The 57671-nt window shown below is 65.1% G+C and carries 46 protein-coding genes and 1 pseudogene (1 of these 47 cut by a window edge); 27 read left to right on the top strand and 20 right to left on the bottom strand.

All coding sequences use genetic code 11. The features are described from left to right. Positions 1-462, bottom strand: the 5' end (the start) of a protein-coding gene (locus AC1RQK_RS15475; RefSeq protein ID WP_492809686.1) for a LysR substrate-binding domain-containing protein. It extends 489 nt beyond the left edge of the window; the window shows 462 of its 951 coding nt (coding positions 1-462); the start codon lies at positions 460-462; the stop codon falls past the left edge of the window. A 172-nt stretch (positions 463-634) separates the two neighbouring features. Here AC1RQK_RS15475 and AC1RQK_RS15470 point away from each other — a divergent pair, with 172 nt between their 5' ends. From AC1RQK_RS15470 to AC1RQK_RS15420, 11 genes are all read left to right on the top strand, one after another. After that, a complete protein-coding gene (locus tag AC1RQK_RS15470) occupies positions 635-2197 on the top strand; it encodes a sugar ABC transporter ATP-binding protein (RefSeq protein ID WP_492809684.1) in 1563 nt (520 codons plus the stop codon). Then, the gene (locus AC1RQK_RS15465; protein WP_492371398.1) at positions 2184-3149 is read left to right on the top strand and encodes an ABC transporter permease; all 966 of its coding nucleotides are present in this window, start codon (positions 2184-2186) and stop codon (positions 3147-3149) included. Before AC1RQK_RS15470 ends, AC1RQK_RS15465 begins: the two co-directional genes overlap by 14 nt. Before the next feature lie 10 nt (positions 3150-3159). Then, positions 3160-4170: an ABC transporter permease gene (locus AC1RQK_RS15460; RefSeq protein ID WP_492371397.1), complete on the top strand. Its 1011-nt coding sequence runs from the start codon at positions 3160-3162 to the stop codon at positions 4168-4170. A gap of 68 nt (positions 4171-4238) precedes the next feature. Beyond that, a complete protein-coding gene (locus AC1RQK_RS15455) occupies positions 4239-5207 on the top strand; it encodes a TMAO reductase system protein TorT (protein ID WP_492371396.1) in 969 nt (322 codons plus the stop codon). A 63-nt stretch (positions 5208-5270) separates the two neighbouring features. Continuing rightward, on the top strand, positions 5271-6152 hold the full coding sequence (locus AC1RQK_RS15450) for a polysaccharide deacetylase family protein (RefSeq protein ID WP_492809681.1): 882 nt from the start codon (positions 5271-5273) through the stop codon (positions 6150-6152). Between the two features lie 41 nt (positions 6153-6193). Further along, complete coding sequence (locus tag AC1RQK_RS15445) at positions 6194-7009, top strand: aspartate dehydrogenase (RefSeq protein WP_492809679.1); 816 nt, start codon at positions 6194-6196, stop codon at positions 7007-7009. Between the two features lie 21 nt (positions 7010-7030). Next, entirely contained in the window at positions 7031-7816 is a 786-nt protein-coding gene (locus AC1RQK_RS15440; protein ID WP_492371393.1) for an SDR family oxidoreductase, read from the top strand. A 26-nt stretch (positions 7817-7842) separates the two neighbouring features. Beyond that, positions 7843-8538 carry an RraA family protein gene (locus tag AC1RQK_RS15435; protein ID WP_492371392.1) on the top strand — a complete coding sequence of 232 codons (696 nt, stop codon included), beginning with the start codon at positions 7843-7845 and terminating at the stop codon, positions 8536-8538. Beyond that, positions 8531-8767, top strand: a complete 237-nt coding sequence (locus AC1RQK_RS15430) for a hypothetical protein (RefSeq protein WP_492809676.1) — start codon at positions 8531-8533, stop codon at positions 8765-8767. Before AC1RQK_RS15435 ends, AC1RQK_RS15430 begins: the two co-directional genes overlap by 8 nt. Positions 8768-8774: 7 nt before the next feature. After that, positions 8775-10232, top strand: a complete 1458-nt coding sequence (locus tag AC1RQK_RS15425) for an amidase (protein ID WP_492371390.1) — start codon at positions 8775-8777, stop codon at positions 10230-10232. A 25-nt stretch (positions 10233-10257) separates the two neighbouring features. After that, entirely contained in the window at positions 10258-11571 is a 1314-nt protein-coding gene (locus tag AC1RQK_RS15420; protein WP_492809674.1) for a TetR/AcrR family transcriptional regulator, read from the top strand. A 79-nt stretch (positions 11572-11650) separates the two neighbouring features. Here AC1RQK_RS15420 and AC1RQK_RS15415 read toward each other — a convergent pair whose 3' ends face one another. The 7 genes from AC1RQK_RS15415 to AC1RQK_RS15385 all read right to left on the bottom strand — a co-directional run bounded on the left by AC1RQK_RS15415 (position 11651) and on the right by AC1RQK_RS15385 (position 20121). Beyond that, positions 11651-12691 (bottom strand): ABC transporter ATP-binding protein, encoded by a 1041-nt coding sequence (locus tag AC1RQK_RS15415; RefSeq protein WP_492809785.1) that lies wholly within the window; start codon positions 12689-12691, stop codon positions 11651-11653. Beyond that, on the bottom strand, positions 12678-13661 hold the full coding sequence (locus AC1RQK_RS15410; RefSeq protein WP_492371388.1) for an ABC transporter ATP-binding protein: 984 nt from the start codon (positions 13659-13661) through the stop codon (positions 12678-12680). Before AC1RQK_RS15410 ends, AC1RQK_RS15415 begins: the two co-directional genes overlap by 14 nt. A 50-nt stretch (positions 13662-13711) precedes the next feature. Next, entirely contained in the window at positions 13712-15421 is a 1710-nt protein-coding gene (locus AC1RQK_RS15405; protein WP_492371387.1) for an ABC transporter substrate-binding protein, read from the bottom strand. A 13-nt stretch (positions 15422-15434) separates the two neighbouring features. Continuing rightward, a complete protein-coding gene (locus AC1RQK_RS15400) occupies positions 15435-16370 on the bottom strand; it encodes an ABC transporter permease (protein WP_492809671.1) in 936 nt (311 codons plus the stop codon). Further along, a complete protein-coding gene (locus AC1RQK_RS15395) occupies positions 16370-17326 on the bottom strand; it encodes an ABC transporter permease (protein ID WP_492371385.1) in 957 nt (318 codons plus the stop codon). The genes AC1RQK_RS15400 and AC1RQK_RS15395 overlap by 1 nt, the downstream gene beginning before the upstream one ends. 432 nt (positions 17327-17758) lie before the next feature. Then, positions 17759-18886, bottom strand: coding sequence for an acyl-CoA dehydrogenase family protein (locus AC1RQK_RS15390; protein ID WP_492809669.1), 1128 nt, complete (start codon positions 18884-18886; stop codon positions 17759-17761). Positions 18887-18936: 50 nt separating this feature from the next. Then, entirely contained in the window at positions 18937-20121 is a 1185-nt protein-coding gene (locus AC1RQK_RS15385) for an acyl-CoA dehydrogenase family protein (protein WP_492809667.1), read from the bottom strand. Between the two features lie 242 nt (positions 20122-20363). Here AC1RQK_RS15385 and AC1RQK_RS15380 point away from each other — a divergent pair, with 242 nt between their 5' ends. The 6 genes from AC1RQK_RS15380 to AC1RQK_RS15355 all read left to right on the top strand — a co-directional run bounded on the left by AC1RQK_RS15380 (position 20364) and on the right by AC1RQK_RS15355 (position 28506). Then, positions 20364-21299, top strand: a complete 936-nt coding sequence (locus AC1RQK_RS15380; protein ID WP_492809665.1) for an alpha/beta fold hydrolase — start codon at positions 20364-20366, stop codon at positions 21297-21299. Then, positions 21296-21970, top strand: a complete 675-nt coding sequence (locus AC1RQK_RS15375) for an alpha/beta fold hydrolase (protein WP_492809663.1) — start codon at positions 21296-21298, stop codon at positions 21968-21970. The genes AC1RQK_RS15380 and AC1RQK_RS15375 overlap by 4 nt, the downstream gene beginning before the upstream one ends. Continuing rightward, on the top strand, positions 21967-23304 hold the full coding sequence (locus AC1RQK_RS15370) for an MFS transporter (protein ID WP_492809661.1): 1338 nt from the start codon (positions 21967-21969) through the stop codon (positions 23302-23304). Before AC1RQK_RS15375 ends, AC1RQK_RS15370 begins: the two co-directional genes overlap by 4 nt. A gap of 54 nt (positions 23305-23358) precedes the next feature. Then, positions 23359-25116 carry a long-chain-fatty-acid--CoA ligase gene (locus AC1RQK_RS15365; protein ID WP_492809659.1) on the top strand — a complete coding sequence of 586 codons (1758 nt, stop codon included), beginning with the start codon at positions 23359-23361 and terminating at the stop codon, positions 25114-25116. 32 nt (positions 25117-25148) lie between these two features. Then, the gene (locus tag AC1RQK_RS15360) at positions 25149-26351 is read left to right on the top strand and encodes an acetyl-CoA C-acyltransferase (RefSeq protein ID WP_492809657.1); all 1203 of its coding nucleotides are present in this window, start codon (positions 25149-25151) and stop codon (positions 26349-26351) included. Positions 26352-26424: 73 nt separating this feature from the next. Then, the gene (locus tag AC1RQK_RS15355; RefSeq protein ID WP_492809655.1) at positions 26425-28506 is read left to right on the top strand and encodes a 3-hydroxyacyl-CoA dehydrogenase NAD-binding domain-containing protein; all 2082 of its coding nucleotides are present in this window, start codon (positions 26425-26427) and stop codon (positions 28504-28506) included. Here AC1RQK_RS15355 and AC1RQK_RS15350 read toward each other — a convergent pair. The 7 genes from AC1RQK_RS15350 to AC1RQK_RS15320 form a co-directional block, all read right to left on the bottom strand. Continuing rightward, positions 28490-29536, bottom strand: coding sequence for a lysylphosphatidylglycerol synthase domain-containing protein (locus tag AC1RQK_RS15350; protein ID WP_416051584.1), 1047 nt, complete (start codon positions 29534-29536; stop codon positions 28490-28492). The genes AC1RQK_RS15355 and AC1RQK_RS15350 overlap by 17 nt on opposite strands. Next, positions 29533-30384, bottom strand: coding sequence for a hopanoid biosynthesis-associated protein HpnK (hpnK, locus tag AC1RQK_RS15345; protein ID WP_492371377.1), 852 nt, complete (start codon positions 30382-30384; stop codon positions 29533-29535). Before hpnK ends, AC1RQK_RS15350 begins: the two co-directional genes overlap by 4 nt. Before the next feature lie 17 nt (positions 30385-30401). Beyond that, a complete protein-coding gene (gene hpnJ / locus AC1RQK_RS15340) occupies positions 30402-31823 on the bottom strand; it encodes a hopanoid biosynthesis associated radical SAM protein HpnJ (RefSeq protein WP_492371376.1) in 1422 nt (473 codons plus the stop codon). Further along, the gene (gene hpnI / locus AC1RQK_RS15335) at positions 31820-33097 is read right to left on the bottom strand and encodes a bacteriohopanetetrol glucosamine biosynthesis glycosyltransferase HpnI (protein ID WP_492371375.1); all 1278 of its coding nucleotides are present in this window, start codon (positions 33095-33097) and stop codon (positions 31820-31822) included. Before hpnI ends, hpnJ begins: the two co-directional genes overlap by 4 nt. Before the next feature lie 243 nt (positions 33098-33340). Then, positions 33341-34057: an RraA family protein gene (locus AC1RQK_RS15330; RefSeq protein WP_492371374.1), complete on the bottom strand. Its 717-nt coding sequence runs from the start codon at positions 34055-34057 to the stop codon at positions 33341-33343. Between the two features lie 11 nt (positions 34058-34068). Then, on the bottom strand, positions 34069-35043 hold the full coding sequence (locus AC1RQK_RS15325; protein ID WP_492371373.1) for a Bug family tripartite tricarboxylate transporter substrate binding protein: 975 nt from the start codon (positions 35041-35043) through the stop codon (positions 34069-34071). Between the two features lie 50 nt (positions 35044-35093). Beyond that, positions 35094-36299 carry a pyridoxal phosphate-dependent aminotransferase gene (locus tag AC1RQK_RS15320; RefSeq protein ID WP_492371372.1) on the bottom strand — a complete coding sequence of 402 codons (1206 nt, stop codon included), beginning with the start codon at positions 36297-36299 and terminating at the stop codon, positions 35094-35096. Positions 36300-36452: 153 nt separating this feature from the next. On the opposite strand from AC1RQK_RS15320, the gene AC1RQK_RS15315 reads away from it, so the two are divergent. The 5 genes and pseudogenes from AC1RQK_RS15315 to AC1RQK_RS15295 all read left to right on the top strand — a co-directional run. Further along, positions 36453-37370, top strand: a complete 918-nt coding sequence (locus tag AC1RQK_RS15315; protein ID WP_492371371.1) for a LysR family transcriptional regulator — start codon at positions 36453-36455, stop codon at positions 37368-37370. A 331-nt stretch (positions 37371-37701) separates the two neighbouring features. After that, complete coding sequence (locus tag AC1RQK_RS15310; protein WP_492371370.1) at positions 37702-38376, top strand: M24 family metallopeptidase; 675 nt, start codon at positions 37702-37704, stop codon at positions 38374-38376. A gap of 153 nt (positions 38377-38529) precedes the next feature. Beyond that, complete coding sequence (locus tag AC1RQK_RS15305; protein ID WP_492371369.1) at positions 38530-38712, top strand: hypothetical protein; 183 nt, start codon at positions 38530-38532, stop codon at positions 38710-38712. A 716-nt stretch (positions 38713-39428) separates the two neighbouring features. Then, a complete protein-coding gene (locus AC1RQK_RS15300; RefSeq protein ID WP_492371368.1) occupies positions 39429-39986 on the top strand; it encodes a phasin family protein in 558 nt (185 codons plus the stop codon). Between the two features lie 183 nt (positions 39987-40169). Beyond that, a pseudogene (locus tag AC1RQK_RS15295) lies at positions 40170-40307 on the top strand (SDR family oxidoreductase); the annotation flags it as partial. A gap of 113 nt (positions 40308-40420) precedes the next feature. Here AC1RQK_RS15295 and AC1RQK_RS15290 read toward each other — a convergent pair. Beyond that, positions 40421-40996, bottom strand: a complete 576-nt coding sequence (locus AC1RQK_RS15290) for a hypothetical protein (protein ID WP_492371367.1) — start codon at positions 40994-40996, stop codon at positions 40421-40423. Positions 40997-41879: 883 nt separating this feature from the next. On the opposite strand from AC1RQK_RS15290, the gene pgaA reads away from it, so the two are divergent. From pgaA to AC1RQK_RS15265, 5 genes are all read left to right on the top strand, one after another. Further along, on the top strand, positions 41880-43925 hold the full coding sequence (pgaA, locus tag AC1RQK_RS15285) for a poly-beta-1,6 N-acetyl-D-glucosamine export porin PgaA (protein WP_492371366.1): 2046 nt from the start codon (positions 41880-41882) through the stop codon (positions 43923-43925). Positions 43926-43931: 6 nt separating this feature from the next. Then, positions 43932-45977, top strand: a complete 2046-nt coding sequence (gene pgaB / locus AC1RQK_RS15280; protein WP_492809649.1) for a poly-beta-1,6-N-acetyl-D-glucosamine N-deacetylase PgaB — start codon at positions 43932-43934, stop codon at positions 45975-45977. A 65-nt stretch (positions 45978-46042) separates the two neighbouring features. Further along, a complete protein-coding gene (gene pgaC / locus AC1RQK_RS15275; RefSeq protein WP_492809647.1) occupies positions 46043-47365 on the top strand; it encodes a poly-beta-1,6-N-acetyl-D-glucosamine synthase in 1323 nt (440 codons plus the stop codon). 13 nt (positions 47366-47378) lie between these two features. Then, positions 47379-47822, top strand: a complete 444-nt coding sequence (locus AC1RQK_RS15270) for a hypothetical protein (protein ID WP_492371363.1) — start codon at positions 47379-47381, stop codon at positions 47820-47822. A 114-nt stretch (positions 47823-47936) separates the two neighbouring features. Beyond that, positions 47937-49175 carry a hypothetical protein gene (locus AC1RQK_RS15265; RefSeq protein WP_492809644.1) on the top strand — a complete coding sequence of 413 codons (1239 nt, stop codon included), beginning with the start codon at positions 47937-47939 and terminating at the stop codon, positions 49173-49175. A gap of 67 nt (positions 49176-49242) precedes the next feature. On the opposite strand, the gene AC1RQK_RS15260 is transcribed toward AC1RQK_RS15265, so the two are convergent. From AC1RQK_RS15260 to AC1RQK_RS15245, 4 genes are all read right to left on the bottom strand, one after another. Then, positions 49243-50643, bottom strand: a complete 1401-nt coding sequence (locus tag AC1RQK_RS15260) for a hypothetical protein (RefSeq protein WP_492809642.1) — start codon at positions 50641-50643, stop codon at positions 49243-49245. 93 nt (positions 50644-50736) lie between these two features. Continuing rightward, a complete protein-coding gene (locus tag AC1RQK_RS15255) occupies positions 50737-51315 on the bottom strand; it encodes a glycine-rich domain-containing protein (protein ID WP_492809640.1) in 579 nt (192 codons plus the stop codon). Positions 51316-51365: 50 nt separating this feature from the next. Further along, entirely contained in the window at positions 51366-54530 is a 3165-nt protein-coding gene (locus tag AC1RQK_RS15250) for a bifunctional diguanylate cyclase/phosphodiesterase (protein WP_492809638.1), read from the bottom strand. A gap of 1163 nt (positions 54531-55693) precedes the next feature. Further along, the gene (locus AC1RQK_RS15245; protein WP_492809636.1) at positions 55694-57499 is read right to left on the bottom strand and encodes a methyl-accepting chemotaxis protein; all 1806 of its coding nucleotides are present in this window, start codon (positions 57497-57499) and stop codon (positions 55694-55696) included. Positions 57500-57671 lie beyond the last annotated feature (172 nt).

The raw sequence follows: 57671 nt of genomic DNA, 5'->3' as shown, positions 1-57671 counted from the left end.
CCGCTTGCCAGGCGGCTTGCCCACACGGATGGCCACGTCCACTTTGTCGCGATCGAACGAAACCGGATCGATCGACGTGATCAGCCGGATCTCGATGGCCTGGTGCGCCTGCGTGAAGTTGACCAGCCTCGGCATCAGCCAGGTGGAGGCCAGCGTGGGCAGGATGCTGACCAGCAGGCTGCGCGAGTTCCTGGCCCCGGTGAGCTCGCGGGCAACCGTCTCGATCTGGTCGAGCGAGCGCGTCACCACGTCGAACAAGCGCGCGCCCTGGGGGGTGAGTTCGATGGCGCGCGTGAGGCGGTTGAACAGTTTGAGCCCGTAGTGCGTTTCCAGGTTCTTGATATGCCGGCTGATCGCGCTCTGGGTCACGCACAGCTCGTCCGCGGCCAGCGTGAAACTCATGTGTCGCGCGGCGGCCTCGAAAGCGCGCAGCGAAACCAGCGGAGGAAGCGAACGTTTCATGCGGCACCTGGGGGCGAGGGCGATGGACGCATAAGTATAAGTCATGCGTATGTGCAATCAAGTCGTTTGCTGAAAAGATCCGCGACGCCGAGTATTCCTCTCAGGCAAGAAAAAAAGCATCTGCAAAAAACAAAGACCCAGACAAAAGACAAAGCCAAAAAAAGGAGCCCATATGACAACCACGCCCGGCGAGGAGCGCCCCCTGCTCTCGGTATCCGGTCTTTCCAAGCGATTTGGAGCGACCTGCGCATTGCGCGGCGCCGATCTCACCGTGCGCCCCGGCGAGGTGCATGCGTTGATGGGCGAAAATGGTGCAGGCAAAAGCACGCTGGTGAAGATGCTCGTCGGCGCGCTGCGCCCGGATACGGGCACCATCGTGCTGCGCGGCCAGCCGGCTGCCTTTGGCTCGGTGCGCGACGCCATCGCGGCCGGCGTGATTCCCGTGTACCAGCATGCCACCGTGTTCCCGGACCTGACGGTGGAACAAAACCTGCATGCCTTCGACGTGGCCCGGGCCGGCGCGCTGCACGCTGGCGCCCGCCTGCCCCTGCAATGCTATCTGGACACGGCGCGGCGCATCGGGCTGGCGCTCAACCCGCGCCAGCTGGTGTCCGGCCTGTCGATGGCCGAGCGGCAGTTGCTGGAGATCGCGCGCGGCGTGGCGCGCAAGTGCGAGGTGCTGATCCTCGACGAGCCGACCGCCGCGCTTAACGCGCATGAAGCCGACCGTCTGTTCGCCGCTGTCGCGCGCCTCAAGGAAGAAGGCAAGGGCATCGTCTTCATCAGCCACAAGCTGGGCGAGATCAAGCAGGTCTGCGACACCATCACCGTGCTGCGCGATGGCTTTACCGTGGTGGATGCGGCGCCGGTGGCCGCCATGACGCCGCACCAGATCGTCGAGGCCATGGTGGGGCCGGTGGCCGAGCGCCCCGCGCGCGAGCTCCCCGTCGTAGGCAACACGCGGCTGCGGGTTGAAGGCATCGCCTGCGGCGATCTGCTGCGCGACGTCACGCTGTCGGTGGGGCGAGGCGAGATCGTCGGGCTGGCTGGCCTGATCGGCTCGGGTGCGATCGAGCTGGGCGAAGTGCTGAGCGGCAGCCGCCCCCCCAGCACCGGCACCATCCGGGTCGACGAGCTGGACCTGACGGCGATGTCGCGCCGGCGCTTCAAGCAAGGCGGCGTCGGGCTGATCCCGGCCGACCGCAGCAGCGACGGCATCTTCCCGGGGCTCAATTGCGCCGCCAACGCGGTGGCCTCCACCTACGCATCCATCTCGGATCATCTCTTCGTCTCCGATGCCATGGAGGTGGGCGCCAGCGAGCGCCTGTTCGCGTCGCTGCGGGTGCGCCCGGGCGATCCGGCGCTGGACGTCAGCGCGCTGAGCGGCGGCAACCAGCAAAAGCTGCTGGTGATCCGCAACCTGCTGCTGCCCGGGCTGAAGGTGCTGGTGGTGATCGAGCCCACGCGCGGGGTTGACGTGAACGCCCGCGAGGCCATCCACGATGCGCTGGTGGACGCGGCGCGCCGTGGCGTGTGCGTGATCGTGGCGTCCAGCGACATCGACGAGGTGGTGGCCTTGTCGCATCGCATCGTGGTGATGCGCCACGGCCGCATGGCCAGGGTGTTTGCGCGCGGGGTGGCGTTGCACCAGGTGATTGCGTGCACCACCGGCGCCAGCGATGGCGATGACAGCAAGCAACCCACGCGTGAGGAGGCACATCATGGCCTGGCTTAGGAAGTGGCCGGCATCGGCCTGGGTCTGCCTGGCGCTGTTCGTGGTCTGCGTGATCGCGGTGCCGCGCTTTGGCACCAGCGGCAACATCTTCAACCTGGCGCGCGTGCTGGCGGTGCTGCTGCTGGTGGCGATCGGCCAGGGCCTGGTGATCGTGGTGCGCGGGCTGGATTTTTCCGTGGGCTCCGGGGTGGCGCTGTTCAGCGTGGTGGCTGTGCTGAGCATGCCGGCCATCGGCGTGGGGGGCGCGTTTGCCGCCGGCGCGCTGTCGGTGCTGGCCCTGGGCGTGCTCAATGGCACGCTGGTTGGCATCTTGCGCATTCCCGCCTTTCTTGCCACGCTCGGCACCATGATTGCGGTGCACGGCTTGTGCGGCGTGCTGGTGGGCGGCGTGCCGCTGGATGCCCCGTCCAGCGTGGACTTTTCCGCGCTGGGCCGGGGACAGTGGCTGGGCCTGCCGTTGCCGCTGTGGCTGGCCGGCGCCGCGCTGCTGGTCGTGGGCGCGCTCACGCGCTACACGGCGCCAGGCCGCGAATGGTATCTGGTGGGCAGCAACCCGGAGGCCGCGCACCTGGCGGGCATCGCGGTGAAGCCACGCGTGCTGCAGGCCTATCTGGCCAATGCCGTGCTGGTGGCGATAGCCGGCGCGGTGCTGACCTCGCGGCTCGGCTCGGGCCAGCCCAACCTCTATCCCAACCTGCCCTTCGAGGCGATCGCCGCGTGCGCCATCGGCGGCATTCCGCTCACCGGCGGCAAGGGCGGCCCGCTGCACGCGCTGTTTGGCTGCCTGATCCTGGCCATGGTGGGCAATGCGCTCGTGCTGGTCAATTTCCCCAGCTATATCCAGAGCGTCCTGCTTGGCGTGCTGATCCTCGCGGCCGTGCTGCTCCAGCAACTGCGCGGCCGCTCACTGCGCGCGCGCCCGCTGCCCAGCCTTCCTGCCAACGCATCTTGAGCGCATGAACATGAACACGCAACGACTGATGTCCCTGCACGCTCGCACCGGCGCCGCCCTCTCAGCGTTCTCGCCGCGCTCCGTGCCCGCGCTGCGCAAATCCACCGGCCTGTTCGCCTGCGCGGGCTTGTGGCTGGTGATGGGCGTGATCTCGCCCGGCTTCGCCACCTCGGACAACCTGGCCAACATCGTTTCGCAAAGTGCCGTGCTGCTGTTGCTCGCGCTCGGGCAGATGCTGGTGGTGGTCACGCGCGGCTTCGATATCTCGGTGGGCGCCGTGGCGGTGCTGTCGTCCATCGTGATCGCGCAGACGGCCGCGCAGTTGGGCGAAGCGCCCGCCATCCTGCTGGGCACGGGCGCCGGGCTGGCGGTGGGGCTTTGCAATGGCTACCTGATCGCCTGCCGCCGCATGGAGCCGATCGTCGTCACGCTGGGCGCCACGCTGATCGTGCGCGGCATATCGACCATCGTCTCCGGTGGCGTCGATGCGGTGCCGCTGCCGCCCGCGACGGTGATCCAGTCGCTGGCCTACGGGGCATGGCTAGGTGTGCCGGCGATGGTGTGGCTGGCCGCGCCGGTGGCGGCGCTGGCCTGGCTGCTGTGCGCGCGCCTGCCACTCGGCCGCTGGTTCTACATGATCGGCAGCCATCCCGATGCGGCCTTGCTGGTAGGCGTGCCCGTGCGCACCGCCGGCGTGCTGGCCTATGGACTGTGCGGCGCGCTGGCCGGGCTGGCGGCGGTGTTCCTGCTGGCGCGCAGCGGCGCAGCGGTGGCGGTCGACGGCGCGGGCATGGAGTTGCAAGCCATTGCCGCGTGCGTGATCGGCGGCGTGGCGCTGAGCGGCGGCAAGGGCGCCGTGTGGCAGGTGATGGTGGGCACCCTGTTCATCCAGGCATTGCTCAACGGGCTGAACCTGCTAGGCACCTCGCCCTTTGCCTCCGAGATCGTACTGGGCGCGGTCATCGTATCCGCAGGCCTGCTCGAATACCTGATGCGCAGGGTGGGATCGCGCCAGGGCTGAACCCTTACCTTACCTTACCTTACCTTACCTTACCTTCACTGCAACGACATCGAACAGGAGCTTGAATCATGAAGCGAATCAGCATTCCCCGGCTGCGGGCCGCCGTCGCCCTGGCAGGCGCCCTGCTGGCATGCGGGCCGGCCATGGCGCAGAAAGCGCTGACGATCGGCTACGCCACGCCGGACTTGTCATCGTCGTTCTGGATCTCCATGACCTACGGGGTGGAGGATGAAGCGAAGAAGCTCGGCGTTGCGCTGGTCAAGCTCAACGCTGGCGGCGATGCCAACGTCAACATCCAGATCTCGCAATTGCAGGACCTCGTACAGCGCAAGGTCGACGCCGTCGTCGTCGGCGCCACCAACGGCGATGCCATCCGCGGCGCGGTGGAGCATGCCATTGGCAAGGGCATCCCGGTGGTGGGCCTCTCCAGCGTGCCCAGCAGCGACAAGCTGGCCTCCAGGATCAGCGCGGACCACTACGACATGGGCCGCCTGCAGGCGCAGTGCCTTGGCAAGTCGCTCAACGGCAAGGGCGCGGTGGGCATGATCTCCCAGCAACAAGGGCAAACCTGGGCCGACCTGCGGCGCCAGGGCTTCCTGGAAACCATCAAGGCGGAATACCCCGGCATCAAGGTGGTCGCGGAGTCGCGCAGCGCGGTCACGCGAAACGGCGCCATCAACCTGGTGGACGACTGGCTGCAACGCTTTCCCGAGCTCAACGGCATCTATTCCGCGGTGGATGACTCGGCGGCGGGCGCGGCGCTGGCGGTCAAGTCCGCCCACCGCGAAGGCGTGAAGATCAGTGCCTCCAACCTCAGCCCCACCGCGCAGCAGATGCTGCAGAACGGCGAGCTGGCCTGCTCGTCCGTGCAGCAGATCGTCACGCAGGGCCGCGAGGCGCTCAGGCAGGCGGTGGCCGCCGCCCGCAAGGAGAGCACGACAGCAGTCGTGCGCACGCCGTCCATCCTGGCCACGCGCGACAATCTCGCCACGCTCGACCTTTCCCTGGTGACCGCGCCGAAGGACTATCGTCCGTGACGCAGCGCCACCATTCGATTCCGCCTTACTCAAACTCACGCATCCAGCCAGGTCAATAACGCCATGCTTGCTTCTCACGACAGATTTCCCTATTCGCCCATCGTCGATCGCCCGCAATTCGACTGGCCCGGCGGCAAGCGCCTCGCGGTGCATCTGTGCCTGAACCTGGAGCACTTCGCCTACAACACCGGCGGCGGCATCTCCTATTCCCCCGGCATCCCGCACCCCAATACCTACAACTGGGGCTGGCGCGAGTACGGCAACCGGGTTGGCGTGTGGCGCATCATCGCGCTGTGCGACAAGCTCGGCATCCCGCTGTCGGTGCTGCTCAACGCCGAATGCTATGCGCATTGCCCGCAGGTGATCGACGCGCTGCGCAAGCGCGGCGACGAGATCCTGGGCCATGGCCGCACCAACTCGGAGCAGCAGAACAACTTCTCCGAAGCCGAGGAGCGCGAGCTGATCCGCGAGGTGACCGAAGCCATCGCCCACCACGAGGGCAAGCCGCCCGCGGGCTGGCTCAGCCCCGGCGTCAATCCCAGCAACGTCACGCCCGACCTGCTGCAGGAGGCCGGCTACCGCTACATCCTCGACTGGCCAATGGATGACCAGCCGGTGTGGATCAACACGCGCGGCGGCCGCCTGCTGAGCATCCCCTACCCGCACGAGGTCAACGATATCCCCGCCATCGCACTGCACGACGCCACCGCGAGCGAGTTCGCCGACATCATCATCGACAACTTCGACGAGATGCTGGAGCAAAGCGTGGAGCAGCCGCTCGTCTATGGCATCTCCATCCACGCCTTCCTGGTCGGCCAGCCCTACCGGCTGCGGCAGTTCCGCCGGGCGATGGAGCACATCCTGCGCCATCGCAACCAGATCTGGCTGACCACCACCGGCGCCATTGCGCAGCACTACATCGGCCTGCCTGCGCAAGACGCCTGAGCCGAACCAAACAACAAGTTCATCAAACAGGAGATCACACAATGTCATTCGACAAAGAACTGCGGGTCGGCATCGCCGGGTTCGGCGCGGTCGGCAAGAAGCTCGTCAAGCAACTCGATGCCGGCGTCTTCGGCCTGCGGCTGACGGCGGTGGCAGTGCGCGACAAGGAAAAGGCGGCGCAAGCGCTGCAGGGCCTGCGCAACGAGGTGGCCATCGTCGGGCTCGGCGAGCTGGCCGGCCTGGCGGACGTGGTGATCGAATGCGCGCCGGCGGAACTCGTCGGCGAGATCGCCGAGCCGGTGCTGCGCGCGGGCAAGACCATGATCGTGCTCAGCTGCGGGGCGCTGCTTGACCGCATGGACCTGGTGGACCTGGCACGCGAGCACGGCGGCCAGATCATCGTGCCGACCGGCGCGCTGCTGGGCCTGGATGCGGTGACGGCGGCATCGGAGGGCGTCATCCACTCCGTGCGCATGATCACGCGCAAGCCGGTGCGTGGCCTGGTTGGGGCGCCGTTCCTGGTGGAGAACAACATCAACATCGACGACGTGACGGCGCCGATCCAGATCTTCTCCGGCACCGCCCGCGAGGCCGCCAAGGGCTTCCCCGCCAACCTCAACGTGGTGGTTGCGCTGGCGCTGGCCGGCGTCGGCCCGGACAAGACCCACCTGGAAATCTGGGCGGACCCGGCGCTGACCCGCAACACCCACGAGATCGTGGTGGACTCCGATGCCGCGTCGTTCTCCATGAGCATCCAGAACATTCCCACGGAAAACCCCAAGACCGGCCGCATCACGGCGCAGAGCGTGCTGGCCGTACTGCGCAAGCTGCGCAGCCCGCTGCGCGTGGGCACCTGAAAACCATCAAGGAGCAACAACATGGATCTAGGCATCAAGGGGCGCGTCGCGCTGGTCATGTCGGCGGGCGGCGGGCTCGGCTCGGCCATTGCGCTGGCGCTCGCGGCGCAAGGCGCCGTGGTTGCCGTATCGGACCAGAACCAGGAGGCACTGGACGATACGGTGGCCCGCATCCGCGCGGCCGGCGGGCAGGCTTTCGGCGTGCGCGCCGATCTTGCCGACCTGGCGAGCGTGACGGCCATGGTGGAGCAGGTCAGGAGCACGCTGGGCGACCCGGACATCCTGGTCAACAACTCGGGCGGGCCGCCCCCTTCCACGGCCGCGCAAGTCGCACCGGAGCAGTGGCGCAAGCAGTTCGAATCGATGGTGCTGTCGCTGATGCATCTCACGGACCTGCTGCTGCCGGCCATGAAGCGCAAGGGCTGGGGCCGCATCATCACCAGCACCTCGTCCGGCGTGGTCGCGCCCATTCCCAACCTGGGCATGTCCAACACATTGCGCATGGCGTTGCTGGGCTGGTCGAAGACGCTGGCCAACGAGGTAGCCGCCGACGGCATCTGCGTCAACGTGGTGCTGCCCGGGCGCATCGCCACGGACCGCATCCGCGCGCTGGACGAAGCCCGCGCCAGGCGCGAGGGCAAGACCTATGAAGACATCGTGGCGGCCAGCACCGGGACGATTCCAGCCCGGCGCTACGGCCGGCCCGAGGAGTACGGCGACGTGGTGGCTTTCCTGGCCAGCGAGCGCGCCGCCTTTGTCACCGGCTCCGTCGTGCGCGTCGACGGCGGCATGATCCCGAGCATCTGATCACTTATCTCCCGAGGAAGCACAGCATGGAAACCACCCACGTAGCCCGCAGCGCCACCGAGCGCGAGACGATCCGCCAGCGATTCCTGCTGGTCGATACCTCCAACGTTGCCGACGTGCTCGACACGCTCGGCCTGTTCGACCAGGGCCTCTCGTCCGCCTTTACGCCGTTCCCCGCCAATGGTGGCAAGCTGGCCGGCTGGGCCTACACCATCCGCGGCCAGATGTCGCCGTACGCGCTCGGCGGCGACCCGGACAAGATGAAGGCCTGCGCGGGCGTGTCCGCCGGCGACGTCACGGTCTGGAGCGGCGACGGCGAAGGCGTCTGCTACTTCGGCGAGCTGATCGCCATTGGCATGAAAGAGCGCGGCTGCGTCGGCTCGCTGATCGATGGCGGCATTCGCGATATCCGCTGGATCGCCGAGCAAGCTTTCCCGGTGTTCGCGCGCTACCGCACGCCGGTGCAGTCGATTGCCCGCTGGAAGGTCAACGGATGGCAGGTGCCGGTGAGCATCCGTGGCGCCACCTCGCAATGGGTGCAGGTGCGCCCGGGCGACTTCGTGCTGGGCGACGAAGACGGCGTGCTGGTGATCCCGCACGAAGTGGTCGACACCGTGCTGCTCGAGGCGGAGCGCCTGACCGAGCAGGAGCGCAGCATCCGCGTGGAACTGCAGCAGGGGCTCAGCCTGGCCGATGCGCTGGCCAAGTACGGGCATGTCTGAGCTGGAGACATTGGCAGCACCGGCAGCATTGGCAGACCTGGCGGCGCAGGTGATGCAGCGCGCGGCGGATCTCGGGCTGCGGCTGGATGGTGGCCGCTGCGACGAGATCGCGGCTGCGGCCGCGCCGCTGCTGCAAGCCGTCCGTGCCTTGCCGGCGGGCGACGCGGAACTTGCAGCGCAGCCATGGCCGTACACGCATTGGCTGCGGCAGTGCGCCACCGCGCGCTAGGAGGACAATGAGCGACCCCACCCTCCTGAGCGTTGCCGAGTTGCGCATGGCGCTGGCCCACCGGCGCCTGTCACCCTCCGCGCTGGTGCAAGCCTGCCTGCGGCGGGCCGCGGCGGCGCACGCCGCCACGCATTGCTTTGCCGCGCTGGACGACGCAGGCGCGCTCGCCCGCGCCATCCAGCTGGAGACGCACAGCGCGGCCGGCGCTGCCCAGGCACCCCTCTGGGGTATCCCGTTCGCGCATAAGGACGTGCTGTCCGACCCCGTCCGGCCGCCGCGCGCGGGTTCCTTGTTCGACGACCTGATCGACGACCTGATCGACGATCCGGCAGCGGCCCGAAGGCCGGCAGCCGTGCTCGAAGCCCTGCACCTGTCCGGCGCGATCGGCCTGGGCGCCACCGCGCTCGACGAGCTCAGCTACGGCGCCACCGGCCTGAACGATCACTATGGCCACTGCCGCAACCCGTGGGATCCGCGCTACATCACCGGCGGCTCGTCGGGTGGCGCGGCGGCGGCGGTCGCGGCGCGCGCGGTGCCGTTCGCCATCGCAGCGGACACCGGTGGCTCGATCCGCATCCCAGCGTCGATGTGCGGGGTGGTCGGCCTGAAACCCACCTGGGGCCGCCTCTGCACGCGCGGCGCGGTCCCGCTGTCGCCGTCGCAGGACACGCTCGGCATCATCGCCCGGACCGCCAGGGATTGCGCGGCGGTGCTCGACGCGCTGGAGCCAACGGCGGCACAGGCCACCACGTTCGATCGCATCAGCGACCTCCGCAGTCCGCTGGCCGGCCTGCGCATCGGCATTGCCCGGCACCCGTTCTTCGAGGTAACGCATGACGACGGCGCCTCGGTGATTGCCCGCGCCTTGCTAGCGTTCGAGTCGCTGGGCGCCAGCTTGCATGAGCAGACCGCGCCCGGCGTGGAGGCCTGCGATACCGCGGCCACCGTGGTGACGTGGCGCGAAGCGATAGCGCTCCACGGCGAGCGCCTGCGTAGCCACGCGGATCGCCTGGCCCGTGCCACGCGGCTGCGGCTGGAGACGGCGCTGGCGGCCGGCCCCGACGATTACGCGCGTGCCCTGGCCTACCGGCCGCTGGCGCTGCGGCGCTTTGTCGATCACGTCTTCTCGGCGTGCGATGTGCTGGTGGCACCCAGCGTTGCCGTGCCAACGCCGCGGATCGCCTCCGTGGCGCAAGACGCCGCGCAAGCGGTGCGCGTGACAACCTCGCTACTGCGCGCCAACCGCTGCATCAGCTATCTCGGCCTGCCTGCCGTGTCGCTGCCAGTGGGATTCACGCCCGACGGCCTTCCCGTGGGCTTGCAACTGATCGGCAGGCCTTGGGCCGAAGGTACCCTGCTTGACGCCTGCGCCGCATTCCAGCAAGCCACCAGCTGGCACCGTATCGAACCCGTGCTCAATGGCACGAAGGTGGCCGGCATCGCGGCGGAGCCGGACAACGGGTGAGCATCTAAAATGGCAGGCCGGCGCGATGGTAGACTCGGCACAGCCTCAACCCGCGCGGGCCACCTCTATAATCCGCGCTCCCGGCCAACCATCGCAGATATCTCGCCTCATGCTCAAGGAAACAGCGCAAGCCCGCCCGACACGCCGGTACGTGGAAAAACGCGAGGCGATCCTCGATGCCGCTGCCCGGCTGTTCAACCGCAAGGGCTTGCGCGGCGCCACGCTCTCGGACGTGGCGCAAGAAGTCGGCCTGAGCACCAACAGCATCACCTACTACTACCGCAAGAAGGAAGACCTTGTGGTGGCGTGCCTGATGCGCACCATCGATGAAATCGCGGGCATCGCCGACGCCACGGCCGGCGAGCCGCTGCCGCAGGCCAGGGTGCGCCGCTTCATCGCGCTTTTTTTCCAGCGGCTGGCCAGGACGGCAACCGGCGAGCGCCCCGAGCTGATGAGCTTTCGCGAGATCCGCTCGCTGCCCGACACCCACGCGGACGTCGCCTTCGCGGCCTACACGGACATGTTCCGGCGCATCCGCAAGCTGCTGCGCAGCGACACACCCAAGGACCCGGCGCAACGCAGTGCCCTGAGCGCGGCGGCGCACTTGCTGCTGTCGCTGACCAGCGGCGCGATGACATGGGTGGAGCGCTATGAGCCGGAGGACTATCCGAAGGTGGCGGATACCGTCGTGGATATCCTGCTCAACGGTTTTGCGTCACCGTCATCGCAATGGGACAGCGCCCCCGCCGGGACGCCCCCAATCCCGGTGGCCGAAACCACGCAGGAAGCCTTCCTGCGCGCCGCAACGGAACTGCTCAACGAACTGGGCTATCGGGGCGCTTCCGCCGATCGCATCTCCGCGCGGCTGAATCTCACCAAGGGGGCCTTCTATCACCACAACGAAAACAAGGACGACCTGATCTCCGCCTGCTTCGACCGCATGTTCGCGGTGATCCGCGATGCGCAGTCGAAAGTGGAAGACGGCCCGGGCACCGGCTGGGACAAGCTGTGCGCGATCGCGCGCGCGCTGGTCAGCTATCAGTTCTCCAACCAGGGGCCGTTGCTGCGGCTGACTATCTACGGCGCGCTGCCCGAGGAGATGCGCAAGGAGAAGATGCTGACGATGAACCGGCTGTCGGCGCGGTTTGCGCGGTTCCTCGTACAAGGGATGCAGGACGGGTCGATCCGGGCGCTGGATCAGTCGATTGCTTCGTTGCAGGTGAATGGGATGATCAATGCCGCGGTGGAGTTGCGGCGGTGGGTGCCGGATGCATCCGGGGAGAACGCGGCGGATTTGTTTATCCGGCCTTTGTTCCTGGGGATATTTTCAGGGCAGTGAGCGCGAGTATTCGCCTTGATGCTCTTTGATGCGCCTGATGCGCTTCGATGCACCAAGGCCTGGCTCCCCGCTTCCCGCGTCATCCCTCAAGGCCCTCCAGATGGCAAGCCACCATCTGCCCACCTCCCCGCTCCCTCAGCACCGGATCCTCCACCCTGCAGCGCTGCGTTGCCTGCGCGCAGCGCGGGTGAAAGCGGCAGCCGGATGGCGGGTTCAGCGGACTTGGCACTTCGCCCTTGAGCACGATGCGCTGGCGCCTTTCCTCGGCTTCGACGCTCGCTACCGGCACGGCGGACAGCAACGCCTTGGTGTAGGGATGCCGGGGATTCGCATATAGCTCGTCGCGCCCGGCGATCTCCACGATGCGGCCGAGGTACATCACGGCGATGCGGTCGCTGATGTGGCGCACCACGGCCAGGTCGTGCGCAATGAAGATATAGGTCAGCCCGAGCCGCCGCTGCAGCTCCATGAACACATTGACCACCTGCGCCTGGATCGATACGTCCAGCGCGGAGACGGGTTCATCGCAAACGATCAGGCTGGGTTCGACCGCCAGCGCGCGGGCAATGCCGATGCGCTGGCGCTGGCCGCCGGAGAACTCGTGCGGGTAGCGGTCCGCCATATAGGGCAGCAGGCCGACCATCTGCAGCAGCTCGGCGATGCGGGCGCGATAGTGCTCGCGGTCGTTGGCCATGCCGTGCACTTCGAGCGGCTCGCCGATGATGTCGCAGACCTTCATGCGCGGGTTCAGCGAGCCGAACGGATCCTGGTAGACCATCTGCACGCTGCGGCGGAAGTTCTTCTCCTGCGCCTTGCTGAAGGTAGCGAAGTCGTCGCCATCGAAGGCGATCCGTCCGCCGCTGGCGGCCAGCATCTTGATGATGGCGAGGCCGGTCGTGGACTTGCCGCAGCCGCTTTCGCCGACCAGGCCCAGTGTCTCGCCGCGCCTGAGGGTGAACGATACGCCGTCCACCGCCTTGACCGAGCCCACCTGCCGCTTGATGAAGACGCCCTGGGTCACGGGAAAATGCACCTTGAGGTCCTCGACGCGCAGGATCTCGTCGCCGATCTTGCCGTGCTGGCGCGCGGCGGGCTCTGCCCGTGCTTCAGTGGTGGTCATGGTCATGGAGGAAACATGCCTTGAAGTGATTCGGACGCACGGCACGCAGCGCGGGGCGCGACAGGCCGCATTGATCGGTAGCGAGCTTGCACCGCGGCATGAAGGCGCACCCTGGCGGCAGCGCGGTGAGGTCGGGCGGCTGGCCGTCGATGGGCACCAGCGGCTGGCGGGTATCGCCGTCGATGCGCGGCACCGATGCCATCAGCCCGCGCGTGTACGGGTGCGCGGGATGGCCGTAGAGCTCACGAGCCGTGGCGGTCTCGACCATGCGGCCGCCGTACATCACGGCCACGCGATCGGCATAGCGGGCCACCACGCCCAGGTCGTGCGTGATGAGCACCAGTGCCGTACCGGACTGGCTGGCCAGGTCCTTGAGCAGGTCGAGGATTTGCGCTTGCACTGTGACGTCGAGCGCGGTGGTGGGTTCGTCCGCGATGATCAGCTGCGGCTTGCAGGCCAGCGCCATGGCGATCATGGCGCGCTGGCGCATGCCACCCGAGAACTGGTGCGGATAGGCGCCCAGCCGGCTCTGCGGCTCGGGGATCTGCACCTTGCCAAGCAGCTCGCCGGCGATGCCCAGGGCGGTCTTCCACGGCATGCCTTGGTGCAGGTTGATCGGCTCGGCGATCTGCTTGCCCACGGTGAGCGCCGGGTTCATCGACGACATCGGCTCCTGGAAGATCATCGCGATCCGGTTGCCGCGGATCGCACGCATTCTTGCCGGGCTGAGCTGGAGCAGGTCCTGCCCGTCAAAGCGGATCTCGCCCGATTCGATGCGGCCCGCCGGGCTGGGAATCAGGCCCAGGATGGATAGCGCGGTGACGCTTTTTCCCGAGCCGGACTCGCCGACGATGGCCAGTGTCTCGCCGGGGGCGACATCGAACGAGACCTGGTCCACCGCCGTGACCACGCCCCGGTCGGTGCGAAAGCGCGTGGTCAGCTGGTTCACCTGCAGGATGGGCTGCGTCATGCGGGCCTCCTTGAAAGGGACAAGCGTGGAGCAAGGTGGTAGCAAGGAAATCAGAACCCCATCTTCTTCTTCATGTCCTGGTCGACCCACATCCGCGCGTAGATCGGGCCGGGACGGACCGCGCCCGCGCGCAGCTCGGCGTTGTAGTTCTTCACCCAGGGCCACCATGCGGTGTACACGTAAGGGGTCGGCAACCAGATATACGGCGCATCCGCGAGCACATCGCGCGTCAGCGAGCGCAAGGCCTCTTGCCGGCGGCCGAGGTCGCGCATCTGGAAGGCTTCGTTCACGCGCTGCTCGTACTTGGCGTCGCCCCACTGCGCGGCGTTCCAGACCTGGCCCTTCACGAAGCTCTTGCGGATCGTGGTGGTGGGGTTGGTATGTCCATTGCTCATCAGGTAGCCGGGCGCATTGGTCTTGGTGGTCATGGCCGACAGGAACGCGCCGTACTCCATCGGCTGGATCTCTATGCGCACGCCAACCTGCTCCAGGTAGGCGCCGATCAGCGGCAGCAGCTCCAGGTGCTCCGGCTGGCAGGCGCATACCTGCACCTTGAAGGTGAAGCCCTTCGCGTAGCCCGCCTCGGCCAGCAGCTTGCGCGCCTTGTCCGGGTTGTAGGCAAACAGCTCCTTCACCGAATCCGGCATGGCGCTCAGCGGCTCGAAGTAGCCGGCGTAATCCGGATGCTGCGGGTAGGCGAACAGTTCGGCATTGCCGCCATAGAACTGCTTGACGATCTCCTGCTTGTTGACCGCCATGTTCAGCGCGCGCCGCACGCGCAGGTCGTTGAACGGCTTGGTATCGACGCGCAGCGCCACGTACTGGCCGTTGGTCGACAGCCAGCGCGACCACTTGAGCGCCGGCGCATTCTTCTTGAGCTCATCGACCGCGGTCCAGCGGACAGACTCGAGCACATCCAGCTTGCCGGTGCGCAGCATGGTGTTGCGGGTGGACTCGTCCTTGACGGTGCGCAGCACGACCTTGTCGACGAAGGGCAGCTTGTAGTCCTTGCCAGCGATCTTGTCGCTATCCCAGTATTGCTCGTTCTTCGTGTAAGTGCTGGCGGTGCCCTGGACGAAGTTACTCAGCAGGAACGGCCCGCTGCCGTTCACATTCTTCCAGTTGCCGGCCCCGGCCGCCGCCACTTCCTTGGGCATGATGCCGGAGTAGTAGCCCCAGCCGAAGCGGTAATCCCATTCGGCGTTGAACTCCTTGAAGCGGAAGACCACGGTGTACTTGTCCGTTGCCTCCACCTTGTTGAGGTGGTCGTAATACGTGGGGATTTTCTTGGCGCTGGTGTTCTGGCGGTTGTAGCTGAAGACCACGTCGTCGGCCACCAGCTCGCGCTCTTCCATCACGCCCGCCTTGGCGGGGAACTTCACGCCCTTGCGCAGCTTGACTTCGAGCGTCAGCGGGTCGACCCACTTCCAGCTCTCGGCCAGCTCGCCGCGAATCGCGTCCTCCGGCAGCCACGCATCGGCCTGGAACGGATACTTGCCGCCATTGCGCCTGGCCTTGGAAAGGTCGGCGACAAAGAGCTGTTCGTAGACCTGGCCGGTGTCGTAGTTCTGCTTCCAGTTCCAGTCGGCCAGGTCCCACGACAAGGCGGAGATGGTGGGATACATGGAGCCGATCTCGAGATTGCCGCCGTACTTCGGCGCTTCGGCCTGCGCGCAGGCCGCGCCGGCGGCAAGCGCCAGCGCCACGCCCGCCACCACTGAAGATATTGTCCGGTTCAAGCCGCGTCCCTCCATCGTCATCCCTCGTTGTTGGTTATCGCGACCCGCGCATGCGCGGGTCGAGCAGGTCACGTAGCGCGTCGCCGTAGACGTTGATGGCATAGACGACAACGGTGAGGCAGATGCCGGGGGCCAAGGCCAGCCAGGGCCCCTGGAACATGAAGGTGCGGCCGTTGCCCGAGAGCATGCCGCCCCAGGTCGGCGCGGGCGGCGGCACGCCCAGCCCGAGGAAGGACAGGCCGGACTCGGCCAGGATCGCGGTGCCCACGCGCGTGGTGAACAGCACGATGATGGGCGGCAGCACATTGGGCAGGATATGGCGCCAGAGAATGCGGCCGGTGGAGGCACCCATGGACTGCGCGGCATGCACATACATGTTCTCGCGCACCGAGACCACCGCGCTGCGGATGATGCGCGAGCCGCCCACGCCCAGCAGCAAGCCCAGCGTGCCGATGATCTGCCAGCTGCCCGGGCCGAGCACGGACACCACCACGATCAGGATCACCAGGTCAGGAAAGCTCATCCACGCATCCACCATGCGCTGCACGATCAGGTCGAACTTGCCGCCCAGGTAGCCGGTCAGGATGCCGATCAGCACCGAGATGGCGGTAGCCAGCGTGGCGGCCGACAGCCCGATGATGACCGAGAGCTGCGCGCCGTACAGGCAGCGCGAGAGCATGTCGCGCCCGAGGTTGTCGGTGCCGAAGGGGTGCGCCCATGACGGCGGCTGCAGCCGCTTCATCATGCTGATCTCGTTGACGCCATAAGGCGCCAGCCAGTCGGCAAAGACGCCGCAGAACAGGAAGATCATGCAGATCACCGCGCCGGCGGCGCCCAGCGGCTTCTCGCGCAACAGGCGACCCACCAGTGCGAAGGCTGACCCGAGCCGGCCCGGGCCAGACATCGGCGGCGCGGCAGGGACGGCTTGCGCCGTCTTGAGCGCCGGGGCGTTTGCGATCGGACGTGCCATCAGCGATGCCTCACTTTCGGGTCGAACAGCCCGTAGCTCAGGTCCACGAGCAGGTTGATGAGCATGACGGCCACCCCGACCACCAGGAACACGCCGGTGATCACGGGATAGTCCCGCTGGTTCACGGCGTCCAGCAGGAGCAGCCCCATGCCCGGCAGCGCGAAGATCTGCTCGATCACCACGGCCCCGCCGATCAGCAGCGGCGCTTGCAGGCCGATCAGCGTCACCACCGGAATCAGCGCGTTGCGCAGCGCATGGCGCAGGATCACCAGGCGCTCGTTCAAGCCCTTGGCCCAGGCCGTACGGATGTAGTCCTGGCGCAGCACCTCCAGCATCATGGTGCGCGTCATGCGCATGGTGATGGCCGACAGTGCCATGCCAAGGATGATGGCGGGCACCAGCATGTTGCTGATGTGCTGGAGCGGGTCCTCCAGGAAGGGAACGTAGCGCACCTCGGGCGACCAGCCCCACCACACGGAAGGAAACACCATGATCATCGTGCCCATCCAGAAGCTGGGCACTGCCAGCATCAGGATGGAAAACGAGCGCGCCACGTAGTCGGCCGCGGTGTCCTGCCGGATCGCCGAGAGCACGCCCACGGGCAACGCAACCGACAGCGCCACGAACAGGGCAAGCGCGCCCAGCGAGAAGGTGGCGGGCATGCGCGCCAGCACCATCTTCAGCACCGGCTCACCCTGCCACAGCGACTGGCCGAGATCCCCGTGCAACACGATGTTGCCGACCCAGTGGACGTACTGGAACCACATCGGCTGGTCCAGGCCCAGCGCGCGGATCAGGTCCTCGCGGCTCTTGGTGTCGGCGCTGATGTCGTTCTGGCTCAGCATCAGGTCGACCACATCGCCCGGCACCATGCGCACGATCACAAAGACGATCAGGCTGGCGAACAGCAGCGTGGGCAGCAGCGCCAGCAGGCGGCGCAGGATGTAGGCACTCATGGCGCGCCCGCTTCCGTGACGCCAATCCGGGCCACGCCGTATGCCCTTAAAAAAGATACCGTGGATACGATAAAGAATGCCGCCCCGACCATGCCGTCTCCTGTTCGGTGCTTCGCGTGGTCGCCAAACACACCAGACAAGCATCGCTGAACACGTAAATCAAGCGATATCTGGTGCGATCAAGGAAGTATCCCTGGGAGGCTTCCACCGAGCTGCTGTTTGTGCAGATAGCCCATTCAGCATACCCATAGTTCTAATTCATGACAACCGAACTGACCCTTGAATGTCTAGTGGATTTACCTAGGTCGGCGCCGCCGTGGCGGGCCGCTTGTGCGGCGCAAACGCGCGGCGGGAAACGCGAGGGCGAGCGCAGGCGCCGCGCCTGCGCGTGGACGGCCTGCAAACACGGTTGAAGATGGTGCGTTGCGGCGCTCAGTAGCCGCGCAAGATCGCCCAGCGCTGGGCGTGGAAATTGGTGTCGCCGAGCAGGATCTGCGCGGCGCAGGCGCGCTTCATGTAGAAGCCGATCTCGAACTCGTCGGTCATGCCAATGCCGCCGTGCATCTGCACGGCCTCCTGCACCGCGAGCATCGCCGTGGACCCGGCGCGGGCTTTGGCCGCGGATACCAGCGCGATTGGCTGTGCCGGGCCGTCGTCTAGCAGTTGCTGGCTGCGCAGCACCGCCGCGCGCGTGATCTCGATCTCGCTGAACAGGTGGGCGGCGCGATGCTGCAGCGCCTGGAACTCGCCGATGATCTTGCCGAACTGCTTGCGCTCTTTCAGGTATTGCAGCGTGCGCTCGAAGGCTTCGTCGGCAATGCCGACCAGCTCGGACGCCAGCGCCGCGCGGGCGATATCGAGCGCGTGCTCAAGCACGGCCGCGCCGCTACCGGCCTCACCCAGCACCGCGTCCGCCGCCACGCGCACATCCCGGAACTGCACGCGCGCGGCATTGCGGGCATCCGCCATCACGGTGCGCTCCACGGTAATGCCATCGGCGCCGCGCGGCACCAGGAAGAGCGTGACGCCGTCACGGTCGTCGGCGTTGCCGCTGGTGCGGCCCACCACGATCAGCGTATCGGCAATATGTCCGTCGATGACGAAGACCTTGGCGCCATTGAGCACGAACCCGCCGTCCTGCTGCACGGCGGCGAGCGCCTGGCGCTCCGGACGGTGCGCCGCGCCCTCGTCGATCGCCAGCGCGGTCAGGTGCTTGCCAGCCGCGATGGCGGGCAGGAAATGCGCCTTCTGCGCTGCGCTGCCTTCGCGGGAAATCAACGAAGCGCCCAGCAAGGCGGTGGAGAAAAACGGCGTGGGGGCCAGCGTGCGGCCAAGCGCCTCCATCAGGACGCCCGCCTCCACCACGCCGAGCTCGCTGCCACCATACTGCTCGGGGATCAGCACGCCGGCAAAGCCCAGTTCGGCAAACTCCCGCCAGAGGGCGGGCGAGAAGCCGGTGTTGTCCCGGGTGTCCCGCAGCTTGCGCAGCATCGGGATGGGTGCGCTTTCGCGCAGGAATGCCAGGGCGCTGTCCCGCAGCATCTCCTGGGTCTGATTCAATACGATTGCCATAGTCGGTCCCTGAGCATTCAAGCGTGGAGTTGGGGCGGTCAGACGCCGGGCAGGCCGAGCAGGCGCTTGGCAACAATGTTGAGCTGCACTTCGCTCGTGCCGCCCTCGATCGAGTTGGCCTTGCTGCGCAGCCAGCCGCGCGCGGTGGCACCGTCGTTGCTGCGCTCGCTCTCCCACTCCAGGGCCTCGCTGCCCCCAATCGACATCAGCAACTCATAGCGCCGCTTGTTCAGCTCCGACCCGTAGTACTTGAGCACCGACGAGAACGCGGCGATGCCCTCGCCCTGCCGGGCCAGGTCCAGCGCGCGCTCCCCCGCCAGGGCGAATGCCGCTTCATCGATCTCGAAGGTGGCGATCTGCGCGCGCAGCATGGGCGCGTCGACTTCACCGCGCTCGTTCTGGCCGAGCGTGTCGCGCGCCAGCTTGCCCATCGGCGGGCGCTGGCCGCGCCCGCCGATGCCGCTGATCATCTCGCGCTCATGGGTCAGCAGGTACTTGGCGATGGCCCAGCCGCCGTTTTGCTCGCCCACCAGGTTGGCGCGCGGCACCACTACATCGTCAAAGAAGGTCTCGCAGAACGGCGACTTGCCGGAAATCAGCACGATGGGCCGCGCCGTCACGCCCGGCGTTTCCATGTCGAACAGCAAGAAGCTGATGCCGGTGTGCTTCTGTGCCGAAAAGTCGGTACGCACCAGGCAGAAGATCCAGTCCGCCTTGTCGGCGTACGAGGTCCACACCTTCTGGCCGTTGACGACAAAGTGATCGTCGCGCTCGTCCGCGCGCGTTTGCAGCGAGGCCAGGTCCGACCCGGCATTGGGCTCCGAATATCCCTGGCACCAGCGGATCTCGCCGCGGGCGATCCTGGGCAGATGCTCGCGCTTCTGCGCCTCCGAGCCAAACCGGAGCAAGGCCGGGCCAAGCATCCAGATGCCGAAGCTTTGCAACGGCACGCGGCAGCCAAGCGCTTGCATTTCCTGGCGCAGCACCTTGGCCTGCTCGCGGGAGAGGCCGCCGCCGCCATACTCGCGCGGCCACTCCGGCACCGTCCAGCCCTTCCCCCCCATGCGCGCGAGCCAGAGGCGCTGCGCCTCGGACAGGAAGCGGAACTTGCGCCCGCCCCAGCAGATGTCGTCCTCGTTGCGCACGGGCTGCCGCATTTCGGGCGGGCATTGCGCCTCCAGCCAGGCACGCACCTCCTGCCGGAAGGTTTCCAGGTCATCCACGCTTGTCTCCTGTTTTTTTTGGCTTGTCTTGTTTTGGTTTGGATTCGTTATATAAGCCCGACCCCGCAACGTCAATACTCCATTTCCTAAAATGAAAACGTGGTACGGCCAAACACCCGACCATTGCTGCCAATCATGCATTTTCTGCCGATGTGATAGCATTCCCGGGAACATACCGTAACCACTAAACCGGCAAGCACACCAAGCCGGTCGGCGCCCGTGGGGCGCAACCAGGAGACAATGTGGAGGCCAAGGCCAGCAGCGCGCCGCGCTGTGCCATCCCTGCCTTTCCGGGTGCCCGGGCGCCGGATCGCTCACGCACCGTCAGCGCCGACGGCATCCGCATCGCCGTCCATGAGTGGGGCGCGATCGACGCCACGCCGGTCCTGCTGGTGCATGGCGCCATGGATTTCGCGCGGACCTTCGATGTCTTCGCGCCGCTGCTGGCCGATGCCGGCTACCGCGTGGTGTCTTATGACCAGCGTGGCCACGGCGACTCCGAGCATGCCGACCTGTACAGCTGGGTCGCGGACGAGCGGGACCTGCTGGCGGTGGCCGACTCGGTCACGCGCGAGCCGCTGATCGCCATCGGCCACAGCAAGGGCGGCTCGTTGCTGGTGCATGCGATCCAGGCGCTGCCGCACCGGTTCACCCGCTTTGTCGCCATCGATGGCCTGCCCTTTCGCAATCCGCACGCGGACAGCGCCGTGCGCGACAAGAAATCGATGACCGCGCCCATCATCACGCGCTGGCTCGATACGCGCCGGCAAAGCCCGGGCCTCGCACGCAAGCCCGGCACCCTTGAGGAACTCGCCCGGCGGCGCGCCCGCATGAACCCGCGGCTGGCCCATGCGTGGCTGTGCTACCTGGCCGCGCTCGGCGCGCGGCAGGATGCGCACGGCTGGCGCTGGAAGCTCGACCCGGTGATCGGCACCTCCGGCTTTGGCCCCATGCGCGCGCGCTGGATGACCGACCGCCTGCCGGGCTTTCCCATTCCCATGCTGGCCATCTTCGGCACGGAGCGCGAACCGATGGGGTGGGATGCCACCGCGGCCGACCTCGCGCCGTACTTCCCGCCCTCGACCCAGGTACAGGTGATGGCCGACACCGGGCACTTCATCCATATCGAGCGGCCGCGAGAGACCGCGGAACGCATCCTGCCCTTCCTCCGTTCATGACCCTCTACCTGCGCCACAATCGCCTGCGCCTTGCCCTGCATCCGCTCAAGACCGGCAGCGGGCCCGCGCTGCTGTTGCTGCACGGGCTGGGCGAGCGATCGCCGGACACATTGCCGGCGGAGTACGCCGGCTGGCCCGGCACGGTGCACGCGCTGGATTTCACCGGGCACGGGCTCTCGGACATTCCGCGCGGCGGTGGCTACAGCTGCGAGTTCCTGATGGCGGACGCGGATATCGCACTGGCGCACCTGGGCCCGTCGACCGTGGCGGGGCGCGGGCTGGGCGGCTATATCGCCTTGCTGCTGGCCGGCGCGCGCCCGGAGCAGGTGCGCGGCGCCATCCTGCGCGACGGCCCCGGCCTGGCCGGTGGCGGCACCGCGGCACGCAATCCGTATATCCCGGTGGTGGATACCACGCGCACCGGCCCGCCCGACCCGTACGCCATCGCCGACCTGGCAACCGACGTGCGCCCGCCAAGCTACGCGGCCAACTACGCGATGCTGGCCGCGCAGCACTCCGACACGCCGCAGCCGATCTCCGTGTGCACGCGCGAGCGCCCGGACTGGCTGAAAGCGGTGACAGAGCTGCTCTCGCTGGAGAAGGTCGAGCTGGACCAGGCGCTGCAACACTACGCGGCGCAAGCGGCGATGCGTGGAGACGCTCAGGCATGAAAGCGGAACTCGCCGCGCAAGCCGCCCGTGGCACAAATGCCGGACATGGCGATGCGCACGCACTGGCGGAGGACAGCTTCCGCGCCCACGTACAGCAGCACCTGCCACGCAACGCACGCGCCTACCTGGTCCACGGCATGCTGGGCATGACCGGCTTCCGGCTGGTGACCGCCCCCACCTTCGTGCCGGCCTACATCTACCTGCTGTCCGGCTCCAAGCTGGTGGTGGGGTGCGTGCTTGGCGCGCAGTACGCCGGCATGGCGATGTCCTCCATCTGGGGCGCAACGCAGATCGAGCATCGCCAGCGCGTGATGCCGCTGATCTACCTGGTGGGCTGGCTGGTGCGCCTGCAGATCCTCGGCCTGGGCTTGTCCGCCTTCCTGCTCTCGGGCGACGGCGCGCTGGCTGCCGCCGCCGGGTTCCTGCTGCTGTTCGGCCTGTTCAACGGCGTGCAGAACGTCACCTTCAACTACCTCACGTCCAAGATCATTCCGCTGGAGCGGCGGGGCGCGTTGAGCGCGTTCCGCAATTTCCTCGGCGGGCTGATCGCGGCGGCGGTGGCCTATCTGGGCGGCCGTTTCCTGGTTGGCGGCAATGTGTTCGGCAATGGCTACGCCACCACCTTCCTCGCCGCCTTTGTCCTTACCAGCCTAGGCATCTCCGCGCTGACCCGCATGCGCGAGCCGATGCTGCACGATGTACGCGTGCAATCGGGCTTTCGCCAGCGCCTGCGCGAAGTGCCGGCGCTGCTGCGCGCGGACAAGCACTACGTGCGCTTCTTCGTGGCCCGCGCGCTGGTGGCGTTCAGCATGATGGCCGTGCCGTTCTATGCCATCTATGTCGGTAGCCATCTGCCGCTCTCGGGTGCCACGCTGGGCTACCTGAGCATTGCCTACCTGCTGGCGCAGACTACCAGCAACCTGATCTGGGGTCGCCTGGCCGACCGCCACGGCTATCGGCTGGTGTTCCTGTGCAGCATCGGGCTGTGGGTGCTGTCCACCGCCGCGCTGCTGCTCTGCGATAGCCTGGGCGCGTTCCTGCTGGTGTTCTGCGGGCTGGGCGCCAGCTTTGGCGGCTACTTCCTGTCCGCGGACAACTTTGCGCTGGAGTTCGGCAACCGGCGCGATCGCCCGATGCTGCTGGCGGTGTCCGACACAGCCACCTACACGATGATGGCGTGCGGGCCGATCCTCGGCGGCATGCTGGCGCAGGGGGTGCGCTTCTCGCTGGTGTTCGTCGCGGCCATGGTGGTCATGAGCATCGCCTTTGTGCTAGCCCTGCGGGTGGAGGAGCCGCGCCGCCGCCCGCGGCCGCAGCGCGAGGGCAACGCGTAGCGCCAACATCGGGATCATCGGGATCAACAGGATCAGGGATCAACAGGAGACAGGATGACATTCAGGACCTATCCGGAATTCAGCACGCACTACCCACTTGTGCTCACCACGATCATGAAGCGCCCGGTGCGGATGTATCCCGACGAGATCGGCGTCGTCTACCGCAACCCCGCCACCGGCGAGTATTTCCGCTTTACCTGGATGCAGTGGTACCGGCGCGTCGCCCAGCTGGCCAACGGCCTGCGCGGCGAGCTCAAGGTGCAAGCCGGCATGCCTGGCGAACCTGGCGAGCGCATCGCCACGATGGCGCTCAACACCCACCGCCACCTGGAGCTGTACTACGGCGTGACAGGCATTGGCGCCACGTTGCACCCGATCAATGTCCGCCTGTCCCCGCAGCACATCGTCTACACCATCCGGCACGCGCAGGACAAGATCCTGTTTGTCGACGACACCCTGATGCCCTTGCTGGAAGGCATCTACGACCAGATCAAAGACGTGGTCGAGCTGGTGGTCTATATGTCGGACAAGCCGGGGCTGCCGCAGACCCGCATCCCCAACATCATCGAGTACGAAACGCTGATCGCCCGCCAGGCCGAGACCATCGAGTGGCCCGCCCTGCACGAGGACGTGAACGCCACGCTGTGCTACACCACCGGCACCACGGGCCAGCCGAAGGGCGCCACCTTCACGCATCGCCAGCTCTACCTGCTGACGATCCACATGATGGCGCAGCTCGCTATCGGCAACACGCCGGACCACGATATCGCCGATGGCCTGGGCACGCGGCTGGGCGAAGGCGCGGTGCCGCTGCTGAATACGCCGATGTTCCACATCCACGGCTGGGGGCAGCCTTTCGTCGCGGTCTATAGCGCGCAGAAGATCGTGCTTCACGGGACCTTTACCGTACAGGGCTTCTGCGAGCTGGTGGAGCGCGAGAAGGTGACGTCGGTGGGCATCGTGGCGACCATCGCGGCCATGCTGCTCGAATACCCGGACCTGAAGAAGTACGATCTCAGCAGCCTGGTGCGCGTCAGCGTGGGCGGCGGCGCGCTGCCGCTCGGGCTCAAGCGCAAGCTGGAAGCCCTGATCCCCACCTTCCGCATGAGTTCGGGCTACGGCATGACCGAGACCGCGCCCACCATCGTTGGCTCGTTCATCAAGAAGACCATGGTCCACCTGGACCGGGACGAGACCGATGCGGTGCTGGTCAAATCCGGCCTGCCGATTCTTGGCGTGGAGGTGGAGGTCATCGACGACAAAGGCAAGCCAGTGCCTCAGGACGACCACACGGTCGGCGAGATCGTGGTGCGCGCGCCCTGGACGACCGGGCAGTACTACCGCAACCCCGAGAAAAGCGCGGAGTTGTGGCAAGACGGCTGGCTGCACACCGGCGACATCGCCAAGGTGGATGCCGAGGGCTATATCACCATCGCCGACCGCATGAAGGACGTGATCCGCAGCGGCGCGGAAATGGTGCCCACGGTACTGCTGGAGAACCTGATCGCGATGGCCGATTTCGTGCATGAGGCGACAGTGGTCGGCGTGCCCGATCCGGTATGGGGCGAGAAGCCCTTGGCGCTGGTCAGCGTGCGCAACGGCTTTGAGGCCAGCGAGGACAGCGTCATCGATTTCCTGAAGGTGCACGGCGTCGATACCGGCAAGATCACCAGGTGGATGCTGCCCAAGCTCGTCGCCATCACGCGGGACATCCCCAAGACCAGCGTAGGCAAGTACAACAAAAAGCAGATCCGCGATGACCTGGAGACATTCCTGGCCATCGCCAAGGACGTTTCGCATCGCCACGGTTAGGCATTCACTCAAAACACAGCAGGAGACTTCCCATGCGTGAAGCAGTTATCGTATCCACCGCACGTACGCCGATCGGCAAGGCCCATCGCGGCGTCTTCAACAACACGCAGGCGCAGGAACTCGGCGCCCACGCCATCTCGCACGCCGTGCAGCGTGCCGGCATCGACCCGGCGGAGATCGCCGACGTGATCCTGGGCTGCGCGGTGCAGCAAGGCTCCACGGGTGGCAACGTCGCGCGCCAGGCGCTGCTGCGCGCCGGGCTGCCCGTCACGGTGTCGGGCATGTCGATGGACCGCCAGTGCGCCTCCGGCCTGATGGCGATCGCCACGGCCGCCAAGCAGATCATCGTCGACGGCATGCAGGTTGCCGTGGGCGGCGGGCTGGAGTCGATCTCGCTGGTCCAGAACGACAAGATCAACCGCTACCGCGCGCAGGACCCGCAGCTGGTGCAAACGCTGCCGCAGATCTACATGACGATGCTGGAGACCGCCGAGATCGTGGCGCAGCGCTATGGCGTGAGCCGCGAAGCCCAGGATGCGTACTCGCTGCAATCGCAGCAGCGCACGGCCGCCGCGCAGCAAGCCGGCCGCTTCGACGCGGAAATCGTGCCAATCACCACCACCATGCTGGTCACCGACAAGGCCAGCGGCGCCGTGAGCGAGAAGCAGGTCACGCTGGCCAAGGATGAGGGCAACCGCCCCAGCACCACGCTGGCCGACCTGCAGGCCCTCAAGCCGGTCTTCAAGAATGGGCAACGCGTGGCCGAGGGCAGCTTCATCACCGCCGGCAATGCCTCGCAACTGTCCGATGGCGCATCCGCCATGGTGCTGATGGAAGCCAAGGAAGCCGAACGCCGCGGCCTGCAGCCGCTGGGCGCGTATCGCGGCATGGCCGTCGCCGGCTGCGATCCGGACGAGATGGGCATTGGCCCGGTGTTCGCCATTCCCAAGCTGCTCAAGCAGCATGGCTTGTCGATGAGCGACATCGGCATCTGGGAGCTGAACGAGGCGTTCGCCAGCCAGGTCCTGCATATCCGCGATACGCTCGGCATTCCGAACGAGCGCCTGAACGTCTCCGGTGGGGCGATCTCCATTGGCCATCCGTATGGCATGTCCGGCGCGCGCATGAGCGGCCACCTGCTGCTGGAAGGCAAGCGCCGCGGCGCCAGGTTCGGCGTCGTGACGATGTGCATTGGCGGCGGCATGGGGGCGGCCGGGCTGTTCGAGATTTTCTGAGCCGGGCGCCAGCCCTCGCAGCAAGCCACCTGAACCGACACAACGACACACCGACACACTGGAGTCCACACCCATGACCGCTATCAACGCAGTCGCCGATCTCGCCGTGGAAGGCGATATCGCCATCCTTACGCTCAACTCGCCGCCGGTGAACGCACTGTCCGCCGCAGTCCGCGCCGGCATCCTCGCTGGCGTCGAGCGCGCCATCGCCGACGGCAACGTCAAGGGCATCGTCCTGACCTGCGCGGGCAAGACCTTTATCGCCGGCGCCGACATCACCGAATTCGGCAAGCCGCCGGTTGGCCCTTCGCTGGCCGACGTGCAAGCCGCAATCGAAGGCTCGCCCAAGCCGGTGGTCGCCGCCATCCACGGCACCGCGCTGGGCGGCGGGCTGGAAGTCGCACTGGTCTGCCACTATCGCGTGGCAGCCAGGTCCGCCAAATGCGGCCTGCCGGAAGTCAACCTCGGCCTGCTGCCCGGCGCTGGCGGCACACAACGCCTGCCCCGCATCGTCGGCCCCGCCAAGGCGCTCGACATGGTGACCTCGGGCGCCCACATCGGCGCGGCCGCCGCCGCCGAGATGGGCTTGTTCGACCTGGTGACCGAAGACGCCGCGCTGCGCGCCGGCGCCATTGCCTTCGCCAGGCAGGTCAACGCCGATCAGCGCCCGCTGCGCAAGGTGCGCGACCTCAACGAAAAAGTGGAAGCCGCGCGCGGCAAGCCGGAACTGTTTGCCGACTTCCGCCGCGCCAACGCCCGCAAGTTCCGTGGCTTCGACGCGCCCGAGTACAACATCCGCTGCATCGAGGCCGCGGTCAACCTGCCCTTCGACGAAGGCATGAAGGTCGAGCGCAAGCTCTTCCTGGAGCTGATGAACGGCACGCAATCCGCCGCGCAGCGCTACTACTTCTTCGCCTCGCGCCAGGTCTGGAACCTGCCCGACGTGCCAGCCGACACACCGGTCATCGACGTGAAGAAGGTCGGCATCATCGGCGCGGGCACCATGGGCGGCGGCATCGCCATGAACATGCTCAACGCCGGCATTCCCGTCGTGATCGTGGAAACCGCGCAAGAAGCGCTGGACCGCGGCGTGCGCACCATCCGCGCCAACTACGACAACACCGCCAAAAAGGGCCGCATCACCGCCGCCGAGGTCGACAAGCGCATGGCGCTGCTGACCCCGACGCTGGAACTCGGCAAGCTGGCCGACGCCGACCTGGTCATCGAAGCCGTCTATGAAAACATGGACGTGAAGAAGGACATCTTCGGCAAGCTCGACAAGATCGTGAAGCCCGGTGCCATCCTGGCCACCAACACCTCCGCGCTCGATGTCAACGAGATCGCCCGCGCCACGTCGCGCCCGGAATCCGTGATCGGCCTGCATTTCTTCTCGCCGGCCAACGTCATGAAGCTGCTGGAAGTGGTACGCGGCGACAAGACCTCCAAACCCGTCATCCGCACGTCGATGGAGCTGGCCCGCAAGATTGGCAAGATTGCCGCGCTGGTGGGCGTGTGCCCGGGCTTTGTCGGTAACCGCATGCTCGCCCAGCGCCAGCGCGAAGCGCAAAAACTCGTGCTCGCAGGCGCGCTGCCGTGGGACATCGACCGCGTGCTGTACAACTTCGGCTTCCCGATGGGGCCATTCGCCATGAGCGACCTGGCCGGCCTGGACCTGGGCTGGATCCGCGAGAAATCCAGCAGCTCCACGCTGCGCGAGATGTTGTGCGAGATGGACCGCCGCGGCCAGAAAACCGGCGCGGGCTACTACGACTACGACGAGAAGCGCAATGCCATCCCCTCGCCCGTCGTCGAGGGGATCATCCGCGACTTTGCCGCCAGGCAGGGCAAGACCAGCCGCGTGGTCTCCGAGCAGGAGATCCTGGAGCGCTGCATCTACCCGATGATCAACGAAGGCGCGAAGATCCTGGAGGAAGGCAAGGCCATCCGCGCCTCCGACATCGATGTGGTGTGGGTCAACGGCTACGGCTGGCCGGTGTACCGGGGCGGCCCGATGTGCTATGCGGACACGATCGGGCTGGACAAGGTGCTGGCGGCCATGAAGAACTTCGAGGCAACGCTCGGCGCAGACTTCAAGCCGGCCAAGCTGCTCGAGGACCTGGTTGCGCAGGGCAGGAAGTTCAGCGACCTGAAGTAGGCAGTTCCGGCGCTGCGTGCCGATGCGCCCCCTTGGCCGGCCCGGCCTTGGGGGCCATGTAGCGCCGCAGCTCCACCCACTGCCACGACAGCAGCGCCGGGATGCCGAAGAGCACCTCGCGCGCGCGCTTGACCAGGGCCAGCGACAAGGCCACCTGCGGGTCGACGCCAAGCAGGTGGCCCAGCAGCATCATCACCGCCTCCTGCACGCCAAGGCCGGCCGGCACGAAGAAGGCCACATGGCGCACGGCCTGCGTCAGCGACTCGATCGCCAGCGCCTGCCAGAGCGGGACGGGATGGCCCAGCAGCCACAGCGCGAACCAGATCTCCGCCGCGCCCAAGGCCAGGCCGGCGAACTGCCAGCACAGCGCGGCCAGCAATTCGCCGCGGCGCGCATTCAGCGCACGGATCTGCGCGTCGAGCCGGGCGCCGTCGATCAGTGCGACCACCCGGTGGTCCGCGCCGAACAAGCGCCGCGCGGCGCCCTCCAGCCGCTCGAACAGCGCGCTATGGCGCAGCGAGAGCGCAAACAACACTGGCACCGGCAAGGACAGCAGCAAGCCAGCCAGGATCACCCAGGCATGGCCGTCGCCGCCACCGAGCGCCAACAGCAGCAGCACCACGCCGAGCGCGGAGAACAGGTACTGCGCGAACAGCGTCACCATGACTTCCACCACGATGCTGGCGGTCACTGCCGTGGTATCCGCGATACGCAGGCGGGTCAGCCGGATGCCGACCAGCTCGCCACCCACACCCACGGTAGGCAACAGCCGGTTGACCGCCTCGCGCACGGTGGCCACCCACCACAGGAAGGCGAGGCCGGCGGACTCATCCGGATCGGCTGACGTCAGCAACACCCGCCAGCCTTGCGCGTCCAGCAGCAGCGGCAGGGCGTGGAAGGGCACCAGCAGCAGCAGCGGCCAGCCAGCCTGGCCGACGATGCGGCCAATGTCGGACGCGCCTTCGTGCAGCACCAGTGCCGTCAGGGCCAGCATGCCCAAAAGCCCGGTCAGGTAGATCAGGCGCTTCATGCTGGGGCCAGGGCACCTGGCGCGCCAAAGATGTCGGTAAAGCCGCCGCGACGCACACCGGCGCGCTCCAGCGCCTCGCGCACGCGGGGCGACAGCAGCGCGGCCAGCTCGTCGGCATGGCGATAGCCACGCATGCTGGGCGCGACCTCGGCGCCGGAGACCACGCCGGGATGCAGGTAGATCTCGCCCACGCCCGCCGGCAGCTCCGCCAGCGCGGCCAGCAAGGCGGCTTCGTCCATGCGGCCGCTATTGGCAATGCCAAGCACGTAGTCGTTGTGGGCAATGCCGGCCAGGTCCAGCCGCCTGCGCAACAAAGCCAGCCAGGGCCGCAGCAGCAGCGGCGCCGCAGGCTCGCTGGGCAGGCGCATGGCGTGCAGGCCGAACTCGCGGCCGATCTGCAAGATCAGGGACAGCACGGTGGGATGCAAGTGGAAATGCTTGTGGGTGTTCACGTGGTCCAGCGTCAGTCCGGTGGCGGCGAACGCCTCGAACTGGGCGCGGATCTCCGCGGCCAGCTGGCGCCGCACATGCGGCAGGAAGAAAAAGCGGAAGCCGTCGCGCGCCATGGCCGAGCCGAAGCGGCCATGCGCATCCACCAGCGCCGGAATGGCGGCCGGGGCCAGCACGGCCGGGCCGTCGGCCAGCACCACATGCAGGCCCACGCGCAAGCGCGGCAGGCGCCTGGCGCGCGCCACCGCATCGGCAGCCGCACTCGCGCCCACCATCAGGCTGGCGGCGTTCAGCACGCCATCGCGGTGCGCCAGCTCCACCGCTTCGTTGACACCGCCGTGCAGGCCGAAATCGTCGGCGGTGATGATCAGGGCACGCCGCGCAGGATCAGACGCCACAGGATCGCTAGCCAGGGTCAGGCCTCGTGCGAGCGCAGGAAGCGGAAGAACTCCACCCCTTCGCGCAGGCGGCGCTTCATCATTTCCCAGCTGCCCAGCATCTCGCGCACGATCTCCCAGATCTTGCTCGGGCGGAAGTAGAAGCGCTTATAGAACGTTTCCACGCCGTGGTAGATCTCTTCCTTGCTCAGGTGCGGATAGCTGATCGCGGCCAGCTGCACGCCCTTGTCGTTGACCAGGTTGATGACCTTGTTGTCTTCCAGCCAGCCGTTTTCCACCGCCTGCCGGTATAGCGTGGTGCCCGGATAGGGCGCTGCCAGCGAGACCTGGATCGTGTGCGGGTTGATGTCCTTGGCGTAGGCGATGGTCTTCTCGATCGTCTCGCGCGTCTCGCCGGGCAGGCCGAGGATGAAGGTGCCGTGGATGATGATGCCGAGCTTGCGGCAGTCCTCGGTGAAGCGGCGCGCGATATCGGTGCGCAGGCCTTTCTTGATATTGAGCAGGATCTGGTCGTCGCCGGACTCGTAGCCCACCAGCAGCAGGCGCAGGCCGTTTTCCTTCATGATCTTGAGCGTGCTGTAGGGCACGTTGGCCTTGGCATTGCAGGACCACGTCACGCCCAGCTTGCCCAGCCCGCGCGCGATCTCCTCCACGCGCGGCTTGAAATCCGTGAAGGTGTCGTCGTCGAACATGATCTCCTTGACCTCGGGCATGTTCTCCTTGATCCATTTGACCTCGGCGATCACGTTCTCCGGGGAGCGCGTGCGATAGCGGTGCCCGCCCACGGTCTGCGGCCACAGGCAGAAGGTGCACTTGGAGCGGCAGCCGCGCCCGGTATAGATCGAGACGTAGGGGTGCTTCAGGTAGCCGATGAAGTAGTTGTCGATCTTCAGGTCGCGCTGGTAGATGGGTGCCACGAAGGGCAGCTCGTCCATGTTCTCGATCATCGGGCGCGGGCCGTTATGCTCCTGCGAGCCATCGGGCAGTTTGTAGCTCAGGCCGAGCACGTCCTTGAGCGGCTTGCCGGCGGCCACCTCCTGGCAGGTGTAGTCGAATTCCTCGCGGCACACGAAATCGATGGCGGAGCTCGCGCCGAGCGTGCCGCCGGGGTCGACGGCGGGCTTGGCGCCTACCATGCCGATCATCACCCCTGGGTGGCGTGCCTTGAGTTCTTCCGCGAACTTGGCATCGGTGGGAAAGGACGGCGTGCTGGTGTGGATGATGACCAGTTCATAGCCGGCGGCGATATCCAGCGTTTCCTGCACACCCAGGCCGTCGGCGGGCGCGTCGAGCACGCGGCTATCCGGCACCAGCGCGGCGGGCTGCGCCAGCCACGTCGGGTACCAGAACGATTTGATCTCGCGCTTGGCTTGATAGCGCGAGCCGGCGCCGCCGTCAAAGCCATCGAAGGAAGGCACCTGGAGGAACAAGGTTTTCATAGCAGCCTCGGGGGATTCAAGCCGTTTGTCGAAAGGGACGACTGGCGTTCCGGCACGCCATTGTCCGTCCCCTCCGTCATCAAGGGAAGGGGGCGAAGCGTTACGCCAGCACCCTGGTAAGGTTCCATGCCCGCGCGCGCCGCCGGCGCGCGCGGCTGCAGCGGCGCCTCGGCTGTGGGAGGGTCTCGCACCGGCAATATCCGATCACGCCAACGCACCTGCGATCCGGCCAGGGCAACCGCCCACTCCACGAGCAGCAAGGTATCACGCAGCGGCGCCATCAGCGCGGCGCCGAGGCCGCCAGCCAGGAAACTGCGTGCCAGCCCGCCCAACACCACCGCGGCCAGCACCAGCGGCTGCGGCGAAATCCAGGCGGCCAGCGCCAGCATTGGCCAGGTGAACGTGATGAAGGTGAAGGCGAAGCCAGCCGGATTGAGCGAGCGGATGGTGCGCATCCACCGCAATTCATGCGCCCAGAGATCGAAAAGAGTTGATTCAGTCACATCTGTGGTGACCATCTCATCCGACAGCACCGTCTCCAGCCCCTGGCGCCGAACCAGCTCGCCCAGCCAGAAATCGTCGGCAAGGCGGTTGGAGAGCGCTTCGAACCCGCCAATTGCGGCCAGTGCGTCACGCCGCAGGGCAATGGTAGCGCCAAAGGAAAAACTGCGGGAGCCGCCCGCGTGGGCGATCCGCACCGAAGGCGCGAACCAGTGGTCGATAAATCCCGCCCCCAGGCGCGACCAGAAGCCGCCGACCGGATGGCCGCGATACAGGCAAGTCACCACACCGACCCGGGCATCGGCCAGGGGGGCGGTAACGCGTGCCAGATAATCCGGCGCCACGGCAATGTCGCTATCGGCGACCACCAGCCATGCGTGGCGCGCGCTGGCGCAGAGGTTGATCAGGTTGCTGGCCTTGAGATTGCTGCCATGCACCCGGGGATCGATGACCAGGTCGATCTCGCAGGCGGGGAAATCGGCGCGCAAGCGCTTCACGACGCCTATGGCGGGATCGTCGACAGCGCGTACACCAAACACGATCTGGTAGGCGGGGTGCTGCTGTCTGCACAAGGTGGCCAGGTTTTCGTAGAGACGAGGCTCGGCGCCGCAGAGTGGCTTGAGCACGCTCACGGGCCGAACGCTCGCGCTATCCGGGGCTACGCAGGCGGGCGCCGGGCCGGGCGAGGACCGTCGGCTGATCCACGCCGCCGCCACGGCATATCCTGCCGCGAGCCATGCAACTGCCGGACCAGCGAGCCCTCCCAACGTCATTTCGGCCAGCCCTCAAATTAAGGTTTTGACTAAAGTTGTACGGTATAGCGTGAATACTTAAGGAAGTATTAAGGGGAAATATGACGCACAGAAGTTATTTCGTCCACTAGTAAGATCGCGGATGGCATGGGGACAACGTGGGGTACCTAAATTAGACAAGAAAGATATTGATAACAATTCTTGTTACTTTTATTTATATCGGAAGGGCCAGGGCCAGAGACAGGCCCGGATTGCCAGCTACGCTCAGAGCGCCTCGCCCGCCTTGAGCACGCCCGCCGCGCGCAAGGACGCGTCGAGCCACGCCGGGCGCAACGCCTGGCCGGACCGGATACCATCGATCCGCTTTCGCTCCGCCACCACCTTCTCGGCCGCCCGCCCGATCAGCTCGGCCACCTTTTCGCGCTCGACCACCACCACGCCATCGGCGTCGCCGATCACAAGATCACCGGCCCTGACCGTAACGCCGCCGCATTGAATCGGATGGTTGACGCGGCCGGGCACAAGCTTGGTGGGACCATTGGGATTCGTGCCCACGGAGTACATCGGAAAGCCCAGCTCTCGGATCTCGTCGGCGTCGCGCGATGCCGCGTCCAGCACCACCGCCGCCACGCCAAGCGCCTTGCACTGGTTCGTCATGATGGCCCCCATCAGCGCGCAAGACTGGTCGCCCTTGCCGTCCACCACGATCACATCACCTGGCTTTGCGAGCGCCATGGCGGCGTGAATCATCAGGTTGTCTCCCGGCCGGACTTCGACCGTGAGCGCGGTCCCGCAGAAGCGGCTCGCGCGGTCGAGCGGTGCGATGCGCCCGTGCATGCCGCCCCGGCGCCCCGCCACATCCGCGAAGATCGAGGCGGCGAACTGAGATGCTTGCTCGACCAGGTCCGGGCGAACACGCTCGAAATCCCGGACCATATCCGGCAGGTTGCTCTCGATGTCGATGTCGATGTCGATGTCCATGTCGTGTCCCTTTAATTCAGCGTGACGTTGGCTTCTTTGATCACGCTGACCCACTTGCGCTTGTCGGTGGCCAGGAACTCGCGGAATTTATCCGACGTGCTGCCAACCACTTCCATGCCGTCCTGGCTCAGGCGCTGCGCAATCTCCGGCTGGCGCAGCACCTGCGCCACGTCGTGCTGCAAGCGCGCCACCACGCTGGCCGGCGTGCCCTTGGCCGCGCAAAGCCCGGTCCACGCCACGGGGTCAAACCCGGGCACGCCCGACTCCGCAAAAGTCGGCACGTCGGGCAGCGACTGCAAGCGCTGCAGCGACGCCACGCCAAGCACGCGCAGCTTTCCGGATTTGGCGTAAGGCAGGGAGCTGATGGGCTGGTCGAAGATCATGGAGACCTGGCCGCCAAGCAGGTCCGTCATGGCCTGCCCCGTGCCCTTGTAAGGCACATGGACAATGTTGATGCCGGCGCGCAGCTTGAGCATTTCGCCCGCGAGGTGGCCCGCCGTGCCATTGCCAGACGAAGCGAAGTTCAGCTTGCCTGGATTGGCCTTGGCATACGCGATCAGCTCCCTGACGTTGTGGATAGGCAGCGCCGCGTTGACCAGCGCGATATACGGCGTGTTGGCGATCAGGGACACCGGAATGATGTCGGTCTGCGGATCGTAGCTGACCTTCTGCAAGGACGGCTGGATGGACAGCATCCCCGTGGTGCAGATCATCAGGGTGTGGCCATCGGCGGGCGCTTTCAGCATGGTGTCGGCAGCGATGTTGCCGCCGGCGCCGGGGCGGTTGTCGATGAGCACCTGCTGGCCCAGGGCCTCGGACAGCTTGGGCGCCAGCAGACGGGCGACGATATCGTTCGAGCCACCAGGAGAAAAACCCACAAGGATGCGGATCGGCCTCGAGGGATACGCGGGCTCGCCATGGGCAGCCGTGGCAAGCAGCGGCAAGCCCGCCGCGACGAGGCGAAGACACTTCAGCAGATAGTTCATGGTGCGCCCTGGTGGATGAAATGAATGAAGGAAGGAAGGTCGTGCGATGCCTAGCGAATCAATGCGGCCGCCGCGGCTTCGATCCGGCGGCAGCCCTCGTCCAGCTGCGCCATGCTGGCGGCAAACGAAAGCCGGAAGTGCGTATCGACGCCGTAGGCGGAACCCTGCAGTACCGCGAGATCCTGCGAGTCCAGCAACCAGTTGACCCAGTCGTCGCTGGACCGGATCACCGAGCCGTGCGGCGTGCGTGCGCCGATCAGCGCTTCGCACGACGCAAAGACATAAAATGCGCCGGCTGGCGCCTGGCAATGAATGCCGTCGACCTGCCCGAGCGCGGCAACCACCCTGTCCCGGCGCGCCTGGAACGCCGCCTTGTTGGCCGTGATGAAATCCTGCGGGCCATCCAGCGCCGCGATCGCCGCGGCCTGCGCCACCGAATTGGCGCCAGACGTGCTTTGCGATTGCAGCTTCACCATCGCCTTGATGAGCGGCGCCGGCGCGCCGGCGTAGCCGATGCGCCAGCCCGTCATCGCGTACGCCTTCGAGACGCCGTTGATGGTCAGCGTGCGCGCCTTCAGTGACGGGGCGGCTTGCGCCAGCGTGACAAAGGCGGCGTCGTCGTAGGTAAGGTGCTCGTAGATGTCATCCGTCATCACCCAGACGTGCGGGTGACGCTCCAGTACGTCGGCGATGGCAACCAGCTCCGCGCGGGTATAGGCGGCGCCGCTGGGGTTGTTCGGCGAATTGAGGATCAGCCAGCGGGTCCGCGCGGAGATGGCCCGCTCGAGATCCTCGGGCGTGAGCTTGAACCCATTCTCCTGCCGGCATGCCACGAACACCGGCACGCCACCGGCAAACAGCGTGATATCCGGGTATGACACCCAGTATGGCGCGGGCACGATGACCTCGTCGCCCTGTTGCACCGTGCACATGAGCGCATTGAAGATGACCTGCTTGGCACCGGTGCTGACGATGATCTCGCTGGCCGCATAGTCGAGACCGTTCTCCCGCTTGAATTTCTGCGCGGCGGCGTGGCGCAGCTCGGCCGTGCCCCCCACATCGGTGTAGCGCGTCTTGCCGGCTTGCATTGCGCTCCAGGCGGCTTCCCGGATGTGGGCCGGCGTCTCGAAGTCCGGCTCCCCGGCGGTGAGGCCGATCACATCGCGCCCCGCGGCGCGGAGCTCCCGCACGCGTTGCCCCGCCATGGAACTGGGAGAGGGCTTGATTCGGTTGAGTCGGTCGGTGAGCGAAAGCATGAGGCGTGGCCATGGAAGGGATCTTGCGAGAAAGTATCCGCCACCGCGCCGGCCCGGCAAAACGAGAAATCGGATTGCGCCGGTATTCCATTTTTTCGTGATGAGGGCATTGTTGGTGCGAGAATATGTCGCCGCACAGAATCGGGAAATCAAATGTCTGTCACGTTCAAGCAACTCGAAGCCTTCTACTTCTGTGTGACGCATGCATCCTTCAGCTCGGCGGCCACCAAGCTCCACGCGACGCAATCGGCCATGTCCAAGCGTGTCGGCGAACTGGAGGCGGTCCTGGGCGTGCAACTCGTCCACCGCACGCCAAAGGGCCTCGTGCCCACCCATGCCGGCAGCCGGCTCCTGACCCTCGCCGCAGAAGCCATGCGACTGCGCGAGCGGATCGATGCCGAGGTCGGGCAGGTCGACAAGCTCACCGGCACCTACCGGATCGGCGTCACCGAGCTCATCGCACTGACCTGGCTGACCAAGCTGCTCAAGGAACTCAAGAACCGGCATCCAGAGCTTCAACTGGAACCGGTGGTCGATGCGGGCATGAACCTGTTCGAAGGCCTGGAGGCAAACAAGATCGACCTGGCGATCCTGCCGGGCACGTTCTGGGGCGAAGCCTACAAGACGGTGGAGGTCGGCCGCGTGGAAGACCTGTGGATGGCGAGCCCCACCCTCGCGTTACCCGACAGGCCGCTGCGCCCCGAAGAATTTGCCCAGTATCCCGTGCTGGAGCAATCCATCGGGTCCGCGAAGAACACCTTCTACGGCGCCTGGCGCCGGGAGCATGGATTCAGGTTCAAGAAGGTATTTGCCACCAACAGCCTGACCGTATTGAGAGCACTGACCATCGAAGGACTCGGCATCAGCCAGCTTGCCCTGGACTACTTCGCCACGGATATCGAGCAAGGGCTCTTGCGCGTGGTAAAGAGCGACCCCATGCCACCGCCGCTGGTTTACTCCGCCGTCTACCGGGACGATGCCTTCAGTGCGGCGCTGGATGTCATTGCCGAGGTCAGCCGGCTTGTGTGCGACTTCTCGCGTGGCCCGCATGATCTTGCGGTTGCACGGTGAGCGCATTATTGCGCGCCCAACTGGGAGATGCTGCCGCAATGAAACCGGAAAGAGTGTCGTAACGCACATTCGTTATATTCAATGATATATTTCGGCAATCAAGCGGGAGCCGGGACACGATAGGTTGCCAGCGGCAACATCCGGCCCCAACGAGCCCTTCCGACGCGAGGTACGCCTGCTGTGGCGACCAAGGCAGCAAGGCCTTCCAGGCAGCGATTCTCCGGCCCCACACACGATGGGCCCGGCAATCCTCCCCAGAGGGGTCCGCTGATTCCGCCGGCACCGCAGCCCGCCTCAACTCGGCAGAATCATGACGACATCTGGATTTTTCATGGAAAGCACACCAAGCCTTGACCGGGAAGCCGTTGGGGCCAAATTCTCATTGCCCGCCATGCAATACGCGCGGGACAAGACCTTCGAAGGGGTCCGGCGCATTGCCGCGGGCATTCGTCCAGGCATGACCGAAAAGCAGGCCTGTGATTTTGCGCGCATCACGCTCGAGGAGATGGGCATGCAGCGCATCTGGCATCAGATCATCGTGCGCTTTGGCCGGAACACCCTGAAGACGTTCAAGGAGCGCATAGACCCGGATCATGTTCTCGGTGAGCATGACATCTTCTTCATAGACCTCGGCATTGTCTGGAACGATCATGAAGGCGATGCGGGTGATACCTTCGTCGTCGGGGAGGACCCGGAGATGCATGCCTGCGCCGAGGCCGCGCGCATCCTCTGGCAAGAAGTCAGCGCGCGCTGGCGTGAAGATGGTCTTGGCGGACCGGCGCTATACCAATATGCAGCGCAGAGGGCTGAGGCTGCGGGCTGGAAGCTCAACCTCGAAATCAAGGGGCACCGCGTATCCGATTTCCCTCATGCGATCTATCGGGCGGGGGACTTGGGAGACTATGAACGGTGCCCCAAGACTGGACTGTGGATACTGGAGATCCAGATCGCCCATCCCACCAAGTCATTCGGCGCCTTCTATGAAGACATCCTGATAGCCAGCTAACCAACCCAGCGCAGGGAGCGCTTCTCGCATGCCGCACGTGCGCTACCTGCCAACCAGAGCCTGACCACGAGAGCCGACCGCATTCTTGTTCTGGACATCGACGGCACGCTGACGGACTCTGTCGCGCTTCATCGGCAGGCGTTCCTGGCCGCGATGTCCGCGCTTGCGCTGCCGCAGCGCAATACTGACTGGGGCAGCTACCCCCAGCATACCGACACCGGCATCCTTGCGCACGCACTGGCGAATGGCGGCCGCGCAGCCATGCAGGCCCATGAGCAATCGTTATTCGAAAACGATCTCGATCGATACTTCGCGAAAGCACTTGCCAAACACTGACTCCGTGAGATACCCGGTGCCTGCGTTTTTGTGCGGGCAGCACGAGAAGCAGTCCAGGTGAGGATGCCCTCCTCCAGACTTGCGTCGAACACTTCATTCCACTGCCAGGACGCGACCTTCAGGTTCTTGACATCCAGGCAAGCCAACGGCACGCGCGTCGTGTTCATCGTATCGGCCCACGTCGCACCGATGTATCAGGCACCCAGGCAATGGGCGCGTTGCAACGAGCCCTGCGATCTCAAACCCCTCTTTCCGGGGGTAAATTGTTTAAAATCTTTTTATGTGAATATTAATTAACTCTGAATTCAAAATATTAAATCCCGGAGCATGCGAATTTTGATCTAAAGTATCTGATCTTTGGTTTCAAGCCAATAGAGGTTATTTTGGGTGTGAACTCAGAAGGCGCTTCTGGAGCATGAGCCAATAGCGCTCGACCGGCCTGTGCCGGGCTTTCGCCGACCTCAGCTAACAATCCAGGGCTACGCCTTGCTCAGAGCCTTCAGGCGTGTCCTCCACAGAGCGGATCTGACACGCCCCGCCTCACGAAAAGGGCGCAGCGCGCCCGTCTGAGATGCCTGCAGGTGCCTGGCATGTACTCGGCTCTTGCGCACCGGAACCTCCGCCGCGGTTACGCCGCCGCCCGATTCACGCGACTCCGCCGCGAACGTGCTGTCATGGGATGGCACGGGGCGTGGGTCACACCAAGGAGCTGCAAGATGAATCAGCTGTCCCCCGAGCAAGTCCTGGCTGCGCAGAAGGCGATTATTGACGCCACGGCAGGTCTGACGGCCAAAGCTGTCGAAGGTTTTGAGAAGCTGCTCGCATTGAATATCGAGACGACGAAAGCCGCGCTATCCGATACTTGCGAAGGCGCGCGCAAAGCCCTGTCGGTCAAGCACCCCCAGGATTTTTTTGCATTGCAGATCGAGTTGCTCAAGCAAGCGACGGAAAAGACACTCTCGTATCGCCTGCAATTTTTTGAAATTGCGTCCGCGACGCGGGTCGAATTCGACAAGGCTGCGGAAACGCACTACGAGGCAAACAAGCGCGGGGTGCAGCGTCTCCTTGACAACGCGGTGAGCGCTGCGCCAGCAGGTTCCAGCGCGGCTGTCGCCGCCTGGCAGTCGGCAATCGATGCAACCCACACGCTATACGAGACCATGCAGTCGACGGCAAAGCAGGCGGCGCACGTTGCGCAGAGCAGTTTCAATACGGCTGCCGAAGCGGCCTCAAGGTCGGTGAAGCAACCGCCTGCCCGAGCCGTCCGGCAGTAAGCCGCGCAATGGCTGCCGCGGCCCCTACGCTTCGCGGGGCCGCGGCGAGCGCGAGCCATGTCCAGCGGCAGGCTGGGCTTCGGCCACCTGCTCTTACGGCCGTGTCACCGACCTGGCCTTCAACGCAGTATATGGAGGATTCAAATCATGACGACGAGGATAGCCCTGGTAACGGGGGGTATGGTCATCCCGCAAATCCCGGTTGGCCGCCTGGGGGAGCCGGAGGAAGTAGCGGCCTTGATTGTCTACCTATGTTCGCGTGAAGCGGCTTTCCTGACTGGCGCAAACATTGCGATCAATGGGGGCCAGCATCTGCAGTGACGCTGGTGGAAGCATAGCGAAGCTGCACAGCGGGTCTCGGCCCGCTCCTTCGACCCAGTAGGGGGATAACAGGGGGCCGCGTCATTGCCAGGCGCGCCAGCCGCGGGTCATTGCTACCAGCGCAGGCCTGTCCCCAGGGATCCTGTTTCGAAGATCACGTATTGCGTTCGCTGCTTGTAGGTGGCCTCCACCCGATAGTCGGCGGGCGGCACCTTGAACAGGCAGCGCGGACCGGTGGCCTGAAACGCGGCCAGCACCTTGCCATGGCGCCGCAGCTGGACATCGACCCCCGCCAGCAAATCGCCTTGCGGCCCCTTCGTGAAGATGACGCCGAGGTTGTATTGCTGTTCGAGACTGGTCAGCTGGTCCTGCTCCTCGACGCCCGTGCCGCCGCAGATATAGGTGACATTGCCAATAGTCCGCGGCGTCATCAACTGCGGTCCCGAGGCCTGCTGGCGCATGACTGCCGGCTGCGCCGGCGAGGCTGCGGCCTCGGGCTGCGCGATGACAAGCGGCGGTTCCTGATTTTCCGCTTGCGCCTGTGTCGTTGAGGCCTGCGGGTCTGCGGCTTGTGGCATTGCCGCCGCCGGAATTGCCATCTCCGGCGGTGTAGGCACGGCTTGCGCTTGCTGGGTCGGCGCCTCGGGCAACGATTGGGCTTGCGTGCCAAACGCGAGCGCCGCCGACATGCCGATGAGAACAAAGCGCGCAACAGCCGCAGGGCGGGCAGTATGTGAGATTGACATGGCGCTCCCCCTCTGAATTGGTGCGACAAGACTAGACACAAGCGGCATACGCAGCTATCCGCCAGAAGTCCCACCGATTTGCGGCGTGGCGCACATTACGCCCTCCTCGTCTACCGCACCCGGGCCAGACCCGGTGAGGTAACCCGCGAGGGCGGGCCAATCCGGCGCAGATTCGCTTGAACGTTCAGTTCGACGCGCTGTGGCTCTGTGTAGGTCTCCCCATCCGACATCCGACCTCAGGCATGCGCTCGTGGCAGTGCTCGCTTGCTGGACGGCGCGTTTTCCTTAGCGGCGCATTCCTGCGCACGCTTTCGTTTCATCCTTGTAACAGCGGGGCTGGTCTCCCGGTTTAGGTCGACTCCATCTTTCAGCTGGTCGCTCTAGTGCTTTTGGCGACTGTCGCAATAGCACCCGATCACCAAATAATGGCGCACAAGCACTAAGAAGGGCATCAAGGCAGGCGCAAAGAGCAAGCCTGGAGACGTGGTTGGCAGGGAGCAGCCGTTTTTTGCGGCAGACGAAAGCAGAACGAGAAGACAGTGGAATAGGCCGCATCGCCGCAGCACAAATCGCTGCCGGGCGCGACAGGCATTGGATGGGAATAACAGGGCGCAACCGGAGAAGATCCGGGGTCGCTTTGATTTCTGGTCGGATTCAGCAAGGTCATGTCTCGGCGGACCGGATTGGCGCGTTGCGTTGCAACAGGGCCAGCAGGTTAGCCGTGTGATGTCCGTCTCTCCGGTTACACGCATTGGTGCCGGCAAGGATATGCCGCACGCCAAGGGAGACGTTTTGTTTGCAGCAGCGCATTCCGGGGGATCAAAACGTGAACGCATCCCAGCAGTGCCGCAGGCGATTGCGGACCACGCTCAAGACCACAGCCGTGCTGTTAGCGCTGTTCGCTCGCGAGCATTGCGCGGCAGAAACCGCAAAGCCGGCAGCACCGCGCGTGCAGCCGCCGGCCAGGCTGGAGCAACCCGCATCGGCGGGCGAGAACGACGGGCTCAGGGAGCGCATTTTCGCCCTGGCCGAAGCAGGGTCTCCAAAACTAGCGCTGGAACAGGCCGCCGCACGCCCCGATGTCTTCGCGCGCCGGGATCTGCTGCTGCTGGAGCATCTTGTCGTTGCCCAGCAAATCCGGTGGGCACGGCAGCAAGCCAGCGCTTCCAATGACCAGGATCGCCTGGTTCCCGCCGACGGCGCGCTTGCTGCTGCCGAGGCACTGCAAGGCAGGATTCCCGCCGATGACGAATACAACGGGGTGCGGCGCGCGGTCCAGTCCGATCGCCTCACGGCGTTGTCCGTGCGCGGGCGCATGAAGGAAGCCGCCGCGCTATACGAGCAGCTCTCGCTGGCCAACGAGCCGCTACCGGGCTCCGCTTATGCCGCCGCGGGCGACGCCTACGCCTATCTCGACAAGCCCGACCTTGCCTCGCGCGCCTACGAACTGGCCTTGCAGGCGGTCATCGAGCCGATCAAGGAGACTACCGAGCCCTATGCGCTATCGCGTCCTAGCGTGCAGGAAAGCCTGTTCTTTGCCTACCTGGACCAGGGACACTACGAGGCGGCGCGCGAACTGGTCTCGATGATGGCCCGCAACACGCCGGCGCAAACCGAGTTGTCCGAAGACGTGGACAAGACCAATCCCGAATACGGCCGCGTCAAGAAGCTGCAGGCGCAATACCTCCTCTATACCAATCACGTCAATGAGGGCGTCCAGGCACTGGATGCCTTGCGCAAGGACGCCCCCTTCGATCCCTCCCTGCTGACCGCCCGCGCGGACGGTTCGCTGGTGCTGGAACGCCCGTACGCCTCGCAAAGCATCTACCGGCAGGCGCAGGCCGACCACCCCGGCGATATCGAAAGCCTGGTGGGGCTCGGCAAGACCGCCCTCCAGCTCCATCAGTACGATCAGGCGAAGGCGGTCGCCGCGGCCTTCGACGGCAATTTCCCCGACAACAACAGCGTCAAGAACTTCCAGCGCGAGTACCGCGTCTACGAGCGCCCGCAACTGATCATCGACGCCATTGGCGAGCGCGGCAACGCCGTGCTGGCGGATCATGCCTGGGGGGTTGACACCCGTCTCTACTCGTCGCCGATGGCCGACTACTGGCGTGTCTTCGCGCACCAATACACGGCGCGTGGCGACACCGGCGATGGCCAGAGCGTCAGCCGCATACGCAACGGCCTCGGCGGCGACTTCCGGCGCGACGGCTGGGAAGCCGCCGCCGAGCTGCATCAGTCCACCGGAGGTCAGGGCAAGACCGGCGGCACCGGCACGGTCGCCTTCCAGCCCAATGACTCCTGGCGCTTTGGCGCGGGCGTCGACTCCGACGACAACGCGTTGCCTTTGAAAGCCTACCAGGCCGGCGTGACAGGCCGCACTGCCACGGCATCGGCGCGCTACTCGCAGGACGATGCGCGCTACTTCAATGTGATGTACGGCGCGTCGCGCTACAGCGACACCAACTTTCACCAGATGTGGCAGGGCACCGCTTACCAGCGGCTGCTGAACCAACCACGCCACCAGGTGGCGATCTGGCTCGACGTGGGCACCACCAGCAATACGCTGGACAGCACCGCCTACTTCAATCCGCGGCGCGACTACACCGCGCAACTGCGCACCATGTACCAATGGACGCCGTGGCGCTATGCCGAAAAATCCTTCAGCCAGCGCGTGTATGTCACCGCAGGTGGCTACCGGCAGGACGGCTTCGGCGACAGCATGTTGTGGGAAGCGCGCCTCGAACAGTTCTGGCAGCTTGGCCGCAAGGCTTCGCTCACCTACGGCATCGGCATCGGTAGCAGGCGCTTCGACGCCAACCGCGAGACAACCAAGCTGATCTACCTCAACCTCAACGTCCCTCTATAGGTCATCATGCAAAAGCTCAATCGCCGAACATTCATCGGGCTCGCCGGCGCGCTGTCGGTGACCAATAGCGTCCACGCTGGCTATGCGCTGTCCTTGCTGCCGCCGCAGGATCGCGACGACGGGCTGACCTTCCGCGTACTCGCGTTTCACGACATCCGGGACGACCTGCGTGCGGATGTGGGAACGGTGGCAGATACCTGTGCGATCAGCACCGCCACGCTCAACAATATCTTCGCCTGGCTCAAGGGCAACGACTTCCACCCTGTCAGCGTCGACCAGATCATTGCCTCGCGCAACGGCGGCCCGCGCCTGCCGCCGCGTGCAGTGCTGCTGACCTTCGACGATGCCTACAAGAGCCAGTACACCAAGGTCTTTCCGCTCTTGCAACAATACAACTACCCAGGCCTGGTCGCGGTGGTGTCGCGCTGGACCGGTACTCCCCGGGACGAGCCGGTGCGCATCAGCCATAAGTCGGTGATGGCGCCAGGCTATTTCATGAGCTGGGACAACCTGCGCGAGATGGCTGAGTCAGGCCTGGTGGAGATCGCCTCGCACACGCACGACATGCACCACGGCGCAGTGGCGAATCCGCAAGGCAACGAACTACCGGCGGCCAGCGCGCACCTCTACCATGCCGACCTGAAACGCTACGAAACCGACCAGGAATACGAAAACCGGGTCGGTGGCGACCTGAAGATGTGCTCGGACATGATCCAGGCGAAAACCGGGGCTCGGGTGCGCTCGATGGTCTGGCCCTACGGCATGTACAACGCGGCGCTGATCGGTGCTTCGCACAAACTGGGCATGAATGTCCACTTCACCCTCGACGACGGACCCAATACGCCCGAGGTGCCGTTGACCAAGATCAGGCGCCTGCTGGTTTCCTACGACTGGGATGCCGGTGTCATGATGGGCCAGTTCCGCCAGCAGTCGGCCTATCGCGGCGACAACCAGCCGGTCGAACGGGTTGTCAACGTCTCTCTCGACGACGTGTACGATCCGAACCCCGATCGCCAGGAGGCCAGGCTATCGCGGCTGATAGACCGGATCAAGGATCTTGAGCCCAAATCGGTCTACCTGCAGGCGTTTCACGATCCCGACGGCAGCGGCACCGCCCAGGCGCTCTACTTTCCCAACCGCCACATGCCGGTGCGCGGCGACCTTTTCTCGCGCGCGGCCTGGCAGCTGATCACCCGCGGTGGCGTACAGGTCTACGCGGCATTGCCGGTGCTTGCCTACAAGCTGCCCGCGGGCCATCCGGCTTCGTCCCGGCTGGTAGCGGTGATGCCGGCCGCGCCGGCCACGCCCCTGGACCCGCGCCAGCGGCAACGGCTCAGCCCCTTCGACCCGCTCGCCCGCAGCGTGATCCGCGATATCTACTACGACCTGGGCAGATACACCAGTCTTAACGGCGTCGTGTTTGGCGATGACGCGAGCCTGAGCGATGTCGAAGACGCGAGCGATGCGGCGCTTGCCGCCTACGCGGACTGGGGGTTGCCGCGCGAACTGGCTGCGATCCGCGCCAACCCCGATCTGCTGCAACGATGGTCGGACGCCAAGCTCCGGTACCTGATCGACTTTACGCGGCAACTGGGCGACCTGGTCAAGGACTATCAGGGCGGCGGCAATGTGCTGACCGTGCGCAGCCTGCCTGCCAATGCGGTGCTGCGTCCCGACGCGAGCATGCGCCTGGCTCAGGACATCGATGCATTCGCCGCGCAATACGACTTCGTCAACCTGATGGCCTACGCGGATGCCGGAGGCGGCCCGCCTTCGACGCCCTGGCTGGAGGGCCTGGTCCGCGCCGTAGCGGCGCATCCGGGCGCGCTGCCGAAGACCATCTTCGCGTTGCAGACACTCGATGGCCGAACCCAGGCACCGGTCGCCAGCACCGCGCTACGTGATCAGATGCAGCGCCTGCGCATGGCTGGCGTGAAGCACCTCGGCTACTGCCCCGACCAGTTCATGGTGAACCAGCCAGACCTGGCGGTGCTGCGGGATGTCATGTCCATGCAGAACCTGGTGCGACCGCGCAATGGCATGAAGGTTTAGACCAAGAGCCGGATCAAGAGCCAGATCAAGACCAAGAGCCGATAGCAACAAGGTAGGGGAAGATTATGAAGAATACGGCAAGCCTGCTTTCGAATTTTGTCTTCTACTACCCACTGTTCATGTCCTACTTATGGATGACCGGTGGCCTGCTTCACTACTTCCTGATCGAGAGAAAAGAGAGCAAGAAAACGCGGGCGGACGTGTTACTCGAGTGCCCGAAGGTCTCGGTGATCGTGCCCTGCTTCAACGAGGAAGCCAATGTGCGCGAGGTCATCGCGAACCTGGCGGAGTTGCGCTATCCGAACTACAACATCATCGCCGTCAATGACGGCAGCAGCGACGCCACCGGCGATATCCTGAATGCGCTGATCGATCAGTATCCGCAATTGCTGGTGATCCACCAGCACAGTAACGAGGGCAAGGCCATTGGCCTGACCACTGCGGCAATGCTGACCGATGCCGAGTACCTGCTGTGCATCGACGGCGACTCGCTGCTCGACCGCGAGGTGATCGGCTGGATGCTGCGGCACTTCCTGCGGGATGCGGGGGTTGGCGCAGTCACCGGCAATCCGCGCATCCGCACCCGGACCTCGCTGTTGGGGCGCATGCAGGTCGGCGAGTTCTCGTCGATCGTGGGCCTGATCAAACGGACCCAGGAACTGTATGGCCGCCTGCTGACCGTGTCTGGCGTGATCTGCATGTTCCGCAAGAGCGCGCTGCGCGGCGTGGGCTACTGGAGCCCCGACATGCTGACCGAAGACATCGATATCAGCTGGAAACTGCAGGTCAATGGCTGGCGGCTGCATTTCGAGCCACACGCGCTCAGCTGGATCCTGATGCCGGAGACATTCAAGGGCCTGTTCAGGCAACGCCTGCGCTGGGCGCGGGGCGGCATCCAGGTGCTGCAGAAGTATGCGGCGCCCATCGTCACAAAGAACAAGCCGATGATGTGGCCGATCTTCCTCGAGTATACGGTCAGCGTGATCTGGGCCTATTGCATGCTGTTCACCCTGGTGATGACGGCCGCGACCGCGCTGTTCGAGCTGCCCGAAGCCTGGCGCTTCGCCGGCATGCCGCGCGGGGCAGGCGTCTTTCTCTTTCTGACCTGCTGCGTGCAGATCCTGGTCGGCTGCGTCATCGATCGCTGCTACGACACCAAGCTGCTGCGCTACTTCCTTGACACGATCTGGTACCCGATCGCGTTCTGGACCATCAGCATGGTCGCATCGGTGATCGCCCTGCCCAGCGTGCTGTTGCACCAGCGCCGCACCCGGGCAAGGTGGGTCAGCCCCGACCGCGGCATCCGCGAGGACGCCCCCGCGTCCTCGCCGCCAAGGTCACCTGCGCCCGCATCTCCAGTTGTCGGGCAGCTTGAAGAGCATTCTTGAGGAGGAGTGAGACATGAAAGAACCCATCATTGACGCGTCCAGCACGACATTGCAGCAGTATCTGCAGCACCTTGCGCGGGGAAAGGCGGTCCGACGATATCTCTGGTATCGGCTGGCGCGGCCGCTGCTGGTGGCCAGCATCTGGGTAGCCGCGGCGTTCTACATCCACTGGTGCGTGGCCTCCGCGGGAAGCGGCGAGTTCTCGCTTGGGGAGATCATCCCCGATGCGTTGACCGTCCTCGGGATAGGGCTGGCGTTCACGGCGTGGACGTTGGCGCGCCGCTTCGGGACAAGCGTTTCCAACCTGAAACAGCCTGCCCGGGTGGCGCCGATCTCGACGCTCGACCTGGCCAAGGATGTGGTGCTCTCGGTGGGCACCGGTCGTCGCCTGGTGGCTTTTCACGACGAAGACGGCCTGATCTCGCACGTTGCGCCACTACAGCAGGAACTGGCCTGAGCAGCTCCGCGGTTTGGCCTCGCGCGGCAGCCGGCGGTGCCGCCCGCTGTCGCGCGAGGTCCTCATTGAATGGTCTTGGCATTGTCCATTGTCACGAGGAAATGTGGAGCAGCCATGCGTCCGCTCGTCATGATGTGTGGCGCTTCTCTAGTGCTTGCCGGTGCGCTGCTGTGCTCGCCGTCGGGTGCGCGTAACGAAGCCCGGAACCATAGCCGCGCTGATACCCGGCCGCCCGCCAAGGTCCGCCCGGCGATCGATCAGCGCGCCTTTATGCATGGCATTGGCGCAGCCACCGGGCCTGGGCAGACCACCTACGTCTTCTTCAGCAGCTCCGGGCTGCCGCCGCGCGGCCCGGATCGCAATCGCAACTGGACGCACGACATCTACGTCGCCGAATGGAACCCGGCCCAGGCCAGTCTTGGCAAGCCCCGGCTACTGGTCGCCGAGAAGGAAGCGCAGGAGCCGGTGTCAGTAGCGCAGAACGCCGCGGGCCGCATCATGCTGACCTTTGAGGATGGCTCGAATACCACCAACAGCGTCAGCCAGCGCTATCGTGTGTACGGCACGGACCTTCAATCGCAAGAGGCGAAATCGACTGACGTCTGGTCTGGCGGGCACTCTGGCCACGTGACGGCGGTAGGGGACAATTTCGTGGTGTTCTACTCGGACGACTGGATCGATGGTGGCGGCGTGGACAACCTGGGCACCGGGAACGGCGTCTACCTCAAGACGTATGACGGTAACGGCCGGCTGCTGCAAAGCACTGAGGTGGCGCCGAACAAGCGCGAGTGGTGGCCATTGATTGCAGGCTCGAAGGAGACGGCCTTGCTTGCCTGGCAGGAGTTCGTACCCGGCGAGACGCACGCCAGGCTGAAGACGGCCGTCTATCGGCCCGTCGACGGAGCGCTGACTGGCATGCAAGCACTGAATGGCCGCCTGAAGTACTACACCTACAGTGTCGCCTATGTCCCGGCCCTGGACAGCTTCCTGCTGGTCGGCACCAACGACTTGGGCAAGGGCTTCGCGCATCTGCTGGATAAGGCCGGCAGGGTCAGTGCCTCGCTGGCCTGCATGCCGGAAAGCGTGCGCGAGGCCAGCATCACCGTGGTCGGCGACATGGCGTACACGCCTGCGGCGGACGGCCGCCTGCTGCACCTGAAGCTGTCCGCCGGCACGATTGAGTTGCGCGGTAGCCAGCCATCGCCGATTCCATGGACTTATGCGGGCAGCCTTGGGCTGGTGCGCTCGTCATCCATACTGCACTGGGTCTCGCTTACGCCGGCGGGCTTGCGAGAGAGCGATTTTGATTTGAGCCGGGCGACGCCGCCTTCGGCCGCGGATCTGTGCCGGTAGGCAAGTATCCGCCGCGCAATGTGACCCGTTTGGAGCTGCATCGATCACCGATGCGTGCTACACAGGGTTACTTGTTGAGCGGTGTGTTTTCCTCCAGTTTTGAGTAACCATGCGCTTCAATGACGGCGGGATCCACAACAATGTACCCCAGCGATCTCAGTAGCGTCACTGCCTCAATTTCAGCGTCAGTGTGAGGCGGGTGTTTTGAAGGCGGCACGAAGGACGTGTCTGATCTCGCAGGCGTATCGTGCGCGAGCGGCCGAGCATGGTCGACCTGACTGCTAGCGATGAACTCGCAGCGCTGCGCGTTGGGTTTCCAGGTAACCTCCACCGCGGTACAGAACTTGCCGGTAAAGATCTTGAGTTGCATGCTTGCTTTCAGCCACGCGACAAAGGACTCGCGAGACGCAGGCTGGTAGCCTTGCAACAGAGTTTCAAGATTCTTCTGTGGCAAGCCTTCCGTTTGGGAGGAGGGCTCTTCTAGCAGTGATAGCTGCAGCGCCACGCGCTCGCGGTCAGCTTCCTCGTAGATGAGGTATTCGTTGTCAACGACGCCTTCGCGTAGCAGTTCGCACAGCAACGCCCAAGCCCTGGGATTCTTCTCGATGCAACCTTCCAGGCCAGGGTCCAGGCTCGTTAGAATCGCTGGCATCGATTGGTGCCTGCCGGACACGACTTCAAGTGCAAAGGAAGCGGCATTGCGTGATGGGCTAGCCCGGCGCTGCAGCATTTGCATGGACTCGTCCTTGTACTCCTGGATCTCGGCAAGGGTCTCGGCAGCTTGGCTCCAGGCGTACTTCTCGAGATTTTCAGCAAGTTTTCGCGCAGCCCTGGCCATGTCATAGGCGAGAACGCCAACATAGCTCTTGCACGCAGCGCATTGGCACTGGAGACGCCCGTAATGCAGAAATCCAGCATACACCCGCTCCTGATGCCCACAGTGATCACACTCAAGCGCAAAGCCGCCCTGGCGCGCCGGGCGCTGATTGGCAAGTAGCCCATCGACCTGGTATCGCGCTGGATGATCGCAACACGGACAGCCCCATATGATCTTGTGGGAGCCATCGCGTGCCGCCACCCTGCCAAATTGACGTTCCAGCGCACTGCGCGGAATGCCCTGCGCCCGTCCGAGCACGTCGGCTGAATAGCGCCAGTAGAAGTAGGAGTGAGCGGCAGCCGCCACCTCCGGACCGTACTCGCGCAACTCCTGTAGCACCCGTGGCGTGTGCCGAATCCGATCGGCGAGGCTATCGACCATGAAGGACCGGCCCGGAACAAGCGCCTCCAGGGCTTGGCGGCTCTGCTCGACAAAGGCAGGAACATGATCGCGGCGAATGGCGTTTTCCTCCTTAAGCCAGCGCGAATGTCCCGGCAACGTGTTAAGCGCATCGATGGCTTCTTTGAGTTCTGCAATCGGAGGGCAAGCCAGGAAGGTAAACGGCTTGCTAAACAGCAATGAATCCATCATCGCATCGTCTCCCACAGGATGGCACCCCTCCCGGACGTGGTCGGGGTGCCGTGAATGCGCCTACTGCCAGTTGGCACGGCACTTCGCAACGCATCAGTGACGCGGCAGCCCCACAGGGCAAGGCGCGTCCCGACCGCAGGACGAAACGACTCCGGAGGTGATCGCGCAGTACGCCGCTTGCGTCCCATTGGTGATTGCGCAGTACGCCGCCTTGGCGTCCGCGGGCTCGGCTCCCAGCGTGGGCTTGCCCTCGCTCGTGACCGCACAGTAGGCCGCCGTCGCCGGTCTCAACCCAAACTCGCGCGCGCTAAGCCGGGCACTTGCCTCGGCCAACGCGCGCAGGCGGGCTTCATCCTGTGGGCCATCGATACCGACGTAGGGGTCATGATGCAGGACATGGCCAAAAATGTGCTCACAGTCGTTCGCATAGCGCCTGGTATCGACGATATGGGCGTGCCAGAACGCGTCTACCTGTTCGCTGGGCACGACTGGTGTGTCGGGGTACTTTGCCGCTAGCTTGAGAAACTTGCGGTAGCCGGCCTCGGCATCGGCCAGGCTTTCGGGGCTCCAATGGGCGGACTTGCCATGTAGAAGCTTGGCTTTGATCCTCGAGAAATCGAGCGCATCGATGGCTTGCCATGACCGTTCAATCCACTGTTTCTGCACTGTCATGATGTGTTCCCTCCTGTTGTTGACGCTGGGGCGCGCGCCGGAACTCAGAATCAGGCGCGCATCGGCTGCGGTCCCTGTTCAGGCAGCAGACCGTGCACGGTATGGCCAGCGAGGAACGCGGTGACGTCCTCGGCCGGAATAGGGCGGCTAAAGTAGTAGCCCTGGACTTCGTCACAGCCCTCGCGGCGAAGAAAGTCCAGCTGAGCCTCGTTCTCGACGCCTTCGGCCACGACCTCCAGCGCCATCTGATGTCCTAGCCCGATGATTGCGCTCGTGATTTGCGCATCGCTCCTGCTATCGGGCAGATAGCGTATGAACGAACGGTCGATCTTCACGGTGTCAATCGGGAAACGGCTCAGGTAGGCGAGCGAGGAGTAGCCGGTGCCGAAATCGTCAATGGCCAGCCGTACCCCGGTTCGCTTCAGGCGCGACAGCCAGCGCGCCGCTTGCTCGGCATCGCGCATGACCATGCTTTCGGTTAGTTCGAGTTCGAGCAGATACCCTGGCAAGCCGGCTTGCTTCAGGGCATCGAGCACGACCTGCCTCAGGTCCTTGTCGGCAAATTGCCTTGCGCTAAGGTTGACCGAGACGCGTATCGGGGCATTGCCGTCGGCAAGCCATTGCGCATTCTGGCGACAGGCCTCACGCAGTACCCACGCGCCAATCTGCACGATGGCCCCGCACTCCTCCGCAACCGGAATGAAGTCAGCGGGCATCACCATGCCGAGCTTCGGGTGGCGCCATCGGATCAGGGCTTCGACGCCGGTACAGGCGTTGGTGTCCAGCGAGATGCGTGGCTGGTAGTGCAGCACGAACTCATTGTGATCGAGTGCGCTGCGCAGATGCGATTCCATGTCGATGCGATTCTGCAGGGTCACACTCATCTCGCGCACATAGTATTGGAAGCCGTTCTTGCCGAGCTGCTTGGCGGCATACATGGCGAGATCGGCATGCTTTAGTAGCGTCTGCGCGTCATTGCCATCTTCGGGGAAGGAGCTGACGCCAATGCTTGCCGTCACCTGCAGCTCCTTGCCATTGACGACAAAGCCGGATGCGAGCGCGGCCTGGATACGCTTGATGATGCGGTGCAAAAGGGAGAAGTCGTCGATTGGCTCGACCAGTACGACGAACTCGTCGCCACCGAGCCGGGCAATCAGGTTGGCTTCGCCAAGCGTGGCGCTAAAGCGATCTGCCACGGCGCGTAACAAGACGTCGCCCGCGTTGTGGCCCATTGTGTCGTTGACCCTCTTGAACTGGTCCAGGTCAACAAAGAGGATATCGAGACGGTGTTGACGGGAGCGGGAACGAGCGAGGCTGCTCTCGAGATGGTTCTTGAACATCAACCTGTTGGGCAGACCTGTGAGCGCATCGTGATTGGCAAAAAAGCGTAGGGTCTCCTCGGCCTGGCGACGCAGCAGGAAGTGACCAGTGTGACTAGCTATCGCGCTAGCCATCGCAAGCGCATGTGGATCGCGTGGACGCTTGGTGCGCGAATACATCTCCACCAGTCCGAGCGTGGTCGTGCCCTTGCGCAGTGGGAAAGCGAATACAGTGCGCACGCTCCCGTCGGCCAGCCAGCGATGCTGAGGCAAGCGCGCGATGGCACCGCGGCCCGCATACCAACGCGGTTCCGTCAGTACGTCTGCCTGATCTGCCTGCGGATCGGCCGGGCGCCGTGCCAGCCAAGCTTCCAGTTCTTGCTCTCTGGTCCGGCAAACCGGCGCAAGCGCCAAGCCACGTCCTGCATCCGAAGGCCAGAATGCACCCGCCTCCCATTCCATTCCCGCAACCAAGGTACGGATGATTTTTTCCAGGACTTCGGCTTCGCTAGACACGGTGGCGAGATGCAAGGCAACCAGATGCTCCTGTGCGCGAGCCTGCTCGATGAGCTTTCGCTGGGTGATGTCTTGCGCGGTGCCGCGCAGGACGGCCGTGCCCGGTGGGCCATGCGCATGGCCGATCAGGTGAAGCCAACCCATGCGTCCACGTAACGAGCGGTAGGGGCATTCGAGCTCGAAAGCGACGCGCTCCCGCAAGGCGGTTTGCATCCTCTGCCGCAACACGCCGCGGAAGCGAGGATCGGCTGCGCCTAGCAGTGTGTCGGGCGTGGGATCCAGCGCTCGCACACCCAGCAGCCGGGCCATCTCGCTGGAGAAATAGGCCGCATTGCGCTCCAGGTCAAGACGCCAATCCCCCAGGTGCGCGATCCGCTGCGCCTGGGCAAGGCCCTCTCGACTCTCGCGCAGGCTGTGCGTCATGCCATCGGCCACCGCCAGGGCTCGTGACCGGGAACTGGATAGCGCGTAGGCCAGCCCGGCCAGCAGCGCGGTAATGATCAGCCCGGCCCCAAGCACCACACTCTTCAGGTAGCGTTGCGGGCCCACCATGGCCTGGGCGTCGGCGGAGAAGACAATGAGCCAGCGCCGTCCTCCAAACGGCTGTGTCATCTCCTTGCGCTGGAAGGAACGATCGTCCGATACGCTTGCCCGCTGGGGCGCGGATGGCTCGTTGCTGGCGGCAAGCCGTGCGGCGCTGGCCTGGCTAGCCGCCTTGGCACTGGCGGGGGCGGTGGCCGTCATGCCGCCTGCGCTGTTGTACAGCAGAGTCGCCGGGGACGGCGGTACTGGTTCGCCATCGAGTTTCCCGGCGTCGTACAGTTCGAAACGAGTCCCATACACGCGCTCGCTGCCGGCAATCTCCCCAAGCAGCCCGCTGATTCGTATGCCAGCACCAACGGAGCCGATATAGGCACGGCGGCGCTGCTCCACTGAATCGAGCGGCTGGCCTTTTCTGTAGACCGGAAGGCGCAAGGCAATGCCGACGTGGGGACCTTTGGCTTCGCTGAAGATCAGGCGCCCGCTGCTCACTGCCTGCCCGCTGTCACGGGCTCTTTCGAGAGCGGCCAGGCGCCCCGGCTCCGCACCCATGTCGATGCCGATCGACGGCAGGTTGTTCTGGAACGGCTCGACATAAGTCAACACGAAATAGGCTGGCCGCTTCCCTGCAGGGTGGACGGAGAACGCCACGCCGGCCTCGCGCAGGACTGGGTCCTTGCGCTGGCTGGCGACAAAGCTGGCCAGCTCGGAGGCCGGCACATAGGGCGCGTAGTTCAGCGTCTGGAACCCGGGATAGCGCTGTTCCAGGTTGAGGCCATTGACGAAGTCGCGGAATTCCTCGCGCGAAACATCATCACTAGCGCCGAAGAGCGCCTGCATGGTTACCAGGACGTCGGTGTAGAGCCGGATACGCGTATCGATCTGCTGGACGATATCGTCGGTATCGCTCTTGAATCGCAGGCGCGCATCCCTCTCCAGCAGCTCTGTGTACAGCGAATGCACGACGATCGTGCTAAGCAGGCCGAGCAGCAGCGCGCCGAGCGTGATGACGGTCGTACTGACGCGTCCGATCGGACGCAACAATTGCGTCAGTAGCTTGCGCACACGATATCCCCCAGGAACGTGACGTGTGGACTGCAGACCTAAGCGATCAAGCGGCGATGGTGTCAGCCGGCTACTGCTGGGCCGCCGCCACCGGGGCGCGCGGATTTGCGCAGCGTTCTTTTACCTGTCTCTACAACGTTATCTCAAATTGGAGCGGGGGCAAGGCCGAATACGATTGTCGACTCCCCACTTAAGTGGGGGGTACGCCCTATGTGCTTAGTCAAGCATGAGGGGCGCAAAGGTTGCCACCGCTCGGCATGGGCGACGGGCGCCGCGGCAAGCAACAGCGACAGGGAGGCGAGGGGCGGAGGAACATAGCGGATGCGAGGCGAGGGAGTTTGAAGGTCCCGCGTAAAGAATCGGTACCCTCCCGTACTAGAAACTACCTCACGGCGCCGTGCGGTCGATCTGGCAGGTGGGCGAGGCGCAGGCGCAGGCGCAGCGCAACCAGCGCGGGCCGCGATGATAGTAGCCGAGCGGGAGAAGGCCGGCGCCGGGCTCGACTAAGCCAGGCGAGCGCGCGCGGCGCCACAAGAAGAATGGGGCTCACTTGGAATCCATCGATCCGTTGCATTGACCGGTTGCATCCACAGTCAATATGGGATGGACCGAGTCTCAGAGCAACGAGAGCTTTGTTTGCTGCAGTCCCGCCGTGACTGAAGGCGAGCCATTTCAGGCTGTGGAGGGGATGGTGGGAAGCAAGTTCGCAACGTCAAAGCAGGCCGGCAATCGCGATGGGCCAAAGGTTGGTTCTCTGGCAGCAGCCCGCAGACAGCGGCACCGACATGAACGCGCGGACTCGCCATGCGGACATTGGAATGTGCATCCCCACCTGTCGAACAACATGTCAATCAGCTTGCAGTCCGGGAGGCGTGCCGACCTCCAGATCTGAATCCTTGGAGGCGGACTGCCGCTATCGACCGAGGTACAACATCGTGTTATGCCTCGTGCAATTGAAATCGTGCCACTGTTCGCGCGAGCTCCCGTGCCCGATCATTAAGCATCGATGATGCTGCCGCAGACTCCTCCACCAGCGCAGCGTTCTGTTGCGTGGCTTGATCCATTTCTGACACGCTCTGGTCGAGCTGTCCAATACCTGTGTTCTGCTCGCTCACCGCACCGTGTATCTCAGTAATGATCCGTCGAACGTGCTCGATGTCCTTGACAATTTCGGTCATGGTCGAGCCCGCTGCCTGGACGCGCTCGGTGCCGCTGCTTACGCTGGCTACGGAGCTTTCGATGAGTCCCTTGATCTCCTGGGCGGCTGTGGCACTGCGCTGAGCCAGGGTTCGCACCTCGCCAGCCACCACGGCAAAGCCGCGGCCCTGTTCCCCGGCACGCGCCGCCTCGACTGCCGCGTTAAGCGCTAGGATATTGGTCTGGAAGGCGATGCTGTCGATCACGCCTATGATTTCCGTGATCCGTCCCGACGATTTGGCAATCTCGTCCATGATGCGCACAGCGCCAGAGACAACTTCGCCGCCGCGCGCCGCGGTGGCGCTGGCGTCAGTCGCCAACTGCGTTGCCTGTTCGGCCGCTTCCGCAGTCTGCTTTACGCTCGATGCCAGTTGGGTCAAGGCTGCCGAGGTCTGCTGCAGATTGCTGGCTGAGGCTTCCGTGCGGTGGGATAGGTCGCGATTACCTGCCTCGATCTCGCCAGTTGCCGAGGTCATACCCTGCACACTGGCACGCACGTCGACCAACACGGCGCCGATCTTCTCTACGAAGGCGTTGAACGACGCCGATATCTGTGCCACCTCATCATTGCCCACGACATCCAGCCGGCGGGTCAAGTCGCCCCCGCCAGTCCCGATGGTATCCATCGCGTCACGTACCCCGGAGAGCCTGCGGAGTGCTTTTGCGGTAAAGAAGGTGGCAATGCCGAGCGCAGCCAGGGTAAGCAGGACCAAGGCTATGCCCATGGCGCTTACGACGTGGCGCAGGCCTACGGTGGCTTCGGCCTTATCGAGCGCGATCACCAGATACCAATCGGTGCCGGCGACAGCCTGGGCCTTTAGCAGCTTCGGCACGCCCTGGATTTCCACTTCTAGCGGCGCACTAGCCCGAACCAGGTTCTCGAGCGTGGCCGGCGTCAGTGCGGCTGTCACTTCGCTGACCGGCTTTAGCATCTGATTCGCATCGGCGTGGGCGATTACCTGGCCATCCCTGGCTACGACGAAGGCCAAGCTCGAAGGCGTTGGATGTATCGCCTTCACGACCTCTCGCACGCCTTCCAGTGGCACTGCGCCGCTGACGGCACCGATTGCCGCACCGTCACGGATGAGTGGCGCCGCAAAGGAAACGTATGGCACTCGAGTCGAGACATCTCCATACGGCTTGGTCACAGTCGGCTTGCCCGCGGCCAGCGCCGCTTTGTACCAAGGGCGCGCGGTGGGGTCGTAGTCCTTCGGCGTCGTGCTGCTGCTCGAGTAGTATGACTTGTCGCTCCACCCGATGGTGGTCACGGGAAAGCCGTTGGCATCACCCATGAACTTGACCAAGCCAGCGGGGTCGCCTTTCTCCACGACCTCCGCTGCAGTCTTGACGGCCAAAGCCTTGGCGGCGACCCATTGTTCGATCGCCAGCGTGTTGCCACTGGCGATGGCGCTAAGGTCGCTCTCCATTGTTGCCGTCATATTTGCGCGGACGATGCCATAGGTGGCGGCACCCGAGAGTGCGAGAGCGCCGACAACCGTGGCGGACATGATCAGAGCGATGCGGGTGCGGAGCGAGGATGCGGTCATACCGAAGAGAGTGATGTTACCTGGGTGAGTCGGTCTGAGTACGGCATTATCGCGGTGCCTGAGACCACGGCATCGGCCGGTCTTAGGCGCCACAGAGCTAACTACGGCAACCGAGCGGGCAACTTTAGGCCGGCGGCAAGAACCGGCGCAAGTGGCGTACGCCGAGCCCGAG

The sequence above is a fragment of the Cupriavidus sp. GW822-FHT02D05 genome (assembly GCF_058802485.1).
Note: the sequence above shows the minus strand (reverse complement) of the source record. Positions and strands in the feature narration are given on the sequence as shown.

Excerpts from the sequence above, each read along its gene's own strand:
- AC1RQK_RS15350 (WP_416051584.1), bottom strand. The coding sequence starts at position 29,536 with ATGAAGCGCCTGATCTACCTGACCGGGCTTTTGGGCATGCTGGCCCTG.
- AC1RQK_RS15415 (WP_492809785.1), bottom strand. The coding sequence starts at position 12,691 with ATGACCACCACTGAAGCACGGGCAGAGCCCGCCGCGCGCCAGCACGGC.
- AC1RQK_RS15425 (WP_492371390.1), top strand. The coding sequence starts at position 8,775 with ATGAGCGACCCCACCCTCCTGAGCGTTGCCGAGTTGCGCATGGCGCTG.
- AC1RQK_RS15440 (WP_492371393.1), top strand. The coding sequence starts at position 7,031 with ATGGATCTAGGCATCAAGGGGCGCGTCGCGCTGGTCATGTCGGCGGGC.
- AC1RQK_RS15325 (WP_492371373.1), bottom strand. The coding sequence starts at position 35,043 with ATGAACTATCTGCTGAAGTGTCTTCGCCTCGTCGCGGCGGGCTTGCCG.
- AC1RQK_RS15370 (WP_492809661.1), top strand. The coding sequence starts at position 21,967 with ATGAAAGCGGAACTCGCCGCGCAAGCCGCCCGTGGCACAAATGCCGGA.
- AC1RQK_RS15465 (WP_492371398.1), top strand. The coding sequence starts at position 2,184 with ATGGCCTGGCTTAGGAAGTGGCCGGCATCGGCCTGGGTCTGCCTGGCG.
- AC1RQK_RS15290 (WP_492371367.1), bottom strand. The coding sequence starts at position 40,996 with ATGTCGGCGGCGCTCGCGTTTGGCACGCAAGCCCAATCGTTGCCCGAG.
- AC1RQK_RS15250 (WP_492809638.1), bottom strand. The coding sequence starts at position 54,530 with ATGCAGGCGCTCTTCGGCGCTAGTGATGATGTTTCGCGCGAGGAATTC.
- AC1RQK_RS15300 (WP_492371368.1), top strand. The coding sequence starts at position 39,429 with ATGAATCAGCTGTCCCCCGAGCAAGTCCTGGCTGCGCAGAAGGCGATT.
- AC1RQK_RS15320 (WP_492371372.1), bottom strand. The coding sequence starts at position 36,299 with ATGCTTTCGCTCACCGACCGACTCAACCGAATCAAGCCCTCTCCCAGT.
- pgaB (WP_492809649.1), top strand. The coding sequence starts at position 43,932 with ATGCAAAAGCTCAATCGCCGAACATTCATCGGGCTCGCCGGCGCGCTG.
- AC1RQK_RS15355 (WP_492809655.1), top strand. The coding sequence starts at position 26,425 with ATGACCGCTATCAACGCAGTCGCCGATCTCGCCGTGGAAGGCGATATC.
- AC1RQK_RS15255 (WP_492809640.1), bottom strand. The coding sequence starts at position 51,315 with ATGACAGTGCAGAAACAGTGGATTGAACGGTCATGGCAAGCCATCGAT.
- AC1RQK_RS15305 (WP_492371369.1), top strand. The coding sequence starts at position 38,530 with ATGTCCGCGCTTGCGCTGCCGCAGCGCAATACTGACTGGGGCAGCTAC.
- AC1RQK_RS15260 (WP_492809642.1), bottom strand. The coding sequence starts at position 50,643 with ATGATGGATTCATTGCTGTTTAGCAAGCCGTTTACCTTCCTGGCTTGC.
- AC1RQK_RS15460 (WP_492371397.1), top strand. The coding sequence starts at position 3,160 with ATGAACACGCAACGACTGATGTCCCTGCACGCTCGCACCGGCGCCGCC.
- AC1RQK_RS15395 (WP_492371385.1), bottom strand. The coding sequence starts at position 17,326 with ATGAGTGCCTACATCCTGCGCCGCCTGCTGGCGCTGCTGCCCACGCTG.
- AC1RQK_RS15420 (WP_492809674.1), top strand. The coding sequence starts at position 10,258 with ATGGTAGACTCGGCACAGCCTCAACCCGCGCGGGCCACCTCTATAATC.
- AC1RQK_RS15410 (WP_492371388.1), bottom strand. The coding sequence starts at position 13,661 with ATGACGCAGCCCATCCTGCAGGTGAACCAGCTGACCACGCGCTTTCGC.
- AC1RQK_RS15470 (WP_492809684.1), top strand. The coding sequence starts at position 635 with ATGACAACCACGCCCGGCGAGGAGCGCCCCCTGCTCTCGGTATCCGGT.
- pgaC (WP_492809647.1), top strand. The coding sequence starts at position 46,043 with ATGAAGAATACGGCAAGCCTGCTTTCGAATTTTGTCTTCTACTACCCA.
- AC1RQK_RS15360 (WP_492809657.1), top strand. The coding sequence starts at position 25,149 with ATGCGTGAAGCAGTTATCGTATCCACCGCACGTACGCCGATCGGCAAG.
- AC1RQK_RS15315 (WP_492371371.1), top strand. The coding sequence starts at position 36,453 with ATGTCTGTCACGTTCAAGCAACTCGAAGCCTTCTACTTCTGTGTGACG.
- AC1RQK_RS15270 (WP_492371363.1), top strand. The coding sequence starts at position 47,379 with ATGAAAGAACCCATCATTGACGCGTCCAGCACGACATTGCAGCAGTAT.
- AC1RQK_RS15245 (WP_492809636.1), bottom strand. The coding sequence starts at position 57,499 with ATGACCGCATCCTCGCTCCGCACCCGCATCGCTCTGATCATGTCCGCC.
- AC1RQK_RS15330 (WP_492371374.1), bottom strand. The coding sequence starts at position 34,057 with ATGGACATCGACATCGACATCGACATCGAGAGCAACCTGCCGGATATG.
- AC1RQK_RS15310 (WP_492371370.1), top strand. The coding sequence starts at position 37,702 with ATGGAAAGCACACCAAGCCTTGACCGGGAAGCCGTTGGGGCCAAATTC.
- AC1RQK_RS15455 (WP_492371396.1), top strand. The coding sequence starts at position 4,239 with ATGAAGCGAATCAGCATTCCCCGGCTGCGGGCCGCCGTCGCCCTGGCA.
- AC1RQK_RS15435 (WP_492371392.1), top strand. The coding sequence starts at position 7,843 with ATGGAAACCACCCACGTAGCCCGCAGCGCCACCGAGCGCGAGACGATC.
- AC1RQK_RS15375 (WP_492809663.1), top strand. The coding sequence starts at position 21,296 with ATGACCCTCTACCTGCGCCACAATCGCCTGCGCCTTGCCCTGCATCCG.
- AC1RQK_RS15445 (WP_492809679.1), top strand. The coding sequence starts at position 6,194 with ATGTCATTCGACAAAGAACTGCGGGTCGGCATCGCCGGGTTCGGCGCG.
- AC1RQK_RS15400 (WP_492809671.1), bottom strand. The coding sequence starts at position 16,370 with ATGGCACGTCCGATCGCAAACGCCCCGGCGCTCAAGACGGCGCAAGCC.
- hpnJ (WP_492371376.1), bottom strand. The coding sequence starts at position 31,823 with ATGAAAACCTTGTTCCTCCAGGTGCCTTCCTTCGATGGCTTTGACGGC.
- AC1RQK_RS15365 (WP_492809659.1), top strand. The coding sequence starts at position 23,359 with ATGACATTCAGGACCTATCCGGAATTCAGCACGCACTACCCACTTGTG.
- hpnI (WP_492371375.1), bottom strand. The coding sequence starts at position 33,097 with ATGACGTTGGGAGGGCTCGCTGGTCCGGCAGTTGCATGGCTCGCGGCA.
- AC1RQK_RS15265 (WP_492809644.1), top strand. The coding sequence starts at position 47,937 with ATGCGTCCGCTCGTCATGATGTGTGGCGCTTCTCTAGTGCTTGCCGGT.
- AC1RQK_RS15450 (WP_492809681.1), top strand. The coding sequence starts at position 5,271 with ATGCTTGCTTCTCACGACAGATTTCCCTATTCGCCCATCGTCGATCGC.
- AC1RQK_RS15405 (WP_492371387.1), bottom strand. The coding sequence starts at position 15,421 with ATGACGATGGAGGGACGCGGCTTGAACCGGACAATATCTTCAGTGGTG.
- AC1RQK_RS15430 (WP_492809676.1), top strand. The coding sequence starts at position 8,531 with ATGTCTGAGCTGGAGACATTGGCAGCACCGGCAGCATTGGCAGACCTG.